The sequence below is a fragment of the Streptomyces termitum genome (assembly GCF_014650175.1).
GTDB lineage: Bacteria > Actinomycetota > Actinomycetes > Streptomycetales > Streptomycetaceae > Streptomyces > Streptomyces termitum.
The window spans coordinates 57,473-115,143 of sequence record NZ_BMUL01000011.1; the positions used below are offsets into that span (position 1 = coordinate 57,473).

The 57,671-nt window shown below is 74.6% G+C and carries 38 protein-coding genes and 1 tRNA gene (2 of these 39 running past the window's edge); 26 read left to right on the plus strand and 13 right to left on the minus strand.

The features are described 5' to 3' along the window. The 7 genes from IE219_RS21050 to hutU all read right to left on the minus strand — a co-directional run. Positions 1-234, minus strand: partial view of a polysaccharide deacetylase family protein gene (locus IE219_RS21050; protein ID WP_189980036.1) — the beginning only. Its footprint begins 543 nt before the window's first position; the window shows 234 of its 777 coding nt (coding positions 1-234); its start codon is at positions 232-234; its stop codon lies beyond the left edge, outside the window. A gap of 23 nt (positions 235-257) precedes the next feature. Further along, positions 258-1,568, minus strand: coding sequence for a glycosyltransferase family 2 protein (locus tag IE219_RS21055; RefSeq protein ID WP_189979742.1), 1,311 nt, complete (start codon positions 1,566-1,568; stop codon positions 258-260). 29 nt (positions 1,569-1,597) lie between these two features. Continuing rightward, positions 1,598-2,689 carry a GNAT family N-acetyltransferase gene (locus IE219_RS21060; RefSeq protein WP_189979744.1) on the minus strand — a complete coding sequence of 364 codons (1,092 nt, stop codon included), beginning with the start codon at positions 2,687-2,689 and terminating at the stop codon, positions 1,598-1,600. Positions 2,690-2,803: 114 nt separating this feature from the next. Continuing rightward, positions 2,804-3,973 (minus strand): imidazolonepropionase, encoded by a 1,170-nt coding sequence (gene hutI, locus IE219_RS21065; RefSeq protein WP_189979746.1) that lies wholly within the window; start codon positions 3,971-3,973, stop codon positions 2,804-2,806. Positions 3,974-4,005: 32 nt separating this feature from the next. Further along, a complete protein-coding gene (locus IE219_RS21070; protein ID WP_189979748.1) occupies positions 4,006-5,349 on the minus strand; it encodes a formimidoylglutamate deiminase in 1,344 nt (447 codons plus the stop codon). Then, complete coding sequence (locus IE219_RS21075; RefSeq protein WP_189979749.1) at positions 5,340-6,551, minus strand: allantoate amidohydrolase; 1,212 nt, start codon at positions 6,549-6,551, stop codon at positions 5,340-5,342. Before IE219_RS21075 ends, IE219_RS21070 begins: the two co-directional genes overlap by 10 nt. Then, on the minus strand, positions 6,548-8,272 hold the full coding sequence (gene hutU, locus IE219_RS21080; protein WP_189979750.1) for a urocanate hydratase: 1,725 nt from the start codon (positions 8,270-8,272) through the stop codon (positions 6,548-6,550). The genes IE219_RS21075 and hutU overlap by 4 nt, the downstream gene beginning before the upstream one ends. Positions 8,273-8,426: 154 nt before the next feature. Here hutU and IE219_RS21085 point away from each other — a divergent pair, with 154 nt between their 5' ends. The 6 genes from IE219_RS21085 (at position 8,427) to IE219_RS21110 (ending at position 12,567) form a co-directional block, all read left to right on the plus strand. Then, a complete protein-coding gene (locus tag IE219_RS21085) occupies positions 8,427-9,806 on the plus strand; it encodes a type III PLP-dependent enzyme domain-containing protein (protein WP_189979751.1) in 1,380 nt (459 codons plus the stop codon). A 32-nt stretch (positions 9,807-9,838) separates the two neighbouring features. Further along, a complete protein-coding gene (locus IE219_RS21090) occupies positions 9,839-10,300 on the plus strand; it encodes an SRPBCC family protein (RefSeq protein ID WP_189979752.1) in 462 nt (153 codons plus the stop codon). 239 nt (positions 10,301-10,539) lie between these two features. Further along, complete coding sequence (locus tag IE219_RS21095; protein WP_189979753.1) at positions 10,540-10,950, plus strand: hypothetical protein; 411 nt, start codon at positions 10,540-10,542, stop codon at positions 10,948-10,950. Further along, positions 10,947-11,711 carry a transcriptional regulator gene (locus IE219_RS21100; RefSeq protein ID WP_189979754.1) on the plus strand — a complete coding sequence of 255 codons (765 nt, stop codon included), beginning with the start codon at positions 10,947-10,949 and terminating at the stop codon, positions 11,709-11,711. The genes IE219_RS21095 and IE219_RS21100 overlap by 4 nt, the downstream gene beginning before the upstream one ends. Beyond that, complete coding sequence (locus tag IE219_RS21105) at positions 11,711-12,145, plus strand: roadblock/LC7 domain-containing protein (protein WP_189979762.1); 435 nt, start codon at positions 11,711-11,713, stop codon at positions 12,143-12,145. Before IE219_RS21100 ends, IE219_RS21105 begins: the two co-directional genes overlap by 1 nt. A gap of 50 nt (positions 12,146-12,195) precedes the next feature. After that, complete coding sequence (locus IE219_RS21110; RefSeq protein ID WP_189979764.1) at positions 12,196-12,567, plus strand: hypothetical protein; 372 nt, start codon at positions 12,196-12,198, stop codon at positions 12,565-12,567. Positions 12,568-12,615: 48 nt separating this feature from the next. On the opposite strand, the gene IE219_RS21115 is transcribed toward IE219_RS21110, so the two are convergent. Continuing rightward, positions 12,616-13,464, minus strand: a complete 849-nt coding sequence (locus IE219_RS21115) for a MurR/RpiR family transcriptional regulator (protein WP_189979766.1) — start codon at positions 13,462-13,464, stop codon at positions 12,616-12,618. Between the two features lie 589 nt (positions 13,465-14,053). On the opposite strand from IE219_RS21115, the gene IE219_RS21120 reads away from it, so the two are divergent. The 15 genes from IE219_RS21120 (at position 14,054) to IE219_RS21190 (ending at position 46,854) form a co-directional block, all read left to right on the plus strand. Further along, entirely contained in the window at positions 14,054-14,623 is a 570-nt protein-coding gene (locus IE219_RS21120; protein WP_229849909.1) for a formyltransferase family protein, read from the plus strand. 78 nt (positions 14,624-14,701) lie between these two features. Next, the gene (locus tag IE219_RS21125; protein ID WP_229849910.1) at positions 14,702-15,469 is read left to right on the plus strand and encodes a 2OG-Fe(II)-dependent halogenase WelO5 family protein; all 768 of its coding nucleotides are present in this window, start codon (positions 14,702-14,704) and stop codon (positions 15,467-15,469) included. Positions 15,470-15,477: 8 nt separating this feature from the next. Next, positions 15,478-16,581: a branched-chain amino acid aminotransferase gene (locus tag IE219_RS21130; protein WP_189980037.1), complete on the plus strand. Its 1,104-nt coding sequence runs from the start codon at positions 15,478-15,480 to the stop codon at positions 16,579-16,581. A gap of 16 nt (positions 16,582-16,597) precedes the next feature. Beyond that, positions 16,598-16,843, plus strand: coding sequence for an MbtH family protein (locus IE219_RS21135; RefSeq protein WP_189979779.1), 246 nt, complete (start codon positions 16,598-16,600; stop codon positions 16,841-16,843). Next, positions 16,840-17,544, plus strand: coding sequence for a thioesterase II family protein (locus tag IE219_RS21140; RefSeq protein WP_189979781.1), 705 nt, complete (start codon positions 16,840-16,842; stop codon positions 17,542-17,544). The genes IE219_RS21135 and IE219_RS21140 overlap by 4 nt, the downstream gene beginning before the upstream one ends. Positions 17,545-17,591: 47 nt before the next feature. Beyond that, positions 17,592-23,822: a non-ribosomal peptide synthetase gene (locus IE219_RS21145; protein ID WP_229849911.1), complete on the plus strand. Its 6,231-nt coding sequence runs from the start codon at positions 17,592-17,594 to the stop codon at positions 23,820-23,822. 11 nt (positions 23,823-23,833) lie between these two features. Continuing rightward, complete coding sequence (locus tag IE219_RS21150; RefSeq protein ID WP_189979785.1) at positions 23,834-27,700, plus strand: condensation domain-containing protein; 3,867 nt, start codon at positions 23,834-23,836, stop codon at positions 27,698-27,700. A 20-nt stretch (positions 27,701-27,720) separates the two neighbouring features. After that, positions 27,721-29,070 carry a serine hydroxymethyltransferase gene (glyA, locus tag IE219_RS21155; protein ID WP_189979787.1) on the plus strand — a complete coding sequence of 450 codons (1,350 nt, stop codon included), beginning with the start codon at positions 27,721-27,723 and terminating at the stop codon, positions 29,068-29,070. A gap of 14 nt (positions 29,071-29,084) precedes the next feature. Beyond that, complete coding sequence (locus IE219_RS21160; RefSeq protein ID WP_189979789.1) at positions 29,085-33,086, plus strand: non-ribosomal peptide synthetase; 4,002 nt, start codon at positions 29,085-29,087, stop codon at positions 33,084-33,086. Then, positions 33,083-33,919: a homoserine O-acetyltransferase/O-succinyltransferase family protein gene (locus IE219_RS21165; RefSeq protein ID WP_229849912.1), complete on the plus strand. Its 837-nt coding sequence runs from the start codon at positions 33,083-33,085 to the stop codon at positions 33,917-33,919. The genes IE219_RS21160 and IE219_RS21165 overlap by 4 nt, the downstream gene beginning before the upstream one ends. A gap of 52 nt (positions 33,920-33,971) precedes the next feature. Beyond that, complete coding sequence (locus IE219_RS21170) at positions 33,972-40,325, plus strand: SDR family NAD(P)-dependent oxidoreductase (protein ID WP_229849913.1); 6,354 nt, start codon at positions 33,972-33,974, stop codon at positions 40,323-40,325. Positions 40,326-40,521: 196 nt separating this feature from the next. Then, the gene (gene pheS / locus IE219_RS21175) at positions 40,522-41,568 is read left to right on the plus strand and encodes a phenylalanine--tRNA ligase subunit alpha (RefSeq protein ID WP_189979791.1); all 1,047 of its coding nucleotides are present in this window, start codon (positions 40,522-40,524) and stop codon (positions 41,566-41,568) included. After that, the gene (locus tag IE219_RS21180) at positions 41,565-43,667 is read left to right on the plus strand and encodes a phenylalanine--tRNA ligase beta subunit-related protein (protein ID WP_189979793.1); all 2,103 of its coding nucleotides are present in this window, start codon (positions 41,565-41,567) and stop codon (positions 43,665-43,667) included. Before pheS ends, IE219_RS21180 begins: the two co-directional genes overlap by 4 nt. A 71-nt stretch (positions 43,668-43,738) precedes the next feature. Further along, entirely contained in the window at positions 43,739-46,393 is a 2,655-nt protein-coding gene (gene pepN / locus IE219_RS21185; RefSeq protein ID WP_189979795.1) for an aminopeptidase N, read from the plus strand. A gap of 149 nt (positions 46,394-46,542) precedes the next feature. Next, complete coding sequence (locus IE219_RS21190) at positions 46,543-46,854, plus strand: LuxR C-terminal-related transcriptional regulator (RefSeq protein ID WP_189979796.1); 312 nt, start codon at positions 46,543-46,545, stop codon at positions 46,852-46,854. Positions 46,855-47,037: 183 nt separating this feature from the next. Here IE219_RS21190 and IE219_RS21195 read toward each other — a convergent pair whose 3' ends face one another. Continuing rightward, the gene (locus tag IE219_RS21195) at positions 47,038-47,727 is read right to left on the minus strand and encodes a hypothetical protein (RefSeq protein ID WP_189979798.1); all 690 of its coding nucleotides are present in this window, start codon (positions 47,725-47,727) and stop codon (positions 47,038-47,040) included. A gap of 374 nt (positions 47,728-48,101) precedes the next feature. On the opposite strand from IE219_RS21195, the gene IE219_RS21200 reads away from it, so the two are divergent. Beyond that, the gene (locus IE219_RS21200) at positions 48,102-49,355 is read left to right on the plus strand and encodes an MFS transporter (protein ID WP_189979800.1); all 1,254 of its coding nucleotides are present in this window, start codon (positions 48,102-48,104) and stop codon (positions 49,353-49,355) included. Positions 49,356-49,621: 266 nt separating this feature from the next. Here IE219_RS21200 and IE219_RS21205 read toward each other — a convergent pair whose 3' ends face one another. Then, on the minus strand, positions 49,622-51,007 hold the full coding sequence (locus IE219_RS21205) for a cystathionine beta-synthase (protein WP_189979802.1): 1,386 nt from the start codon (positions 51,005-51,007) through the stop codon (positions 49,622-49,624). Positions 51,008-51,111: 104 nt separating this feature from the next. Here IE219_RS21205 and IE219_RS21210 point away from each other — a divergent pair, with 104 nt between their 5' ends. From IE219_RS21210 to IE219_RS21220, 3 genes are all read left to right on the plus strand, one after another. Beyond that, entirely contained in the window at positions 51,112-52,161 is a 1,050-nt protein-coding gene (locus IE219_RS21210) for an SGNH/GDSL hydrolase family protein (protein WP_189979804.1), read from the plus strand. Between the two features lie 134 nt (positions 52,162-52,295). Further along, positions 52,296-53,516, plus strand: coding sequence for an acetyl-CoA C-acetyltransferase (locus IE219_RS21215; protein ID WP_189979806.1), 1,221 nt, complete (start codon positions 52,296-52,298; stop codon positions 53,514-53,516). A 359-nt stretch (positions 53,517-53,875) separates the two neighbouring features. Beyond that, positions 53,876-54,715 carry a hypothetical protein gene (locus IE219_RS21220; RefSeq protein WP_189979808.1) on the plus strand — a complete coding sequence of 280 codons (840 nt, stop codon included), beginning with the start codon at positions 53,876-53,878 and terminating at the stop codon, positions 54,713-54,715. A 35-nt stretch (positions 54,716-54,750) separates the two neighbouring features. Here the strand turns inward: IE219_RS21220 and IE219_RS21225 are convergent, their stop codons facing one another. The 3 genes from IE219_RS21225 to IE219_RS21235 form a co-directional block, all read right to left on the minus strand. Further along, positions 54,751-55,080, minus strand: a complete 330-nt coding sequence (locus IE219_RS21225; protein WP_189979810.1) for a hypothetical protein — start codon at positions 55,078-55,080, stop codon at positions 54,751-54,753. A 199-nt stretch (positions 55,081-55,279) separates the two neighbouring features. Next, complete coding sequence (locus tag IE219_RS21230) at positions 55,280-56,182, minus strand: Bax inhibitor-1/YccA family protein (RefSeq protein WP_189979812.1); 903 nt, start codon at positions 56,180-56,182, stop codon at positions 55,280-55,282. A 263-nt stretch (positions 56,183-56,445) separates the two neighbouring features. Then, a tRNA-Leu gene (locus IE219_RS21235) sits at positions 56,446-56,531 on the minus strand. A 403-nt stretch (positions 56,532-56,934) separates the two neighbouring features. Between IE219_RS21235 and IE219_RS21240 the strand changes: the two genes are divergently transcribed. Continuing rightward, positions 56,935-57,671, plus strand: the 5' portion of a protein-coding gene (locus IE219_RS21240; RefSeq protein WP_189979814.1) for an ABC transporter ATP-binding protein. It continues 34 nt past the right edge of the window; only the first 737 of its 771 coding nucleotides appear in the window; its start codon is at positions 56,935-56,937; the stop codon falls past the right edge of the window.

Consider the following 57,671-nt stretch of genomic DNA (forward strand, 5'->3'; position numbering starts at 1 on the left):
CGTCTCGGCGGTGGGGCCCGCGAGGTCGGCGAAGCCGTCGTCGAAGGTGAGGACGACGGGCCGGTCCGGCAGCGGGGTGCCCGCGACCAGCCGGTCCACCAGGGCGCCGATGGTGACGGGGGTGCGGCCGCCGGCCGCGACGGCGTCGAGGTGGGCGGCGAAGGTCCGGGGGCCGACGGTGAACTCGGCGATCCAGTCGGGCGGGTCGTCCGTCACCGGGTGGTAGAGGAGCACGGGTATCCGCGCGGGCGCGGCGCTCACCGGGGGCCGCCCGCCGGCCGGCCGCCGGTGAGGCGGGCCCGGAGGTAGCCGGCCGGGCCGTGCAGCATGCCGCGCCGTTCCAGCCGGGAGAGGGCGGGCGGCCAGGGGTGGTGGCGGGTGCCGTGCTCGCCGGGCACCCCGTCGCCCGCGCCGCCGCGCGCGGCGGTCAGGGCGCGGGCGTGGGCGAGGCCGCGCGGCAGCCGGGCGAGGAGCGCGGGCAGCAGGGCGGGGCGGCGCAGCAGGGTGGCGGTGAGGTAGGCGGTGAGTCCGGCGCCGTAGCCGTACGCCTGGTTCCTGAGGTCCTGCCAGGTCTCGCGGTGGTGGTGCCAGACGAGGGCGTCGGGGGTGTAGCGGAGCCGGTGGCCGGTGGCGAGGACGGCGACGAAGGCGTACAGGTCGTCGCCGCCCCGGGCCGGGGTGCCGGTGCCGGTCGCCGGGTCGAAGCCGCCCGCGCGGCGCAGCGCGGAGGCCCGGAAGGCCATGTTGGCGCCGGAGCCGAAGGAGCCGGCGGTGAAGGGGAAGAGGGGTTCGTCGGCGGGCGGCCGGGCGGGGTCGTACAGGCGGGGGGCGAAGCCCTTGGCGAAGCCGCCGTGGGACTCCAGGAGGATCTGGGCGGGGGTGGTGAGGCGGGCGGGCAGGATGAGGCCGGTGGCGCAGCCGAGCCGGGGGTCGGCGGCGAAGGGCGCGGTGAGCGCGGTGAGCCAGTGCGGGTCGGCGAGGACGTCGTCGTCGGTGAAGGCGAGGACCTCGCCGCGGGCCGCCGCGACCCCGGCGTTGTGGGCGGCGGCCAGGCCGGGCCGGTCCTCGCGGACGTACCGGACGCGCCCGGCGTACCGGCCGCCGGTGACGAGGTCGCGGGTGGCGGTGGTGCGGGGCGCGTTGTCGACGACGACGATCTCGTGGTCGGGGTGGTCCTGGGCGAGCAGCGAGTCCAGGGCGCGGGCGAGGGAGGCGGCCCGCTCCCGGGTGGCGACGACCACGGAGGCGCGGGGGGCGGGGCCGCCGGGCGCCGGGGCCTCCCGGGCGGCCAGCCGCTCCGCGTCGCCCCGGGGTCCGGCGGCCCCGGCGAGGCGGCGGACCGCGAGGGCGCCGAGGACCTCGGCGGGGTCCTGGTCCGGGGTGTGGTGGGCGAAGAGGGCGGCAGCGGGGCGGCCGGCGACCCGGACGAGGGCGTAGACGTCCCCGGGGACCGGGTCCGGGGCGCCGGGCGCGGGCCGGAAGGCGGTCACCGGGCCCTCGGGCGCGGCGAGTTCGAGTTCGGTGACGGAGACGGCGCGCGGCGGCGCCGGGGAGTGCGGCCGGCTCATCGGGTTCCCTCCAGGAAGGTGCGCGGGCCTCAGCGGTCGCCCCGCAGGCGGGCGGCGGCGGTGAGGACGGTGCGGGCGCGGGCGGCGAGCGCGGGCCGGTCGCGGACGAAGGCGTGGGCGCGGCGGGCCGGTTCGCGGCCCAGCCAGTGCGCGGCGGCGCGGAGTCCGGGCCGGGTCACGGCGCCTTCGCGGACGGTGAGTTCGCCGGTCTTCAGGGAGTCCTTGTAGGCGGCGTCGCCGCGCCCGAGGTCGAGCAGGCGGATGCCGTCGGCGGCGGCGCCCTCGGCCATCCGCAGGTGCAGGATCAGGCCCGGGGAGTACGGGGCGAACTCCGGGTCGTAGGAGGGGAACCAGCAGGACAGGACGGTCGCCGAGCGCAGTCCGAAGTGTGCGGCGACCGGCCGGTCCCCGGCGTAGAGCACGGACAGGACGCCGGAGCAGCCGGGCGTGCGGTGCTCGTGGAGGCGGCGGACCAGGGTGCTGATCCACTCCTGGGCGAAGCGGTCGCCGCGTCCGGTCCTGCGGTACTGGGCGGACTTCCACTCCATGAGGGTGCGCAGGGCGGCCGGGTCGCGCTCGTCGAGGACGAAGCGGAGCCCGCCCTCGGTGCGGCGGCCGAGCTTGCGCTCCTTGGCGAGGGTGGTGCGCAGGAACTTGGGCGACCGGACCCGCAGCAGCGCCTCGTAGGCCGCGTACCCCTCGCCGACGTCGATGACGGGCGAGGCGAAGGACCCGGCGGCGGCGGACGCGAAGACGGGCTGCCCGTCCGCCAGGTTGTCGAACTCCCAGGTGGCCAGGGAGCAGGCGCGCAGCAGGGCCCGCGCGCCGGGCCGCAGTCCGGGGCGCAGGACGGCGCCCTGGCTGTCGGAGACGCCGAAGCCGATCGCCCGGCCGCGCCCCAGCGGGCCCTTCTCGTACGGGAAGAAGCCGACGGGCTCGCCGTCCTCCCACCAGACGGCGACCCGCGCGGCGGGCCGCACGGTGCCGACGGCGAGGGTGAACTCCGGTTCCAGGAAGGGGTTGGCGGGGGCGCCGGACGCCGCCCGCAGGGCCCGCCACGCCTCGATCTCGCGCGCGCCCAGCTCCTGTGGCCGCACGCTCCGCACCCGCCCCGCACCCATCAGCCGACCCCCCGGTCATCCCCCCGAGCACCACCTGGACAGGACGCTACCGGCCCGCACCCCGGCTCGGCAGGGATACGCGGCGTTTCGGCCGCGGCGGGCCGGCCGGGGTGGTCAGGCCGCGCGGGTGCCCGCGCGCCAGACCTCGGTGACCAGGGGGACGCCGGGGCGGTAGGCGAGGTGGACGTGGGAGGGGGCGTCGAGGAGGGCGAGGTCGGCGCGGGCGCCGGGGGCGAGGCGGCCGATGTCGGTGCGGCGCAGGGCGGCGGCGCCGCCGGCGGTGGCGGACCAGAGGGCCTCGTCGGGGGTCATGCCCATGTCGCGGACGGCGAGGGCGATGCAGAAGGGGACGGAGGAGGTGTAGGAGGAGCCGGGGTTGCAGTCGGTGGAGAGGGCGACGGTGACACCGGCGTCGAGGAGGCGGCGGGCGTCCGGCCAGGCGGCGCGGGTGGAGAACTCGGCGCCGGGCAGCAGGGTGGCGACGGTGTTCCCGGAGGCCAGCGCGTCGACGTCGGCGTCGGTGAGGTGGGTGCAGTGGTCGGCGCTGGCCGCGTCGAGTTCGACGGCGAGCCGGACGCCGGGGCCGTACGAGAGCTGGTTGGCGTGGACGCGGGGGTGGAGGCCCCGGGCCTTTCCGGCGGTGAGGATCGCGCGGGCCTGGTCGCCGTCGAAGGCGCCCTTCTCGCAGAAGACGTCGATCCAGCGGGCGTGCGGGGCGCAGGCGTCGAGCATGGGGCCGGTGACGAGGTCGACGTAGGCGGCCGGGTCGTCGGCGAGGTCGGGGGAGACGATGTGGGCGCCGAGGTAGGTGACCTCGTCGGTGTGGGCGGCGGCGATCCGCAGGGCGCGGGCCTCGTCCTCGACGGTGAGGCCGTAGCCGGACTTGGTCTCGAAGGTGGTGGTGCCCTGGCGGAGGGCCTCGCGCAGGTGGCGGACGAGGTTGGCCTCCAGTTCCGCGTCGGTGGCGGCGCGGGTGGCGGCGACGGTGGTGCGGATGCCGCCCGCCTCGTAGGCCCGTCCGGACATGCGGGCGTTGAACTCGGCGGTGCGGTCGCCGGCGAAGACGAGGTGGGAGTGGGAGTCGACGAAGCCGGGGACGACGGCCCGTCCCCCGGCGTCGACGGCCGTGTCGGCGGCGGGGGCCCCGGCGGCCGGGCCGGCCCAGGCGATCCGGTCGCCGTCGAGGACGAGGGCGGCGTCCGCGACGAGGCCGAGGGGGCCGTCGCCGAGGTCCGGATCGTTGGTGACCAGGCTGCCGATGTTCGTGATGACCGTGGTCGTCATGGGTGCTCTCCGGTGGGGCGGTCGGTTCGGGGTCAGTCCCGCAGGGCGGCGATCGCGGCGGCGAGGGCGCCGGGGACGTCGGGCACGGAGACGTGGGCGCCGTCGCGGACGACGGTCCGGCCGCCGACGACCACGTGCCGGACGTCGGCGGCGGTCGCGGCGAAGACGGCGGTCTCGGCGGCGAGGCGCGGCACCGGTCCGGCGGTGCGGACGGTGTCGAGGGCGATCGTGGTGAAGTCGGCGAGGGCACCGGCCTCCAGGGCTCCGGCGCGGTCCCAGCCGAGGGCGGCGTGGCCGTCGGCTCCGGCGGCGCGCAGCAGCGCGGCGGCGGTCCAGTGGCCCCGGGTGCGGGTGCGCAGCCGCTCGTCGAGCTCCATGGCGCGGGCCTCTTCGAGGAGGTCGACGACGGCGTGGCTGTCGCTGCCGAGGGAGAGCGGGGAGCCGGCCTTCTGGAGGGCGGCGGCGGGTCCGATGCCGTCGGCGAGGTCGCGTTCGGTGGTGGGGCACATGCAGGTGCCGGTGGAGGTGCCGCCGATGAGGGCGATGTCCGCGTCGGTGAGGTGGGTGTTGTGGACGCCGGTGGTGCGGGGGCCGAGGACGCCGTGGTCGGCGAGGAGCCGGGTGGGGGTGACGCCGTGGGCGGCGAGGCAGGCGTCGTTCTCGGCGGTCTGCTCGGAGAGGTGGACGTGGAGGGGGGCGCGGCGCTCCTCGGCCCAGCGGGCGACGGTGGCGAGCTGGTCGGCGGGGACGGCGCGCACGGAGTGGACGGCGGCGCCGATCCGTACGCCGTCCCGGTCCTTGAGGGCGGAGGCCCGTTCGGCCCACCGTTCGGCGGTGCCGTCGGAGAAGCGGAGCTGGTGGCGGTCGGGGGCGGCGCCGAAGCCGGAGGAGAGGTAGGCGGTGTCGAGGAGGGTGATGCGGAGGCCGGCCTCGGCGGCGGCGGCGACGAGGGCCTCGCCCATGGCGTTGGGGTCGGCGTAGGGGGTGCCGCCGGGGGCGTGGTGGAGGTAGTGGAACTCTCCGACGGCGGTGATCCCGGCGAGCGCCATCTCGGCGTAGACGGCGCGGGCGAGGGCGAAGTAGCTGTCGGGGGTGAGGCGCTGGGCGACGGTGTACATGGTCTCGCGCCAGGTCCAGAAGGTGCCGGAGCCGACCTGGACGGTGCCGCGCAGGGCCCGGTGGAAGGCGTGGCTGTGGGCGTTGGCGAGGCCGGGGAGGGTGAAGCCGCGCAGGACGGTGGCGCCGGGCGGCGGGGCGGCGGCCCCGGTCCGTACGGCGCCGATCCGGCCGTCCTCGGTGACGTCGAGGGTGACGCCGGGCTCGGTGTGGGTGCCGAGCCAGGCGTGTTCGAGCCAGTACGTCGTGGTCAGCGGCACGCCAGGTCCTCCAGTACGTCGGCGAGGGCGCGGACCCCGGCGACGCAGTCGTCCTCGGCGGCCTGTTCGGCCGGGGAGTGCGAGACGCCGGTGGGGTTGCGCACGAACAGCATGGCGGTGGGGACGGCGGCGGAGAGGATGCCGGCGTCGTGTCCGGCGCCGGTGCCCAGGACGGGCGTCTTCTCGCCGAGGACGCGGGAGAGTTCGTCGCGCAGGGTGTGCGAGAAGTCGACGACGGGGGTGTACGACTCCTGGACGACGGCGAGGTCGATGCCGTGCCGGTCGGCGTAGGCGCGGGCGGCGGCCTCGACTCCGGCGGTGACGGCGTCGAGGGAGTCCTGGTCGGCGGCGCGGGCGTCGAGCCAGCCGCGCACCAGCGAGGGGATGGCGTTGACGCCGTTGGGTTCGACGGCGATCTTGCCGAAGGTAGCGACGGCGCCCGCGAGTTCGGCCTCGCGGCGGGCGGCGAGGACGGTCTCGGCGTAGGTGAGCATGGGGTCGCGGCGGTCGGCGAGGCGGGTGGTGCCGGCGTGGTTGGCCTCGCCCGCGAAGTCGTAGCGCCAGCGGCCGTGCGGCCAGATCGCGGAGGCGATGCCGACGGCGTCGCCGGTGAGGTCGAGGGCGCGGCCCTGTTCGACGTGGAGTTCGACGAAGGCGCCGATGCGGGCGAGCCGTTCGGGGTCGGCGCCGATGGCGTCGGGGTCGTGTCCGGCGGCCTCCATGGCCTGCGGCAGGGTGGTGCCGTCGGCGTCGCGGAGCGCGTACGCCTTCTCCTTGGTCAGCTGACCGGAGGCGAGGCGGGAGCCGACGCAGGCGAGGCCGAAGCGGGCGCCTTCCTCGTCGCCGAAGTTGACGATGGCGAGGGGGCGGCGGAACGAGGCGCCCCGGGCGCGGAGTTCGTCGAGGGCGGCGAAGGCGGAGACGACGCCGAGGGGGCCGTCGAAGGCGCCGCCGTCGGGGACGGAGTCGAGGTGGGAGCCGGTGACGACGGCGTCGCCCGCGGCGGGGTCGCCGAGCCAGGCCCACTGGTTGCCGTTGCGGTCGGTCTCGACGTCGAGGCGGCGGGCCTCGGCCTGCATGCGGAACCAGAGCCGGCACTCGGCGTCGGCCTCGGTCCAGGCGTAGCGGCGGTAGCCGCCCGAGGCGGCGCTGCGGCCGAGGGGCCGCAGCGACCGCCACATGGCGTGGAAGGTCTCGCTCACGCCGGGTCGCCCTCGCCCTCGCGCATGGGGACGCGGACGCCCTTCTCGGCGGCGACGCGCTCGGCGATGTCGTATCCGGCGTCGACGTGCCGGATGACGCCCATGCCGGGGTCGTTGGTGAGGACGCGGCGGATCTTCTCGCCCGCGAGCTTGGTGCCGTCGGCGACGGAGACCTGTCCGGCGTGGATGGAGCGGCCCATGCCGACGCCGCCGCCGTGGTGGAGGGAGACCCAGGAGGCGCCGGAGGCGACGTTGACCATGGCGTTGAGCAGCGGCCAGTCGGCGATGGCGTCGGAGCCGTCGAGCATGGCCTCGGTCTCGCGGTACGGGGAGGCGACCGAGCCGCAGTCGAGGTGGTCGCGGCCGATGGCGAGGGGGGCGGCGAGGGTGCCGTCGGCGACCATGTCGTTGAACATGGCGCCGGCCTTGTCGCGCTCGCCCTGGCCGAGCCAGCAGATGCGGGCGGGCAGGCCCTGGAAGTGGACGCGCTCGCCGGCCATCTTGATCCAGCGGGCGAGGGACTCGTTCTCCGGGAAGAGGTCGAGGATCGCCTTGTCCGTCTTGTGGATGTCGGACGCCTCGCCGGAGAGGGCGGCCCAGCGGAAGGGGCCCTTGCCCTCGCAGAACAGCGGGCGGATGTAGGCGGGGACGAAGCCGGGGAAGGCGAAGGCGCGGTCGTAGCCGGCGAGCTGGGCCTCGCCCCGGATGGAGTTGCCGTAGTCGAAGACCTCGGCGCCGGCGTCCATGAAGCCGACCATGGCCTCGACGTGCCGGGCCATGGACTCGCGGGCGCGGGTGGTGAAGCCGGCCGGGTCCTTGGCGGCGGCGTCGGCCATGTCTTCGAAGGCGATGCCGACGGGGAGGTAGGCGAGCGGGTCGTGGGCGGAGGTCTGGTCCGTCACGATGTCGATGGGCGCGCCCTCGGCGAGCATCTGCGGGACGAGTTCGGCGGCGTTGCCGAGGAGGCCGATGGAGAGCGGGCGGCGGGCGTCGCGGGCCTCGGTGGCGAGCTGGAGGGCGTGGGCGAGGCTGTCGGCCTTCACGTCCAGGTAGCGGTGCTCGATGCGGCGCTCGATGGCGCGCGGGTCGACGTCGACGCAGATCGCGACGCCGTCGTTCATCGTGACGGCGAGCGGCTGGGCGCCGCCCATGCCGCCGAGTCCGGCGGTGAGGGTGATGGTGCCGGCGAGGGTGCCGCCGAACTTCTTCGCGGCGACGGCGGCGAAGGTCTCGTAGGTGCCCTGGAGGATGCCCTGGGTGCCGATGTAGATCCAGGAGCCGGCGGTCATCTGGCCGTACATGGTGAGGCCGAGGGCCTCCAGGCGGCGGAACTCCTCCCAGTTGGCCCAGTCGCCGACGAGGTTGGAGTTGGCGATGAGGACGCGGGGCGCCCACTCGTGGGTCTGCATGACGCCGACGGGGCGGCCGGACTGGACGAGCATCGTCTCGTCCTGCTTCAGCGTCCTGAGCGTGCGGACCATGGCGTCGAAGGAGCGCCAGTCGCGGGCGGCCTTGCCGGTGCCGCCGTAGACGACGAGCTTGTCGGGGTGCTCGGCGACCTCGGGGTCGAGGTTGTTCTGGAGCATCCGGAGGGCGGCTTCCTGCTGCCATCCCAGGGCGCTCAGTTCCGTACCGCGCGGGGCCCGTACGAGACGAGGGGACGGCCCGGAGGGCCCCGTCTGAGGGTGGTGGTGGGAGACGGGCGGGCGGGGTCCTGACATGGGGGTGCCTCCTCGAATGTGAATCAGATATTCACATCCTGTCCCGCTGAATAGTTGTAGTCAACAGGGCGCGGCGGGGTACGGCCCCCGGCGGGGCGCCGCGCGGCCGGGAGGCGCCGGTGACGGGGCGCGCGGGGGCCGCCAGGATGGGCCCATGGCTTCCTCCCGACGCGATCTCGCCGTCCGTGCCGCCGTGGCCCGGGGCCTGCTGGCCCCCGCCGGAACCGCCGAACCCGGCTCCCCCGGACCCGCCTCCCCCGGCTCCGCCGGACCCGCCGGACCCGTCGTCGCCCTGCTCGACGTCGACGGCGTCCGCGCCTCCGCCGCCGCCCTGACCGGCGCCTTCGCCGCCGTCACCGGGGCCGGGGCCGGGACGCTGCACACCTTCGCCGTGAAGGCGTGCCCGCTCGTCCCCGTCCTGCGGCTGCTCGCCGACGCCGGGATCGGCGCCGAGGTGGCGAGCCCCGGCGAGCTGGCCCTCGCCCGCGCCGCCGGGGTGCCCCCGTCCCGTACCGTCCTCGACTCGCCCGCCAAGACGCGCGCCGAGCTGCGCGAGGCCCTCGCGCTCGGGATCGCCGTCAACGCCGACAACTTCCAGGAGCTGGCCCGGCTGGACGCCCTGGTGGCCGCCGGGCCGACCGCCGCGCCGCTCGGGCTGCGGGTGAACCCGCAGCTCGGGGCCGGTTCGATCGGCGCCACCTCGACGGCCACCGCCACCTCCAAGTTCGGGGTCGCGCTGCGCGACGAGGGCGCCCGCGACGCCGTCGTGCGGGCCTTCCTGGACCGCCCGTGGCTCACCCGCCTGCACACCCACACCGGCTCCCAGGGCGTGCCGCTCGCCCTGATGGCCGAAGGCGCGCGGGCCGCGTACGAGCTGGCCGAGGAGATCAACGCCGAGGCGGGCCGCCCGCAGATCGACACCCTCGACCTCGGCGGCGGGCTGCCGGTGAACTTCGCCTCCGACGAGGAGACCCCCACCCACGCCGCGTACGCCCGGCTCCTCGCCGGCACCGTGCCCGGCCTCCTCGACGGCCGCTACCGGCTGGTGACCGAGTTCGGGCGCTCGCTGCTCGCCAAGCACGGCACGGTCCTCGCCCGCGTCGAGTACACCAAGACCTCCGGCGGCCGGCCGATCGCCGTCACCCACGCGGGCGTCCAGCTCGCCACCCGGACCGTGTACGCCCCCGAGGCGTGGCCGCTGCGGGTCCTCGCCCACGACGCCGAGGGCCGCCCCCGCACCGGCGGGGAGGTCGTGCAGGACGTGGCGGGCCCGGCCTGCTTCTCCGGCGACCTGCTGGCCGCCGGGCGGTCCCTGCCGCTGCTGCGCCCCGGCGACGTGGTGGTGGTGCCGGACACCGGGGCGTACGCCTTCGCCACCCCGTACGCGTACAACAGCCTGCCCCGCCCGGCGGTGCACGGCTTCACGGTCGCGGACGACGGCACGGTCTCCTTCGCCACCGTGCGGGAGGCCCAGACCACCGAGGACCTGCTGCGCGAGTCGGGCGCCGCCCACGCCGACGCGCTGGTCCGGTAGCGGCCGGGCCGGGGCGCCGCTTCGATGGGGGCATGACCACCACCGTTGTCGTCGAGCGCCGGATCGCCGCCTCCCCGGGCCGCGTCTGGGAGTCCCTCACCGACCTGCGGCGGCTGCCCCGGCTGCTCACCGGCGTCCGGCGGGTCGAGGTGCTCACCGAGGGCGGCTTCGCGGTGGGCACCCGCTGGCGGGAGACCCGGCGGCTGCTGGGCCGGGAGGCCACCGAGGAGATGACGGTGACCGTGTGCGTGCCGCCCGAGCGGTACGCGACGGTCGCGGGCACGCGCGGCTTCCGGTACGACTCCGAGGTCACGCTGCGCGCCGAGGGCCCGGGCGCGTGCGTCCTGCGGGCCTCCTTCACCGCCCGCCCGGCGCCCGGGCGGAAGCCGGGCCCGGCCGCCCGGCTGCTCGCGCGGGCCGGGGCGCGGGCGGTCGCGAAGTCGCTGGCGAAGGACCTGGAGGACCTGGCCATGGCGGTCGAGTCCCCGTTCTGACGGGCCCGTACGGCCCCGGTCCCGGACCCGACCACCACCGCGCGCCGCCCCGGACCCGGCCGCCGCGCCCCCGGCCCGCGCGCCCCCGGCTCCCCGCGACCTTTCATCGTGGACCACTTCCGGTCGGCCCTGGGCATGTTCCGATGGAAAATGCCAGAACCCCCACCCGGGGCCGCTCCGTTCAGTAACGTCGCCGTCACTGCCGTACGTTCGCACGCCGCATCGGGAGGGGAACCCGCGTGCCCGGAATCGACGAGTGCCTCATGGAGGCCATGACCCTGCCGGGTGCTCGCGGTGCCTCCCTGGTGGACTGGAACAGCGGACTCGCCCTCGGGACCGCGGGCGAGTCGCCGGTCGGCGACCACGAGACGACGGCCGCCGAGACCGCCGAACTCGCCCGCGCGGCGGCCGAGTTCGACACCTTCACCGCCGCCGCCGAGGAGACCGGGGCGGCGGCCGGGGAGGACCCGGGACCACCCGTCGAGGACCTCATCGTCACCACCCGCGCCGGCTACCACGTGCTGCGCTTCGTGCGGACCTCCTTCGACAGCAGCGTCTTCCTCCACCTCTGGCTCGACCGCGACACCGGCAACCTCGCCCTCGCCCGCATCCGCCTCGCCGACCTCGCCCGGCGCCTGGTCCTCGGATGAGCGTCTCCCCCATGCTCGTCCGGCTCGCGGCGGAGCGGGCCACCGGCGCCCTGCTCCGCGACCACGGCACCCTCTACCTCGTCGACGGCCGCGTCGTGCACGCCGAGAGCCCCGCCGCCCCCGGCGTCGACGTCCTCCTCACCACCGCCGGGCGGCTCCCCCGCGAGGGCTGGGACGAGGCCGTCGACCGGGCCGGCGCCCACCGCGCCGTCGGCCGCTTCCTCGTCGACAGCGGCCGGCTGCACGACGGCGAACTGGAGATATGCCACCTCGGCGCCGTCTTCGACGCCGCCTTCTTCGCCCTCTCCCCCACCAGCGGCCCCACCCGCTTCCGGTACGGGGTCGGCCACTGGTTCGGCACCGTCCGCCCGGTCTCCGCCGAGGCCGTCGAGCGCGAGACCGTCCGCCGCCGCGAACTCCTCGACGCCGTCTGGCCGTACGCCGCCGTCGACACCGCCCCCGTCGTGCCCCGCCCGGCCGCCCCCGGCCAGCACGCCGGCGCCCGCCGCCGCGCCCTGCTCGCCGCCGCCGACGGGGTCCGCACCCCCGCCGAGCTGGCCCGGGTGCTGGGCCGCCCCGCCTTCCACACCCTCCTCGACGTCCGCCGGCTCGCCGCCGCCGGACTGGTCGAGACCCCGCTCGACGGGGCCCCCGACGCCACCCCCGCCCCCACTCCGGCCTTCCCCCCGGTCCCCCCGGTGGCCGACCCCGACATCGCCCTGCTGCGCCGGCTCCGTGACGCCCTGGAGGCACACCTGTGATGAGGCGTGCTCTGCGCCTGCGCGCCGAGAGGAGACAGTTGATGACTGCCGAAGCCGAGGTGCTCGGCGAGCTGAGACGGCTGCGTGCCCGGCTCCCCCAGCTGACCGGCGCCCTCGCCGCCAGCGTCGACGGACTCGTGCTCGCCCACGACACGGTGGACGGCGCCGCCGAGAGCGTGGCCGCGCTGACCGCCGCCGCCCTCGGCGTCGGCCGGCGGCTGACCGACTCCACCGGCCAGGGCGCCTTCCGGGAGATGCTCGTGCGCGGCGAGGGCGGCTACGTCGCCACCTACGCGGCCGGCGGCTCCGCCGTCCTCACCCTCCTCGCCGAACCCCGCACCAACGTGGGCCGGCTCCACCTGGAGGCCCGCCGCTCCAGCGCCCGCATCGGCGACCTCGTCGACGGCGCCCTCGACCGCAGGGACACCCCCTGACCCACCCGCCCCTCACCAGGGAAACCCAACCGATCGATAGGAAACACACCATGGCGAACACCGAGACCTCCCTCAAGGAAGCCGCGTCGATCGAGGGCGCGATCGGCGCTGCCCTCGTCGACTACACCAGCGGCATGGCGCTGGGCACCATCGGCGGCGGCAAGGAGCTCGACCTCAACGTCGCCGCCGCCGGCAACACCGACGTCGTCCGGGCCAAGGTGCGGGCGATGGAGATGCTGGGCCTGAACGACGAGATCGAGGACATCCTCATCACCCTCGGCAGCCAGTACCACCTGATCCGGCTCCTCAAGACCCGGGGCAACAACGGCCTGTTCCTCTACCTCGCCCTCGACAAGAACCGGGCGAACCTGGCGATGGCCCGCCACCAGCTCAAGAAGATCGAGGCCGAACTCGACATCTGAGCCGCCCCGCTCGGATCCCCCCAACCCATCTGGTCCGTCCGGGGGTGTTCACTCCACGAACAGTCCCCGCTCCGCCGCCTTCGCGTCGAACTGCTCCAGGCGCGCCTGCGCGTCCGGCAGCTCGTCCGCCATGGCCTCCAGGAGGACCCGGCCGAGCATCATCGGCGCGCAGGCGGTGTCGAAGGCGAGACCGGTGCCGACGGCGGCCGGGATGAGCAGGTCGGAGCGGGCGGCGACGGGCGCGAAGGCGGACTCGGCCACGGTCACCACCGTGAGCCCGGCCGTCCGCGCGTACTCCAGCGCCTCCACGACCTCGCGCGGGTGCCGGGGCAGCGCGAAGCAGAGCAGGGCCGTCGCCCCGGCCCGTACGGCCGCGTCGATCCGGTCCGTCAGCATCGAGCCGCCCTCGTCGAGCAGCCGCACGTCCGGGTGGACCTTGGCCGCGAAGTAGGCGAAGCCCCGGGCCTGCGAGGAGGCGGCGCGCAGTCCGAGGACGAGCAGCGGCCGGGACCCGGCGAGCAGCCGCCCGGCCCGCTCCACGGGTGCCGGATCGGCGAGCAGCCCGGCGAGGTGCCGCAGGTTCGCGATCTCGGCGAGCACCGCCTGCTGGTAGGCGTTGTGCCCGCTCTCCTCCGGCTCCGGCCCGGCGGCCGTCCCGGGCGGGGCGACCTCCCGCAGGTGCCGGCGGAGCGCCGGATAGCCGTCGAAGCCGAGCGCGACGGCGAACCGCGTCACCGACGGCTGGCTCACCCCCGCCAGCTCGGCCAGCTCCACGCTGGAGAGGAACGGCACGTCGGCGGCCCGCCGCACCATGCAGTGCGCGATCCGCCGCTGCGTGGGCGTGAGCCGGTGCCCCTCGAAAAGCGCCTGGAGCCGCCCGGCGGGACTCTCGCCCATCCCGCCCCCCTTCGTTCCATTCATCCCCGACTCTGACTGCATAAGGATATGCAGACGCGCGGGGCGCCGGGCGGCCCGTCCGGGTGGCACCGGCGCCGGCGGGCGCCGCGAAGGCGCTCCCCCCTTCCAGTGGTACCGCTCCCCCGCCCGCGGCGAAGGACGCGCGAAAGCCGATCGCCACGGGCCCGGCGCCGCTCGACCGCGCCGAAGCCCGGCGGGGGCGCACCGCCTCATTGTCAGCTTGATGACAAATCCTTGATCGTCCGATGGGCGGCTCATTACGGTTGGTTGTGTCGAAGCGCGATCGGCCGCCCCCCTCCGGTTTACGCCGGAGTTCTCGGAGGAGGAGGGGACGCCGATCGGCCGGCCAGCAGAAATAGAAGATCCTTCTGAGTGGCTCTGAAACAGTTAAAAGCGTGGCGGGGCAAACCCGTCACACATGGCGAGTTGAGGAAGCTTGAACATCTATATTTCTGGACGCGGCGCATTTTCGGTGCAAGTCGCGGAGGCCGTGGAAGACGCTGGGCACACCATCCTGGGGACAGCCTCCCCGGGTTTGAAGAAGGGCCGCACGGACGACAGCGACCCCATGGCGTGGGACCGTCTGCGCGGATGGTCGTTCCCCCGTTCCATTCCCTGGACGGAGGCGACGGAACTGCGCGCCCACCACATCTCCGAAAAAGTTGACGTCATCGTCGCCGCGCATTCCCACGCGTTCATCGGACGGCAGACCCGGGCTCGGGCCCGGGTCGCGACCATCGGCTACCACCCGAGCCTGCTCCCCCTGCACCGGGGCCGGGACGCCATCCGCTGGACCATCAGGGACGGCGACCGGGCGACGGGCGGCAGCGTCTACCACCTGACCGAGCGGACCGACGGCGGGCCGATCGCCGCGCAGGAGCACGTGCTGGTCCCGCCGGGTTCGACCGCCTCGTCGCTCTGGCGGGAGCACCTCGCGCCGCTCGGCGTGCGGCTCCTGCTGCGGGTGCTGGACGACCTGGCGAACGACCTCCGCATCGAGGTCCCGCAGGACGAGTCCCTGGCCACGTGGGAGCCGGCGATGGACTCGCCCCCGCTGTACAAGCCCGAGCTGATCGCACTGCCGGCCAACGACGGCGTCGTCTCCACCGCCGACAAGTGGGCCCTCATCGACCGGTGAGCCACCGGCGCCACCGGACGTCTTCGTCGAACACACTTGACGGAAGGCTTCTTCAGCATGTCCCCGAACCACAAGCTCGTGACCGTCGACACCCTCGACGAGAAGGTCCTGGGTGACCTCCTCTCCCTGGAGTCCGTCGCCGTCCGAGTTCCCGAATTCTACGACGCCATGTACTGCAAGGCGCTGGCCGATCTGCTGTACCAGGAGATCGACGACACCGCCGGTGCCGGAATCTACGAAAGCAATATCGATTCCTTCTGGAATGTCACACAGGATCCGGGGCGGCGTGAGCGGTATCTCGCGAGCACACTTCCCCTGCTGAACCGCATGCGCCGGCTGAGCGCTCCGCACCCCTCGCCGGTCGACCATCTCCGGGTGGCTCTCGACGAAAGCTGGCCCGGGGGCTCGACGCTCATGACGCTGAACGGCTCCAAGATGCCGCTCGGCATCACCCGCGTATGGCGCACGGGCAGCGAGGGCCTTCCCCACCAGGATGTGCTGCGCCGGGAATTCGACGACCCCATGGCGCATTCCCTGCTCGGACAGCTCGGGGTGAACATCTACCTGGACACCGCCGATGAGGGGGGTGAACTGGAGGTGTGGGACCACGTCATATCCGACGAGGAATACCAGGGAATGGCCGACAAGTATCCGGGAAGTTACGGATACCCCCGCGACATCCTTCCCGAGGAGTCCGTGCTGATCTCCCCGGAGCCCGGCGACCTCATCCTCATCAACGCCGCGTGCGCCCACGCCATCCGCAAGATCACCGCGGGCCGGCGGATCACCGTCTCCGGTTTCGTCGGCAACTACGGCACCGACCTTCCCCTGCGCTGCTGGAGCTGAGTGTGACCATGACCCCTTCCTCCCCTTCCCCCGCGCTGCCGGACGAGCTCGCCGCGCGGCTCGACGGGATCGAACTGCCCGACCCGCTGGGCTTCAGCCGGCTGATGGCCCCCGTGATGTCCGTCGCGTACTACCGCGACGGCGCCTGGGAGACCCCGCGGCTCACCGGGCTCGACCCGCTGCCGCTGGCACCGCACACCCAGGCGCTCCACTACGGGCAGGCCATCTTCGAGGGCATGAAGGCGTACCGGAACCTCGGCGACGACCTCGACGCCCCGACGCTGCTCTTCCGCCCCTACGAACACGCCCGCCGCTTCAACCGGTCGGCCGCCCGCCTCGGGATGCCCGAGCTGGACGAACAGGTCTTCGTCACGGCCCTGGAGGAACTGGTCGGCACCCTGGAGCGACTGGTGCCGTCGCGGCAGGGCCAGTCCCTCTACCTGCGGCCCACCATGTTCGGAGCCACCGCGGACCTGTCGGTGGTGCCGTCCACCGAGTTCTGCTTCCTGATCTGCGCCACCCCCTCGGACGCCTTCTTCACCACGCCGATCTCGGCGTGGATCGAGCGGCACTACAGCCGGGCGGGCGCCGGCGGCACCGGCAACGTGAAGGCGGCCGGCAACTACGCGGCGAGCTTCGCCGCGGCGGCACCGCTGCGGGAGAACGGCTTCCACCAGCTGCTGTGGCTGGACGCCGTGGAGCACCGGTACGTCGAGGAGTTCACGGCGATGAACGTGTTCACGCGCCGCGGCGACGTCCTGGTCACCCCGCCGCTCTCCGACACCATCCTCGCGGGCATCACCCGGGACAGCCTCCTCGCCCTCGGCCCGTCCTTCGGGCTGAAGATGGAGGAGCGGCCCATCGACATCCACGAGCTGACCGACGCCGTCGCCGCGGGCGAGGACGTCGAGGTCTTCGGCTGCGGCACCGGCGCGGTCGTCGCACCGGTCGAGCTCCTCGGCGACGAGACCGGGCTGCGCCTCCCGCTGCCCGACCGGTCCGTCGCGCTCGACCTGCGCGGCCGGCTGCTCGACATCCAGCACGGCATCTCCGCGGCGCCCGACGGCTGGCAGTGGCCGGTCACCGCGCTCCCCGACGGCCCTCGCGCGTAAGGCACGGAAACCCACCATGAGCCAGACCCCCGCCCCCACGACCGACACCGCCGACAGCGCCGACACCGCCGACACCGGCCGGTACGTCGTCGTCACCAACCACGAGGAGCAGTACTCGCTGTGGCCCGCCCACCGCGAACTGCCGCCCGGCTGGCAGGCCAGGACCGAGCCGGCCGACCGCGAGAGCTGCCTGGCGCACATCCAGGACCACTGGGTCGACATGCGGCCCCTGAGCCTGCGCGAGCGGGAGCAACGGCCGTGATCCTCTTCTGCGTCCCGTTCGCGGGAGGCGGCGCGGAGGCGTTCGAGGGCTGGCACGAGGCGCTCGCACCGGTGGCGGAGGTACGCGTCGCGGAACTCCCCGGGCGCGGCGCCCGGTTCGGCCGGCCCCTCATCGACTCCATGCCGGCCCTCGTCTCCGAGCTGGCCGAGCAGTGCGAGGACCTCTCCCAGGGCCCGTTCGCGCTGCTCGGGTACAGCTTCGGCTCCTACGCGGCCTACGCCCTCTCGCTGCACCTGGCGGAGCGGGGCCGCGTCCCGCGGAGGCTGTTCGTGGGCGGCTCCCGGGCCCCCTTCCTGCCGCCGCGCGACCGGTTCCGGCACCTGATGCCGGACGCCGAGCTGATCGCGGAGCTGCGGGCGCTGGGCGGCACCGATCCCGAGGTGCTCGCCAGCGAGCAGCTGATGGCGATGTACCTGCCGGTCCTGCGGGCGGACTTCAAGGTCGTCGAGACCTACGAGGGGGGCACGGAGCCCGCGCCCTGCCCGCTGACCGTGTTCGGAGCGCGCCGGGACGCGTTCGTCCCGACCGAGGACCTGGCCGCGTGGACCAGGCTCGGCGACGCCGCCGGCGAGGTGCGCGTCTACGACGGAGATCACTTCGTGATCCGCTCCGAGCGCTCCCGCATCTGCCGTGCGGTGCGCGCGGACCTGACGCTCGACGCGCTCGGCGCGGCGTCCTGACCCTGACGAAGCCGGCCACCGAGGACGCCCGAGAGATGACCCCTGACGTGACTGCACCCTTCCCGACCTCCAGCGCCCAGCAGCGCCTGTGGTTCCTCCAGGAGCGGCACCCCGACGGCCTCGCCTACACCGTCACCGAGGCCGTCCGGCTGCGCGGCCCGCTCGACACCGGCGCCCTGCGGGACGCCCTCGCGGCCGTGGTCGCCCGCCACGACCAGCTCCGCGCCGTCTTCGACGCGCGGGGCGGAGAGCTCACCCAGCGCGTGGTGCCCGCGGCCGAGCACCCGTTCGTCCTGGCCCGGCACACCGTCGCACCCGGCGGGGTGGCCGACTGGCTGGCCGCGGAGACGGCCGTCCCCTTCGACCTGTCGAAGGGACCGCTGTTCCGGATGTCGCTGCTGGAACTCGGCGGTGACACCTGGGTGCTCGCACTCGTCGTCCACCACATCGTCACGGACGGCTGGTCCGCCGAACTCTTCTTCCGGGAGGCGGAGTCCGCGTACAGGCGGCTCGTCGAGGGCGCCGAGCCCCGCTGGGACCGCCCGGCGGGCGACTACCGCGAGGCGGTCGCCGGGGAACGCCGCCGGCTGGAGTCGGCCGGGCACGCGCGGCGGCTCGACGAGGCGGCCGCCTCGCTGGCCGGCGCCCCGCTCACCCTGGACCTGCCCCGGGACGCCTCCGCCGCGACGGAGCCGGCGCCCGCCGCCGTGCACCGCGACCGGCTCCCGGACGAGCTGGTCAAGAGCGTCGAAGTGTACGCCGCCGAGTGCGGGGCCACGCCCTTCATGCTCTACGCGGCGGCCTACGCGGTCCTCCTGTCCCGCTGGACCGGCCAGGACGAGGTGGTCTTCGGACTGCCCGCGGCAGGACGGGAGGACACGGCCGCCCACACCACCTACGGCCTCTTCGTGAACACGCTTCCGCTGCGCGTCCGGATCGGGGCGGAAGACCGCTGGAACGGGCTGGTGGAGCGGGTCAGGGACGCCGCCCTGACCACCTACGCCCACGCCGACGTGCCGCTCGACCGCCTCGCCGCCCGGCTCGGCGGACTGCCGCTCCAGGCACTGCTGGTGGTCCAGCCCGACGACGTACCGCTGCCCGACCTGCCCGGCGTGACCGCCGCCCGGCTGCACGTCGCCCCGCACCACACCAAGTTCGACCTGCTCCTCCAGGTCGACCGGGGCCGGTTCGCCCCGGTCGACGGAGGCGAGGCCGAACACGGCACCTTCGCGGCGCTGGAGTACCGCGCCGACACCCTCGGCGCGGGCCCCGCCGCCCGGATGCTGGAGCAGTGGCGGCTGATCCTGGAGGCGATGGTCGCCCACCCCGACGCGTACGTCTCCGCGCCGTCGGCCGACCGGGCGCTGCTCGCCCCGTCGCTGCGGCTCGACCCGGCACCCGAAGCGCTGGACCCGGTCACCGCCTTCGCCCGGCACGCCGTCGAGCGGCCCGCCGCCCCCGCCGTGTGGACCGGCCACGACCCCCTCGACTACGCCGGTCTCGCCGGCCGCGTCGGCGCCCTCCAGCGCGCCCTCGCGGAGGCCGGGATCACAGCGGGCGACCACGTCGGTGTCTGCCTGCGCCGCACGCCCGACCTGGTCGCCGCCCTGATGGCGGTGGTCCGGGCGGGTGCCGCCTATGTGCCGCTCGACGCCGCGTACCCGGCGGAGCGGCTCTCCTTCATCGCCCGGGACGCGCGCTGCGCGGTCGTCCTGACCGAGCCGGAGACCCGGTCCGCGCTCCCGGAGGACGTCGGCCCGCGCCTCGACGTCACCACGGTCCCGGCGGCCGCCGAGCTGCCCGGGACGGTTCCGGCGCACCCCGAGAGCGTCGCGTACCTCATCTACACCTCCGGCTCCACCGGCCGTCCCAAGGGCGTCGCGATCCCGCACCGCGCCCTGCGCGCCTTCCTCGGCTGGGCCGCCGGCCACTACGCGCCCGAGGACCTGTCGGTGGTGCTGGCCGGCACCTCGGTCAGCTTCGACCTCTCCGTCTTCGAGGTCTTCCTGCCGCTCGCGACCGGCGGCTCGCTCCGGCTCGTCGACAACGTCCTCCAGCTCGCCGAGCAGCCGGGCGCCGAGCCCACCCTGATCAACACGGTGCCGTCGGCGATGACCGAGCTGCTGCGCGCGGACGCCCTCCCCGCCTCGGTGCGGGTCGTCAACCTGGCAGGCGAGCCGCTGCCCCGCACCCTCACGGACGCCGTCCACGCGCACGCGCCGCACGCGCGGGTCCTCAACCTGTACGGCCCCTCCGAGGACACCACGTACTCCACCTGGTACGAAGTGCCCCGGGGCGCCGCGGAGGAGCCGCTGATCGGCCTGCCGGTCGCGGGCACCAACGCGTACGTCCTCGACGCCCGGCTCCGCCCGGTGCCCGCGGGCGCCGACGGCGAACTGTTCCTCGGCGGGCTCGGGGTCGCCCAGGGCTACCTGGACCGCCCCGGACTCACCGCCGAGCGGTTCCTGCCCGACCCGTTCAGCGGCGTCCCCGGCGCTCGCATGTACCGCACCGGCGACCGCGTCCGGACCACCGAGGACGGCGGGCTGCGCTACCTCGGCCGCTACGACCACCAGGTCAAACTGCGCGGCTTCCGCATCGAGACCGGCGAGATCGAGAGCCGGGCCCGTGAGGTCGACGGGGTCGCCCAGGCCCTCGTCGTCCTCCGCGACGTCGCCGGCTCCCCCCACCTGGTCTGCTACTGGACCGGCGGCGCCGCGGCCGACGACGTCCGAAGCGCGCTCACGGCCGCCCTGCCGGCCCACATGGTCCCCGGCCACTGGGTGCCGCTCGACGCCTTCCCGCTCAACGCCAACGGCAAGATCGACCGTGCCGCCCTGCCCGGACCGGCCCACGGCACGGGCGAGACCGCCGGCCCCGCCACCGACACCGAGCGCGAGGTGGCCGCCCTGATGAGCGGGCTGACCGGTGCCGGACCGCTCGGCCCGGACGCCGACTTCTTCGCGCTCGGCGGCCACTCCCTCCTGGCCATGCAGCTGACGGCCGGCGTCCGGGACGGGCTCGGCGCCGAGATCGCGCTCGCCGACGTCTTCCGCGACCGCACCGTCCGCGCCCTGGCCGCCCGCATCGACGGCGCCCTCGCCCAGGAGGCGGTGCTGCCGCCGCTGCGCCGCCGCGAGGGCGACGGGCCCGCACCGCTCTCCTTCGCCCAGGAGCGCATGTGGCTCGTCGAACAGCTGCGGCCCGGCAGCTCCATGCTCAACATCGGAGTGGCCGTCCGCACCACCGGCGCCCTCGACCGGGCCGCCCTCGACCGGGCCCTGCACTCGCTGACCGCCCGCCACGAGGCGCTGCGGCTGCGGATCGGCCGGGACGCCGACGGCGTCCTGCGCCAGCGGGCCGCCGACCACCGGCGGACCCCCGCCCGGCAGCTCTCCTCCGACGGCCCGGACACCACCGTCCGCCTGCTGCGCGACGCCCTCGCGGAACCCTTCGACCTGGCCACCGAGGTGCCCGCCCGCTGGCTGCTCGTCGAGGAGCCGGCCGCGGCCGACGGGCGCCCCCGGCACGTCCTCGCCCTCGTCATCCACCACGTCGTCGCGGACGCCTGGTCGCTGCGGGTCCTCCTCGACGAGCTGTTCCGGGACTACGCGGCCCTGGCCGCCGGGCGGCAGCCGGACACCGCGCCGCCGCTCTCCGCCCTCGACCACGCCACCTGGCAGCGCCACCACCTCGACCGCCCGGCGCTGGCCCGCCGCGACCTCGCCCACTGGACGGAACGGCTCGCCGAGCCGCCGGAGCGGCTGCGGCTGGCCTTCGACCACCCGCCGGCCGAGGCCGTCTCCTACCGGGGCGCCCGGCTCACCCGGCGCGTCTCCGGCGAGGCCGTGGAACGGCTGCTCGCCCTCGGCCGGGAGGCCGGAGCCACCCCCTTCATGAGCGTCCTCGCCGTCTACCAGGGCCTCGTGTCCCGCCTGTCCGGGCAGGACGACATCGTCGTCGGGACCCCGATCGCCAACCGCGACCAGACCGGCACCGAGCACCTGGTCGGCTGCCTCCTGAACACCCTGGCGCTGCGCAGCGACCACAGCGGCTCGCCCTCCTACCGCACGCTCCTGGACCGGGCCCGGCAGGAGTGCCTCACCGCCTTCACGCACCAGCAGACGCCCTTCGAGCTGGTCGTCTCGGCCCTGGGCGCCGAGCGGACCGTCGAGCACACGCCGGTCTTCCAGACCATGTTCGTGCTCGACGGAACCGCGACGCCCGTCCCCGGCGCCCCCGGCCTGGAGACCGAGCGCTTCGACGTGCCGCCGGTCGCCACCCAGTACGACGTCACCCTCATGGTCGGCCGCGACGCGCACGGCTGGCACGCCACCTGGGACTACCGCACCGACCTCTTCGAGGCCGCGACCGTGGCCTGCTACGCCGACTGCTTCGAGGCCCTCCTCGCCCAGGCCGGCCGGCACCCCGACGCCCCGCTCGGCGGACTGCCGCTGAGCACCCCGGAACGCGAACGCCACGCCGTCGGCCGGGGCCGCCCCCCGGCCACCCCGGTCCCCGCCACCCTCCCGGCGCTCTTCGCCGAGCGGGTCGCCGCCCACCCCGACGCGCCCGCCCTCCAGGACGACGACGGCGTCCTCACCTACCGCGAACTGGACCGGGCCGCCGACCGGCTCGCGGCCCGGGTCGCCGCCCTCGGGGTCCGCCCCGACGACAGGGTCGCGATCGTGCTGCCGCGCTCCCGCGCCTCGGTGACCGCGGTCCTCGCCGTCGCCAAGGCCGGCGCCGCCTTCCTCTGCCTCGACCCCGCGCTCCCCGCCGAGCGCATGGAATGGATCGCCCGGGACGCCGGGGTGAGACTGCGGATCACCGACGCCGCCCTCGCCGACCGGCTGCCCGGCACCGTCCCCGCCGTCCGCGTCGACGAGGAGCCCGCCGGGACGCCGCCGGCCCCGAGCCCCGCGCTGACGCCCGAACACCTCGCGTACGTCATCTACACCTCCGGGTCCACCGGCACGCCCAAGGGCGTCCTGCTCGCCCACCGCGGCCTCGCCCAACTGCGCGACCTGCACCGCACCGCCTTCGGCGCGGGGCCCGGCTCGCACGTCCTGCAGTACGCCCCGTACTCCTTCGACGCCTCCGTCTGGGAGTGCGTCATGGGCCTCCTCACCGGGGCCTGCCTCCACCTCACGCACCCCGACCGGCTGCTGCCGGGCGCCCCCCTGGAGCGGACCCTCGCCGAGCGGTCCATCACCCACCTGACCATGCCGCCGTCCAACCTGGCGATGCTCCACACCCTCCCGGAGAGCCTGCGCCACCTCGTCCTCGCCGGAGAGGCGTTCCCCGCCGAGCTGGCGCAGCGCTGGGGCGGCGCGGTCCACCTGTGGAACGCCTACGGACCGAGCGAGGCGACCGTCTGCGGCACCGTCCAGGACTGCGCGGAACTGCCGCCCGGCCACTCCCCGGGCATCGGCAACGCCTTCCCCGGCGCCGAGGCGTACGTCATGGACGCCGCGCTCAACCCGCTCCCCCCGGGCGTGCCGGGCGAACTCCACCTCGGCGGCCAGGGCCTGGCCCGCGGCTACCTCGACCGGCCCGCGCTCACCGCCGAGAAGTTCGTGCCGCACCCCTTCCCCACCACCCCGGGCGAACGGCTCTACCGGACCGGCGACCTCGCCCGGCTCACCGCCGACGGAACGATCGAGTTCCTCGGCCGGATCGACGACCAGATCAAACTGCGCGGCATCCGGGTGGAGCCCGGCGAGATCGAGCGGACCCTCGCCGCACTCGATCCGCGGATCGACGACACGGCCGTCCTGGTGTCCGGCAGCGGCGGCGACCAGCACCTCGTCGGCTTCGTCGCCGGACCCGAGGGGCTCGACCCGGAAGCGCTCCGCGAAGCGCTCACCGGCCGGCTCCCCGGCTACATGGTGCCCGCCTGGATCGACCGGCTCGACGCCTTCCCCCTCACCGGCAACGGCAAGCTCGACCGGCGGGCCCTCGCCCGCGCCGCCGAGGGCCGGCGCCGCCGCACGGCGCCCCCCGCGCCCCCGCGCGGCCCGCTGGAGCAGGAGATCGCCGGGATCTGGCACGAGCTGCTGCCCGACGCCGAGATCGGACGCGAGGACAGCTTCTTCACGATCGGCGGCACCTCGCTGACCCTGACCCGCCTCCACGAACGCGTCGACGGGCGCTACCCCGGCGCGCTCCGGCTCGTCGACCTCTTCCGGCTCCACACGGTCGCCGCGATCGCCGGCGCCCTCGAAGAGACCGGCGCCGCCGCGCCGGCCGCCGCCGACCTCAGCTTCCGACTCTGATGAGGCCCTCCATGGACCGTGCCCCCGCCCAGCCCATCGCCGTCGTGGGCATCGCCGCCGCCCTCCCGGGCGCCGGCGGTGACCAGGACCGCCTCGCCGCCCTCCTGGAGGAGCGGGCCGACCTCGTCCGCCCCGTCCCCGAGGACCGGCGCCGCGACGCCGGCATCGCGCCCGGCACCGCCCTGTCCGAGGCCGCCCTGCTGGACCGCGTCGACGTCTTCGACCACGCCTGGTTCGGCCTCTCGCTCCGCGAGGCCCGGCAGATGGACCCGCAGCAGCGGCTCCTCCTCGAACTGACCTGCCGGGCCGTCTGGGACGCCGGCCGCCCCCTGTCCGACCTGCGCGGCAGCCGTACCGCGGTGGTCTTCGGGGCCGGCCGCGAGACGTACTCCGAGCTGATCGACCCGGCGGACGCGCCGCTGGTCACCGGGCTCCTGCCGGCCGCCCAGGCGGGCCGGGTGGCCCATCTGCTCGACCTGCGCGGCCCCGTCCTCACCGTCGACACCGCCTGTTCGTCCTCGCTCGCCGCCGTGCACGAGGCGTGCCGCCGGCTCGCCCACGGCGAGGCCGACTGGGCCGTCACCGGTGGCGTACGCGTCCTGTGCGACCCTCCGGAGACCGCCGCGCCCGGCGCCGAGGGCATCGTGTCGCCCGGCGGCCGGGCCCGCAGCTTCGACGCCGCCGCCGACGGCACCGGACTCGGCGAGGGCGGCGCGGTCTTCCTCCTGAAGACCCTGGCCCGCGCCGAGGAGGACGGCGACCCGGTGCACGCCGTGATCCTCGGCGGCGCCGTCAACCACGACGGCGGACGCAGCAACGGCTTCGCCGCGCCCAGCGCCCAGGCCCAGGAGGACCTGCTCCTGGAGGCGTGGCGGGCGGCCGGCGTCCACCCCCACTCGATCGGCCTCGTGGAGGCGCACGGCACCGGCACCCGGCTCGGCGACCCCATCGAGTTCGAGGCCCTCACCGCGGCCTTCGCCCGCCGCACCGAGCGCACCGGCTTCTGCGTCCTCAGCTCCCTCAAGTCCAACATCGGACACCTCGACTCGGCGGCCGGCGCGGCCTCGCTGTACAAGGCCGTGGTGGCGCTGCGCACCGGGCGCCGCTACGCCTCCGCCCACTTCACCGAGCCCAATCCGCTGCTCGACACCGGCCGTTCGGCGCTCCGGCTCTCCTCGCGGACCGAACCCTGGGAGGGGTCCGCGCCGCGCCGCGCCGGCGTGAGCGCCTTCGGTCTCACCGGCACCAACGTGCACCTCGTCCTGGAACAGGCCGCCGACGTGCCCCGGGAGCCCCTGGCCGGGCCCCGCCGGGTCCTCGTCCCGCTCTCCGCGCGCGGCGAGGCGCCGCTGCGCCGGCACGCCGCCCGGCTCGCCGCCCACCTGCGGGCCCGTCCCGAGCCGGAGACGCTGGCCGACCTGGCCTTCGTGCAGGCCACCGGGCGCGACCACGAGCGGTGGCGGGCCTGCGTCATCGCCGGAAGCGCGCAGGAGGCGGCCGAGGCGCTGGAGCGGATCGCCTCGGGCGCCGCCCCGGTCGCCTGCGCCCCGGACGCCACCGCCGTCGTCACCCTGCTGTCCCACGAGGACGCGCCCGCCCGGGGGACGGCCGCCTCCTGGGTCCGGGCGCTGCCCGCCCTGGCCGGCGCGCACGCCGAGGGCCTGGCCGCGGTGTCCGGCGCCCCCGGGGCCGTCCGCGAGGCGGCGGAGCTGCTGCTCGACCGGCTGACACCGGTGCGGGCCCTCGTCGCGGCCGGGGTGTCCGACCGCATCGTGATCGGGCACGGGTCCGGCAACCTCCTGGTCGACCTGCTGCGCGGCGAGACCGACCTGCCGACCGCCGCCCGCGTGCCCGCGCCGCCGGAGCCGGTCGCCGACCCCGACCCCCGGCGCACCGAGGCCGCCTTCGCCACCATCGGCGCGCAGGGCGACCCGGTCTTCGTCGTCCCCTGGTCCGGTCGGCTGGCCCGGCTCGCCGGCGAGCTCGCCCCCCGTCAGCGGGGCGTCCTGGTGGACGCGGCCACTGGCGCCGAGGAGCCGCGCGACCGGCTCCTCGGCGTCCTGGCCGCCCTGTACGAGGCCGGTGCCGACCTGGACTGGGCGCGCGGTGTCCGCTTCCTCGGCGGCTACGGGCGGCGGGCGCCGGTGCCGACCGACCTGTTCGAGCCGACCCGCTGCTGGGTCGAGCCCCGGCCCCGCGGCACCGTCCCGGCGGATCCCGCTCCCGCCGCCGCTGCCCCGGCGGAGGAGCCGTCGCGGCTCGCCGAGCAGGACGGCACCGACGCCGAGCGGAAGCTCGCCGCCATCTGGTGCTCCCTCCTGGGCACCGAGACGGTCGGCCGCGAGGACGACTTCTTCGACCTCGGCGGCGACTCCCTGATGCAGGTCCAGCTGGGCAACGCCGTCGAGCAGGACTTCGGCCACGACCTGCCCTTCGACACCGTCTACGACCATCCGCGGCTGGGCGAGCTCGCCGCCCACCTCGCCGGTCTCGCCTCCGCCGCGCCGCCGGAGGAGGAGGCCGCCGCGCCCCGGGGCCCGGTCCACGACCCCGCCCGCGACCGGGCTCCGGCCACCCACTCGCAGCGCCGGATGTGGCTGCTCCAGCAGCTCGACGCCGGCTCCGGCGCCTACAACGTGTCGACCGCCTTCGCCCTCGACGGGCCCGTCGACGCCGGGCTGCTGGAACGCGCGCTGGAGGGGCTCGCCGCCCGCCACGACGTGCTGCGGACCCGGCTCGTCCTGGAGGACGGGGAACTCGTCCAGCGGGTGGAGCCCACCGGCGGCTGGGAGTTCGAGGCCGCCGACGCCGACGCGCCGGACACGGACGCCGACGCGCTGCTGCGGGAACACGCCGGCCGCCCCTTCGACCTGGCCCGGCCCGGCGCGGCCCGCGCGCTGCTGCTGGCCGGCCGGGACCGCTCGTACCTCCAGCTCGTCCTGCACCACGCGGTGTGCGACGAGTGGTCGATGAACCTCGTCCTGGAGGAGCTGACCCGGGACTACGCGACGCTCCGGGCCGGCGGCACCCCGCCGGGCCGTGGCGGGGAGCCGCAGTTCGCCGACTGGGCGGCCTGGGAGCACGGCCTCGACGGCACCCCCGCGCAGGAGGAGGACGTCCGCTACTGGCGGGAGGCGCTGGCCGGTGCGCCGACCACGCTGGAGCTGCCGACGGACCGGCCGTACGGCGCCCAGCAGGACTACGCCGGCTCCTGGCTCCCGGTGCGCGTCGACGCCGGCACCACGGCCCGGATGCGCGAGGCGGCGCGCGCGGCGGGCGGCACCCTGTACGCCTGGCTGACCACCGCGTACGCGGCCTGGCTGGCCCGGCTGACCCAGACCGAGGACTTCCTGATCGGCGTGCCGGTGGCCGGCCGCCACCGGGCCGAGGCCGAACCGCTCCTCGGCTGCTTCGTCAACACGCTTCCGGTACGGGTCGACGCCAGTGGCGACCCGACCTTCGCCGAGCTGTTCGGCCGGGTCCGCGAGGCCCTCTCGGGCGCCTTCGGCCATCAGCGCCGCCCCTTCGACGCGCTGGTCGACGAGCTCGGCGTGGCCCGCGACGCGTCCCGGCCGCCGCTCGTCCAGACCGTGCTCTCGCTCCAGTCCGGCGCGGAACCCGGCGACGGCGTGCGCCACCGGCTCGACGGGCTGCCGATGCGCCCGGTCGAACAGGAGGGCTCGGTCGCCTGGTTCGACGTGTCGGCCGTCCTGTGGGAGGCCGACGGCGGACTCGGCGGGATCCTCGCCTACCGCACCACGCTCTTCGAGGAAGCCACCGTCAAGGGCTTCCGCCAGGACTGGCTGGCCCTCGCCGAGGCCGGCCTGGACCGACCCCACGCATCCATCCACGACCTGCTCGCCGACGACGCATGGTGACGGAACCCCAGGAGACAGAAATGCACGAAAGCCACATCGGGCGCAACCTGGACCGAGGCATCGCGACGCTGCGCCGGGACGACCCCGAGCTCTTCGAACTGCTGGAGCGCGAGCACGTGCGCCAGACGGAGACGCTGTCCCTGGTCGCGTCCTCCGGCGGCACCGACGCCTCGGTGATGGCGGTCGTCGGTTCGAGCATCGTCAACGTCACGGCCGAGGGCTACCCGGGCAAGCGGTACCACGCCGGCTGCCGGTACGTGGACCAGGCCGAGGAGCTGGCGATCTCCCGCGCCAAGCGGGTCTTCGGCGCCCGGTACGTCAACGTCCAGCCGCACTGCGCCAGTTTCGCCAACCACACCGTGATGCAGGCCCTCCTGAAGCCGGGCGACAGCGTCCTCGGCATGGCCCTCGACCAGGGCGGCCACCTCACCCACGGCTCGCCGGTCAACCTCAGCGGCAAGCTCTTCGACGTCCACAGCTACGGCCTCGACGCGAAGGGCCTCATCGACTACGGGCAGCTGCGCGAACTGGCCCAGGAGCACCGGCCGCGGCTCGTCGTCTGCGGCACCACCTCCTACACCCGGATCGTCGACTTCGACCGCATCCGGGCGATCGCCGACGAGGTCGGCGCCTACGTCCTCGCCGACGTCACCCACATCGCCGGCCTCGTCGCCGCGGGGCTGCACCCCAGCCCCATCGACGCCGCCCACTTCACCACCACCTGCACCTTCAAGCAGCTGTACGGCCCCCGCGGCGGCCTGATCATGTCGGGCCGCGACGCCGACCACGTCCCCGCGGGCGGCACGCGCAGCCTGTCCCAGCTCATCCAGAGCGCGGTCTTCCCGCTCATGCAGGGCTCCCCCGAGGTGCACACCATCGCGGCGAAGGCACGCGCCATGGGCCGGCTCCTCCAGCCCGAGTTCAAGGAGCTGGCCGCGCGCATCCGCACCGACTCCGACGCCCTCGCGGCCTCGCTGTCGCGCCGGGGCTACGAGGTGATCGGCGGCGGCACCGACAACCACATCGTGCTCTTCCGGGTGCCGCCGCACCTCGACGGCCGCGCCGCCGAACGCGCCCTGGAGACCTGCCACATCCTCGTCAACAAGAACAAGATCCCCGGTGACACGCGCGGCGCCACCGTCGCCAGCGGCGTCCGCCTCGGCAGCAACACCGTCGCCCTGCGGGGCATGGGGCCGGAGCAGATGGAACGCTGCGTCTCCCTCATCGACACCGTCCTCACCGAGGCCCGCGCCCTCCCCGGCGGCGAGGTGGAACTGCCCGGCGAGGTCCGCGAGCGGACCGTCGCCGCCGTGCGAGACCTCTGCCGCGCCTTCCCGCTGCCGTACGCCACGGCCACCGAGAACCTCTAGGGGCACCAGCACACATGCCGAAGAACGTCGAGGCGGCCTACCCGCTCTCCCCCCTCCAGCAGGGCCTGCTCTTCCACACCCTCAGCAGGCCCGGTGAGCCCACCTACTTCGAGCAGATCCGCTGCACCATCGAGGGCGATCTGGACCGGACCGCCTTCGAGGACGCCTGGAACTGGGCGGTCGGCCGGCACCCCATCCTGCGCACCGCCTTCGCGTGGCAGCGCCTGAAGGAACCCCTCCAGGTCGTCGGGCGGTCCGTCCGCGTCGCGCTGGACTGGGAGGACTGGCGCGGACGGTCCGACACCGAGGAAGCCTGGCAGGCCCTCCTGGAGGAGGACCGGCAGCGCGGCTTCGACATGTCCAAGGCGCCGCTGATGCGGCTGACGGCGCGCCGGACGGGCGACTCCTCGCACCTCTTCGTGTGGAGCCACCACCACATCCTGCTGGACGGGTGGAGCTTCGGCCTCGTGCTGCACGAGGTGCTGAGCCGCTACGCCTCCCTCACCGACGGGACCGGGCAGCCGCTCTCCCTCGAACCGGCGCGCCCCTTCGGGGACTTCATCCACTACCTGGGCGAACGGGACGCCGCCGCCGACGAGGCGTTCTGGAGCGACTACCTCCGCGGCTTCGACTCCCCCACACGGCTCGCGGTCGACCGCGGCCAGGGCGTCCACGAGGGCGGCGCCGGCGTCGAGGTCACCCTCTCCGTGACCCTGGACCGCGCCACCAGCGCCGTCGTGCAGCAGGAGTGCGCACGGCTCGGCGTCTCCCTCAGCGCCCTCGCGCACGCCGCCTGGGCCCGTCTCCTCGGCTCGTACAGCGGCGAGGAGGAGGTCCTCTTCGGCTCGACGACGGCGGGACGCCCGCCGGAGCTGACCGGCGTCGAGAACATGGTCGGCCTCTTCATCAACGCCGTTCCGCTGCGGGTCAGGATCGACCCCGCGCAGCGGATCGGCGCCTGGCTGGAGGAGATCCAGCGGGACCTCTTCCGCCTCCAGGACCACCAGTTCACCGGCCTCGCCCGGGTGCAGGAGCTGTCCGGCGTCGAGCGCGGGAAGCCGCTCTTCGAGACGCTGCTGAGCTTCCAGAACTACCCGCTGGACAACGGGCACAACGAGGACTGGGGAGGCATCCGCCTCACCGACTACGGCTGGAGCGGCCCGACCAACTACCCGGTCGCCGTACGGGCCTTCCCCGGCGACGAGGTCATGCTCGTCCTCAGCTACTACCGGCACCGGCTGGACGACTCCGTCGCCGAGGCGATGCTCGACCAGCTGCACGGCCTGGTGGAGCGCCTGGGCAGCCGCACCGACCGGCTCGTCGGCGACGTCCCGACGGTCGCCGGCGACCACGCCGACCTCGTCCTGCGCCGCTGGAACGACACCGCCGCCGAGGTCGACCTCGACCGCACCCTGCACGGCCTGGCCGAGCACCAGGCGGCCGTGCGCCCCGACGCCCCCGCGGTCGTCGCCGGGGACGGGCGCCTGACGTACGGCGAACTCGACGCCCGGGCCAACCAGGTCGCCCACCGGCTGACCGAGCTCGGCGTCCGCCCCGGCGACCGGGTCGGCCTGTGCACCGACAAGTCCACGGCCACGGTCACCGGCATCCTCGGCGTGATGAAGACGGGCGCCGCCTACGTCCCGCTGGACCCGGCCTACCCGGCCGAGCGCATCGCCTACATGGTGGAGGACGCCGCCCTGTCCGCCGTCGTGACCTGGGGCGGCGGCGCCGACGTCGCCGCCCGGCTCGACCTGCCGTGGCTCGCCCTCGACTCCGACGCGGCGGACGTCGACCGGCAGCCGGTCACGCCCCTCGACCTCGTGGTGCCGCCGGACTCGTTCGCGTACGTCATCTACACCTCCGGCTCGTCCGGCAGGCCCAAGGGGGTGATGCTCGACCACCGGGGCCGGATCAACAACGTCGAGGACTACCGCCGCAGCTTCGGCATGGGCCCCGGCGACCGCACCCTGTGCGTCTCCTCGCTCAGCTTCGACATCTCCGTCTGCGACCTGTTCTGCAGCCTCCTCGCCGGCGGCGTCCTCGTGCTGCCGGACGCCGAGCGCACCAAGGACCCCGACCACTGGCTGGACCTGATCGACCGCGAGGGCATCACGCTGTGGCACTCCGCCCCGGCCCTCATGGACGCGCTCCTCGACGTCGCCGAGGAGCGCGGCCGGCGACCCGAATCGCTGCGCCTCACCGTCCTGGACGGCGACTGGATCCCCCTGACCCAGCCCGACCGGGTCCGCGCCTCCTTCCCGGCCGCGCGGGTCGTCAGCGCGGGCGGCGCCACCGAGCTGTCGGTGGACTCCGTGACCTACCCCGTCGGCGACGTCGACCCGGCCTGGCGGAGCATCCCGTACGGCCGGCCGATGGCCAACCAGACGGCGTACATCGTCGACGACCGGATGGAGCCCGCACCGGTCGGGGTCCCGGGCGAGCTGTGCCTGGGAGGCGCCGGCCTCGCCGCCGGCTACCTCGACCGGCCCGCGCTGACCGCCGAGAAGTTCGTCCCGCACCCGTGGTCCGACCGGCCCGGCGAGCGGCTCTACCGCACCGGGGACCTCGCCCGCTTCGGCGCCGACGGCACGATCGAACTGCTCGGCCGGATCGACTTCCAGGTCAAGATCCGCGGCGTCCGCATCGAACTCGGCGAGATCGAGGCCGTGCTGCGCGAGCACCCCGGGGTGGAGACCTGCCTGGTCGCCGCGCCGGCCGACGAGGCGGGCGACCGACGCCTCGCCGCCTACCTGGTCCCCGCCCCCGGCGGTCCCGCCGCCGGCGACGAGGCCGGGTGGACCGCCTTCCACACCGAGCTGCGGGCCTGGCTGCGCCGCCGCGTCCCCGACCACCTGGTGCCCGAGGCGTTCGTGCGGCTGGAGCGCCTGCCGCTGACCGCCAACGGCAAGGTCAACCGCCGCGAACTGCCCGCCCCCCGCTTCAGCGTGACCACCGCGCGGCGCGCCGCGCCGCGCACCGAGCTGGAGCGGGTCCTCGCGGAGCACTGGGCCGGCGTCCTCGCCGTCGATCCCGCCGAACTCGACGTCGAGACCAGCTTCTTCGACATGGGCGGCAACTCCCTGAAGGCGCTGCGCGCCTGCCGCGTCCCCGGCCGCGCCGTCCCCATCACGGCGCTCTACCAGTACCGCAGCGTCCGGGCCCTCGCCGACCACCTGGGCCAGGCCGAGCGCGACACCGGCGCCCTGGTCCGGCTGGGCGCGGCGGAGCCGGCACCGGGCACGCCCGCCGTCATCTGCGTGCCGTACGGCGGGGGGCACGCCGGCGTGTACCAGCCGCTGGCCGACGCCCTCGGCGGACGCCTCGCCGTCCACGCCGTGCGCCTCCCCGGCCACGAGCACGACGGCACCGACGAGCGGCCGGAGAGCGTCGCCACCGTCGCCCGGTCCGTCGCCGAGGCCGCCCGCGACCTCAAGGACCGCCCGCTGGTGGTCTACGGGCACTGCGGCGGCGTGGCCCTGGCCACCGAGATCGCCCGCCTCCTGGAGGAGGACGGCCTGGACGTGCGGCACCTCGTCGTCGGCGCCTCCTATCCGCCCGCCGCCCAGGACTCCCTCGACGAGGACCCGTTCGCCGAGCTGACCGACCGCGCGCTCGCCCGCTCCTTCGCCGAACTCGGCGGCTTCGACGAGCTGGCCGACGACGAGGCCGACACCATCGGGCGGCTGCTGCGGCACGACGGAACCGAGGCCCGGCGCTACTTCCGCGGCGTCCTCGACCGGGTCGCCGACTCGCCCGAGGGGCTGCTGCGCACCCCGCTCACCTGCCTCATCGGCGAGGAGGACCCGCTGACCGAGGGCTACGCCGAGGGGTGGCGGAGCTGGGGCCGGCTCGCCCCCCGTCATTCGCTCGTCGTCCTCCCCGGCGACCACTACTTCGTCCGCGGCCACGCGGACCTGGTCGCCGAACGACTGCTCGCCGCCGTCGGGCCGGCCGAGCCCGCCCACCCCGCCGGTACCGCCGGACCGGCCACCACCCCGGAGGTGTCCCCGTGACCACCGCTCCGTCCGACGCGACCGCCGCGCCCGTGCGCCGCCTCGCGGTCCTCAACCTGATGCCGCAGGCCGAGATCTACCTCGACTACATGGCACAGGTGCTGCCCGCCGGGACCGATGTGCGCTGGCTCCGGGTCCGCAACCACCCCTACCGCAGCAGCGACCAGAAGATCCTCGCCGACACCCACCACTTCTACGACGAGACGACCCTGGAGGACTGCGACGCGCTCCTCCTCACCGGCGCGGCGATGGACCTCAACCCCGACTTCACCGCGGCCACCTACTGGGACGAGGTCGTGGAGACCCTCCGGGACGCCGACGGACGCGTCGGTTCGATCGCGGGCGTCTGCTGGGGCGCGCAGGTCGTCGGAAAGGTCTTCTTCGATCTGGAGAAGCAGCATTTTCCGGCCAAGATCTCCGGCGTCATCGAGATGACCAACCTCGCCCCCGCCCACCCGCTGATGCGCGGCCTCGACGACCGCTACTGGCTCCCGCAGAGCCGGTACGCCCAGATGGAGCCGAAGGGCTTCGCCCAGGCGGTCGCCGACGGACGCCTCGTCCCGCTCGACTGGTCCGAGGAGTCCGGCCACACCACGGTGGTCTCCGCCGACGGCGCCTACCTGATGCTCCAGGGCCACCAGGACTACCCCACCGAGCGGCTGGCGGAGGAGTACTTCAACGCCCGGAAGAAGGGCCAGACGCCGCCCGTGCCCGTCAACTACGACCCGCACCGGCCGGTGAACCGCTGGCGCGCCAACAACCGCGCCTTCTTCGCCGCCTGGCTGGAGCAGGCCGCCGCCCGCAAGCGGGAGCCGCGGACCGCGGCGGTCTGACGACCTCCCCCGGCACCATCCCGTACGAGCCCGATCCGAGGAGTGAGCCGCAGTGCCGTTCCATCCTTTCGACCACCTCACCGACGTCGCCACACCCGCCGGTGAGGTGCTCACGGCGCTGCGTGCCCGCGGCTCCGCGGCGGCGGCCGGCGCCCACAGCGGCGAGGCCCTCGCGGACCGGACCGACCGGCTCGTCAAGTCGCTCGCGGAGCACGGGGTCCGGCCCGGGGAGCCGGTGCACGTCGCCGCGGCCGAACCCGTCGGCACCGCCCTCGGCTGCCTCGCCGTCTGGCTCTCCGGGGGTGTCCCCGCCGTCGGTCCGGCCACCGCGGACGGCGCCGTCCGCGTCGCCCTCGACGTCCCCGGCGGGGCGGCCCGCGCGCACGGAGCGGGGGCGGACGGCACACCGGACGCGGAGCCGGTACGGGTCGACGCGGCGCTGCTCGTGTCGGAGGAGCTGACCGGCGCCGTCGCCCACCCGGCCGGCGGCCTCGGCCGCCTCGGGCTCCCGGCCGAGCGGCCCTCGTCCCTCGTCGTCCTCGCGGACTGGCGCGTCGACGCCTGGCTCCCCCTGGTCCTGGAGGCATGGCTCGACGGCACGGTCCGCGTCACCCTCCTCGCCGACGACGGCACTCCCCCCACCGAGGGCTCCGCCGTCCTCGCCTGCCCCGCCGACCGGCTCGCGACCGACCCGGCGCTCGCCGCCGGGGCGTACGCCCACCGGATCACCTGGGGCGTCGGCCCCGCCCCGGCGGACGAGACCGTCACCCACGGCTTCGGCGACCACCACGTCCTCGCCGTCACCCGCGCCCACCCGGCCGACGGCGGCACCGGCCACCGGGGCGAGGTCCCCGGCCGGCACCGGGTCTGCAACGCGGCCGGACGGCCGCTGCCCACCAACGCGTGGGGCCTGCTCGCCCTCGCCGGGCGGCTGCCCGTCGTCGCCGACGGCTACCCCGAGCTCCTCGCGGCGCTCGCCGCCACGCCCGGCGAGCGCACCGCGGTCACCGGCCACCGGGCCCGCCGGCGCAGCGACGGCACCGTCGAGTTCGACACCCGTCCGCAGGACGCCCTGCGCCTCGCGGGCCGCCGGCTCGCCCCGGCGGCCACCAGCCGCGCCCTGGCCGCCGCCGGGCTCACGGACGCGGCGCTCGTCGTCCGCGACACCGGCACCGACCGGGCCAGGCTGGTGGTCTGCGCTCCCGGCGAGGGGCCCGACCGGGCGGCCGTGGAACGGCTCGCGGCCGCCCTGCCCGCCTGGGCGGCGCCGCTCGGCGCCTGCCGGGTGCCGACGCTGCCGCGCGACGCGGAGGGCCGGGTGGACACCGCCCGGCTGGCCGCCGAAGCGCCGCCGGACGACCTCCAGCTGGAGCGTGCCGCGCACCGGCTCTCCGACGGCGGCGCGCCGGTCCGGCTGCGCACCGTCCCGGTCACCGAGGGCCACACCGAACTCCCGCTGCCCGAGGCGTTCCTGGCCGGCGGCGGCCACTATCCGGCGACCCGCCCGGCCGAGGCGCGCGGACCCGAACTCGACCCGCCGGCCGACGACCTGGTCGACCGGCTGCGGAAGGCCGCCGCCACCGACCGGGGCATCCCGCTCGTCGACGGCGAGGGCCGCGAGCACCGGCTCAGCTACGCCGACCTGCTCGACCGGGCCTCCCGGGTGGCCACCCACCTGCGCGCCCGGGGCCTGGGCCACGGCGACGAGGTGATCGTGCACGCCGCCGCGGCCGGCGACATCTTCGTCGGCGTCTGGGCCTGCGTGCTGCTCGGGGTCCTCCCGGTGCCGCTCACCCCGGCGACCCCGTACGACGCGGCGGGCAACCCGCTGTGGCACCTGCTCGGCCCCGACACCATGCTCACCCGGCGCACCGTCCTCACCACCGGGGCCCAGCGGGGCGTCACGGCCGAAGTCATCGAACGCCGCGGCCTCACGGCCGAACTGCTGACCCTGGACGAGGCCCTGCTCCAGGAGCCGCTGCCCGCCGCGGAGGCGGCGCCGCGCTCGCCCGCCCTGATGATCCTCACCTCCGGCAGCACCGGCGCGCCCAAGGGCGTGGCCCTGTCGCACCGCAACCTGGTGAGCCTGGCGGAGTCGATCCGCAACGAGTTCGACCTGGCCGACGAGGTCTCCCTCAACTGGCTCGGCGTCGACCACGTCGGCGGTCTGGTCCAGCACCACGTGCGCGACCTGTGCCTGGCCAACGAGCAGATCCACGCGGACACCGGCTGGGTGCTCGCCGACCCCACCCGCATCCTCGACCTGATGGACCGCCACCGGGTCACCCTCAGCTGGATGGCCAATTTCGGCTTCAACCTGGTCAACGAGCAGGCCGAGAAGATCGCCCGCGGCTCCTGGGACCTCAGCCCGGTGAAGGTCTGGGAGAACGGCGGCGAGCCCGTCACCCACGAGGGCAACCAGCGCTTCCTCTCCCTCCTGGCCCCGCACGGGCTGCGCCCCGACGTCATCAAGCCGGTCTTCGGCATGACCGAGACCAGCTCCGCCGTGATCGGCGCGCACAACCTGGTCGCCGGCAGCCAGGCGTACGTGCACTGGCTGAGCGACACGTCGCTGGACAGCCCGGTGCGCCGGGCGCTGCCCGGCGAGGGCAGTCCGTTCGCGGAGGTCGGCACCCCGATGGCGGGCATCGCGCTGCGGGTGGTGGACGCCGAGGGCCGGGTCTGCCCGGAGGGCGTCATCGGCCGGATCGAGGTCAGCGGCCTCCAGATCATGAACGGCTACCACCGCAACCCCGAGGCCGACGCCGAGACCTTCACCGAGGACGGCTGGCTGCGCATGGGCGACTGCGGCTTCATGGTGGACGGCGGTCTCGTCGTCACCGGCCGGGTGAAGGACGTCCTCATCATCAACGGCCTCAACTACGCGGCCCGTGCGCTGGAGAACGCCGTCGAGACCGTCCCGGGCATCCGCCAGGGCTGCTGCGCCGCGGTGCCGGTCCGCAGGCCCGACGCCGTCACCGACGACCTCGTCGTCTTCTACAGTGCGACCGCCCCGGGCGAGGTGAACCCCTCCGCCGTGGAGGCCGCGCTGATCTCCGAGCACAGCCTGCGCCCGGTGGCGCTGGTGGAGATCGGCCCGGAGGAGTGGCCGCGCACCGCCATCGGCAAGATCCGTCGCCCCGTCCTGACCGCCGGGTTCCAGTCCGGCGCCTTCGCCGACCGGATCACCCTGCGCCGGGCCGACGGGCTGGGCCACCGTGCGACGGTGCCCGCCTGGCACTTCGTACCGGAGTGGCGGCCGGTGGCGGCCGTCGCGCAGGACCCGCCCGGCCGGGTGCTGTGGATCGGTGGCGCGGCGCCCGCCGGCGCGGCCCTCCGCGCCGAGCCGGGCGACCGGTTCGGCGGCTTCGACGCCACCGGGCGGGCCCGCTTCCGCCCCGGCGCCGAGGAGGACCTGCGGGCCCTCCTCGAAGCCGCCGCCGACCGCCTCGACGGCCTGGACGCGGTCGTCGACGTGCGGTGGAACACGGGACCCGGCGCCGCGGCGACCGCGGCGACCGCCGCGCGGGCGCTGCGCGAGGCGCACGCCGCGTGGTCCGCGCTCCTGCCCGCGGCGGCCCGGCTGCCCGAGCCGCCCGCCCTGGTGCTGGCGGTCCGGGACGCGGTCGTGGTCACCGGCGCCGAGCCGGGCGTGGCCCACGCGGCGCTGCCCGGTGTCGCGGAGAGCATCGCGCTCTCGCACCCCCGGCTGCGGGTCGCCGTCGTCGACGGCGCGGACGACGGGGCGCTGCTCTCCGAGGCCGCGCTCCGCCCGGCCGGACAGATCGCGTACCGCGACGGCGTCCGCTCGGTGCGCGGCCTGCGCCCGCTGGACGGGGCGACCCTCCCGGAGCGGCCCCGCCGGGTGCTGCGCGAGAACGGCGCGTACCTGGTCGTCGGCGGTCTCGGCGGCGTCGGCGCCCACCTCACCCAGCACCTGCTGAGCAGGTTCGACGCCCGGGTGGTGGTGGTGGGACGCGGTCCTGCCGAGCCGCACGACGCGCGCGGCTCGCTGCTGGCGCACCTGGCCGACCGGACCGGGCCGCGCGGCGAACTGCGGTACGTCCGCCTGGACGCCACCGATGCCACCGCCCTGCGCGCGGCCCTGGACGCCGCCGAAGCGGACTGGGGTCCGCTGGACGGGGTGTTCCAGCTGGCCGGCGAGGGGTCGGTGAGCGAACAGCTGGAAGCGCTGGCCGCGCCCGACGCGGGCACGGCGGAGCGGCTGTTCGCCCGCGCCGAGGACCGCATCCGGATGAGCCACGCGCTCGACGATGCCCTCGGCGGGCGGGCCGCTCCGCTCGTCGTGTTCAGCTCCGTCAACGGCTTCTTCGGCGGCGCCGGCTTCACCGAGTACGCCGGTGCCTGCGCCTACCAGTCGGCACACGCCGCGCTCGGGGCACGCCGCACCGGCGGCGCCCGTATCTGCCTCGACTGGAGCATGTGGAAGCAGGTCGGCATGGCGTCCGGCACCCCCGCCGGGGTGCAGGAGCTGGCACAGCGCCGGGGCTTCGCCTCGCTCACCCCCGCCCAGGGCCTCGCCTCGCTGCACACGGCCCTGGAGGCGGCCGAGGACCGGCTGCTGATCGGTCTCACCGCCGTCGGCGGGGCGGTCGTGGGGCTGCTGCCCTTCGGTACGGTCGGCTACGTCCTGGAGGCCGACGCCGAGGACCCGGCGCGGGTGGCCGAGGCGGTGGGCATCGACCCGGCGCGGATCCGGCTGACCGAGGCGGCCCCGGCCGGCCGGTCCGCGTCGATCGTCGCGGCGGGTCACGTCGAGGCCCTGCTCGCCGTCTTCCGGGACGTGCTGGGCACCGACGAGGTCGGCCCCGACGACAACTTCTTCGTGGCGGGCGGCGACTCCATCCGTGCCATCCAGGCGGTCGCCCGCGCCGCCGAGCGGGGCTTCCGCTTCAGCCCGCTGGACCTCTTCGAGCACAAGACGGCCGCCGAACTGCTGGCCCACCTCGCGGTCCACGACGGCCTGGCCGGGGCGACGGCGGACGAGGCGGACGACGAGCCGGTGGAGCGGGTCTCCGTCCCGCCCGTCTTCGGCTGGTGGCTGGAGAAGGCGGACCGGCGCGAGGTCCGCGACCACCTCACGATGAGCATGCGCTACCACGTCGCCGCCGGGCTGGGCCCGGACGCCGTGGAGGCCGCCCTCGGCGACCTGGTGGCGCGGCACGACGCGCTCCGGATGCGGCTGGCGGACACCCCGGAGGGCTGGCGCCTGCTGGCCGGCGACGCGGTCGCGGACAGCCTCCGCTTCGACGTGCGGGAGCTGGCGCCCGGCGAGGAGCCGGGTGCGGCGGCGGACGCGGCCGAACCCGGACTGCACCGCGAGGTCGGCGCGGAGGAGGGCCCGCTCGTCCGTGCGGCCCTGCTCCGCCCGCACGGCGGCGCCGGCTCCTCCGTGCTGGTCCTGGTGATCCACCACGCGTCCGTCGACGGCGTCTCCTGGCGGATCCTGGAGGAGGACCTGCGGCTCCTCCTGGACGCCCGCGCCCGCGGCGCCGAGCCGGAACTCCCCGCCACCACGGTCGGGTTCCTCCCCTGGGCCCGCCGCGTCGAGCGCCGCGCCGAGCGTCCGGACGCGGAGCTGGCCGACGCCTGGGCCGAGCGGCTCGCGGGCGGCTGGGGCACCCTGCCGGGGACGGCGGAGGGCCCGCTCCTGGAGCGGGACACCGAGATCCTCACCCGCAAGGTCCCCGCCTCGCTCCTCGACCGGCTGGGCGAGAACAGCGTCAACGAGGTGCTGCTCACGGCGGTCGGCTGGGCCCTCACCCGCTGGGCCGGCACCGGGGCCCTCGCCCTCGACGTGGAGGGCCACGGCCGCCTGGACGCGCAGGCGCCCGTCGACCTCTCGCGGACGGTGGGCTGGTTCACCGCCATCGCGCCGCTGCGGCTCGACCTGACGGGCTGCGCCGTCCCCGCCGCCGGGGTCTCCCGGGTGCGGCGGGCCCTCGCCTCGCTGCGCGGCCGGGACCAGGAGTGGGGCCTGCTGCGGTACGGCGGCGCCTGCCCTCCCGGCCACCCCCTCCGCACCCTGCCGGAGCGTCAGGTCAGCTACAACTACCTGGGTTTCTTCGACGGGAGCGGCCCCGAGACCGACCCGCTGTTCGGCTCGCTGCCCGGCTCCCTGAACGCCGAGCAGAGCCCGGAGTCGGAGCGGCACTACCTGATCGACGTGGCGGCGGTGGTCGCCGGCGGCGAGCTGGAACTCGCCGTGAAGTTCTCGCCGGGGACGCACTCCGCCCGGGAGGTGGGGGAACTGCTCGACGACTGCGTCGGGGCCCTGAAGGACCTGCTCGCCGACGGCGGCGCGGTGTCCGGGACGTCCGCCGTCGACCACGCGGAGCTGCTGCTCGCCCTGGAGGAGGTCGACCTGGGCGCGGACGACGACTGACCCCCGAACGGCGGGAGGGGCGTCCGCTCACCACGACGCCCCTTCCGCCCCGCGGACGGCGAACGGTGTTCCACATCAACTGACCGGCGAAATTCGGCCATTAACGCCACCAGGCGCCAACTGGCGCCTGCGCTAGAGTTCTTGGCCGTACGAGAATGTGATATGGAATCAGCGTCGCAAGGAGTGGTGCAGGGCAATGGAAGTCTCCGAATTGGAGAACATGGCGCGAAGTGCGGTGGAGGAGATCTCCGCGCTGACCGACGCCCGGGAACTGGAAGCACAGCGGGTGAAATGGCTCGGCGGCAAGGGACTCGTCCGCCGCGCCCGCGCCTCCATCAAGGAGCATCAGGGCGAGGCGCGCGTCGCGTTCGCCCGCGAGGTGAACCGCATCGCGGAGGAGATCACCCGGGTCGTCGACGAGGCCACCGAGCGCCTCGCCGCCGAGGCCACCGCCCGCCGGATCGCCGAGGACTGGATCGACCCCTCGCTGCCCGCCACCGCGCCCCGGCGCGGCGCGCTCCACCCCGTCCGCGTGGTGGAGCAGCGCTGCGTGGAGATCATGGGCCGACTGGGCTTCGAACAGGCCGAGGGTCCCGAGGTGGAGACCGACTACTTCAACTTCGACGCCCTCAACATTCCGCGCGACCACCCCGCCCGGGACATGCAGGACACCTTCTGGGTCGACGAGCAGCGCCTGCTGCGCACCCACACCACCAGCGTCCAGGCCCGCGTCCTCGCCCAGGCCGCGGGCCGGCCGGTGAAGGTCGTGGTGGCCGGCCGCGTCTACCGGAACGAGGCGGTGGACGCCACCCACCTCGCCATGTTCCACCAGCTCGACGGATTCTGGGTGGACCGGGGACTCACCTTCGCGCACCTCAAGGGAGTCGCGGTCCACCTGGCCCGGGAACTCTACGGGGACCGGCGCGTACGGCTGAAGCCGAAGTCCTATCCGTACACCGAACCCTCCGTCGGAATCGACGTGGAATGCGCGCTCTGCGGCGGCGCGGGATGTTCCGCCTGCCACGAGTCCGGCTGGGTGACCATCATGGGTGCCGGAATGGTCCACAGAAATGTTCTCCAGGAGTTCGGATACGACCCCGAGGTCTTTTCCGGATTCGCCTTCGGGTGGGGGTTGTCCCGTATGACCACGCAGATGTACGGCCTTTCGAAGCTGCGCCCCGTCTACCGCGGCGATCTGCGTCTGCTGCGCGTCCTCGACGGGAGGTCCGCGCTGTGCGTGTGAGCCTTCCCCTGCTGCGCGGGTACCGTCCCGAACTGCCCGCCTCGTCCCGCGCCGCCTGCGAGGTCCTGGAGGACGTCGGCATCGAGGTGAAGCGCCACCAGGACACGCCGCGCGGCGAGGTCCTCACGGTGGAGCTCCTCGCCAACCGCGGCGACCACCACTGCTACCTCGGGCTCGCCCGCGAACTCGGCGGCCGTTTCGAGGCGCCGACCCCGCTGCCGCCGCTCGCCCCGCTGACGGCGGCCGACGGCCCGGCGCCGCTCGTCACCACCGACACCTGCCTGGCCTTCGGCGTCGCCCGCGTCGACCTGGCCGACGCGGACCCGGCCCGGCTCCCCGAGGCGTGGGCCGAGGCGCTGGAGCTCAACGGCGAGCACACCGGCCTCCTCGCCGTCGACGCCGGCAACGTCACGGGGCGCGAACTCGGCCAGCCCGTCCACGTCTACGACGCCGACCTGCTGTCCGGGCCGCTTCGCGTCCGGCTGTCCGAGGAGGGCGAGAGCGTGGTGCTGCTCGACTCCGCGGAGCCGGTCGCGCTGCCCGCCGGCCTGACCGTCGTTGCCGACGACGAGGGGGTCGTCGCGGTCGCCGGTGTCATCGGCGCCCGCCGCGCCGCGGTCACGGAGACCACCCGCGCCCTCCTCGTCGAGTCGGCGCTCTTCGACCCGGCCGCCGTCCGCCGGGCCGCCCGCGCCCTGGCCCGGCAGACCGCCGCCGCCACCCGCTTCGAGCGCGGCGCCGACCCCACCCTGGTCGACGCCGGGGCCGCTCGCACCGTGGCCCTCCTCGACGCCTGGGGGGCGCTGGCCGCCGACGGTCCGCGCACCTGGAGCCGGACGGTCCTCCCGGCCGACGCCCGGCTCGCCCCCCGGGAGATCCCCCTGGACCTCGACTCCCTCGACACCTACTACGCCGTCGACTTCGACCCGGCCGCCGTCGAACGGCGCCTGACCTGCCTCGGGTTCGCCGTCCGCAAGGCGGACGGGACGGACGCGGCGGACGGCGGCAGGACGCTGCTCGTCGGCGTCCCCGGCCACCGCCTGTGGGACGTCTTCAACCCCGAGTGCCTCTACGAGGAGATCGGGCGGATGTGGAGCTTCGACAGCTTCCCCGCCGTCCTCCCCGAAGCGGGCGGCGGCGCCGCTCCCACCCCCCGGCAGCGCGCCCGCGCCGCCCTGGAGCAGGTCCTCGTCGGCTACGGCTTCTTCGAGGTGATCACGGACGGCTTCTACAGCCGCACCGCGCACGAGCGCCTCGGCGTCCCGGCGGGCTCCCCGCTGAACCGCCACGTCGAGCTGCGGAACGCGATCGACCGCAACTTCTCGCTGCTGAAGAACAACGCCCTGCTCCAGGCCCTCGACGTCGCGGACTACAACCAGCGGCACAGTCTGACCCTGGGCAAGTACTTCGAGTTCACGCACCTCTTCGAGGCCGTGGACGCCGACAGCCACCGCGAACTGCCGCTGCTGTGGGGCATGCTGTGGGGCGAGGAGACCTACGGCTCCTGGCAGCGCGGCGGGCAGGGCTTCGACTTCTGGTACGTCAAGGGCGTGCTGGAGGAGCTGGCCCACGCCTGCGGAACCCGCTTCGAGTTCCGCCGCACGGCCGACGACCCGTCGCCGCTGGCCGAGCTGATGCACCCCACCCGCTCCGTCCACCTCTACGCCGACGGGCGCAGGGTCGGCCTGTGCGGCGAGGTGCACCCGTCGGTGACCGCGAACTGGAAGCTGCGGACGGACCGGGTCCTCTACTTCGAAGTCGACTGGACCGCCCTGCTCACGGAGCGCGCCCCGCAGAGCGCCGAGCAGGTCGACGAGCTTCCGGAGCACCCGCTGCTCCGGCGGGACGTCGCTTTCCACCTGCCGGCCGGTCTGACCGCCGGCGAGGTGCGGACGGCGATGGAGGCGGTGTCGCCGCTGGAGCTGGCCTGGGTACGCGTCACCGACCTCTACGAGAGCGGCGAGGTGCGGGCCCACACCTTCGAGCTGGCCTTCCAGAACGACAACACCGTGACGGCCGATCAGGTCAACCATGCCATGGGTGCCCTGACCTCGCACGTCCTCACCACCTTCGGGGAACGGGGCGTGTACCAGAGGTAGGGCTCCTCCCGGGAGGGGGCGCGGCGGACGGCCGCCGCGCCCCCTCCCGGACCACGAGTGAGGGACCCGCATTGAGCAAGACCAGTGAGCACTCCGTACCCGTCCGACGGCTCGACCACCGGCCGCCCGAGTGGAGGGCCGAGTCCGTCGACCTGACCTTCGAGCTCGGCGCGGACCGCACCCGGGTCACCGCCCGCACGGTGCTGAGGAGAGCGCCGGAGCAGGGCCCGGCACCGGTGCGCCTGGACGGCCGCGACCTGATCCTGGAGTCGGTCCGGGCGGACGGCCGGGCGCTGGGCCCGGAGGAGTACGAACGCACCGCCGACGCGCTGATCCTGCCGCCGCGCTCGGGCCGTGTCGAGGTCGAGGTCGTGACGCTCCTCGCACCCGCCGCGAACACCGGCCTCACCGGGCTGTACGCGTCCGGCGGCACGCTGCTGACGCAGTGCGAGCCCGAGGGCTTCCGCCGCATCACGTACTTCCCGGACCGCCCGGACGTCCTCGCCGTCTACACCTGCACCCTCATCGCCGACGAGAACGACTTCCCGGTCCTCCTCTGCAACGGCGACCGCCGCGACGCCGGCCGCCGTGCCGACGGACGCCACTGGGTCACCTGGGTGGACCCCCACCCCAAGCCGAGCTACCTCTTCGCCCTGGTCGCCGGCCGGCTCGGCCGGCTCGACGGCGGCTTCCGCACCCGCTCCGGGCGGGACGTGCGGTTACGGGTGTACGCCGAGGAGAGCGCGCTTCCGCGCTGCGGGCACGCGCTGGAGGCGCTGCGCGCGGCGATGGCCTGGGACGAGGACCGGTTCGGCCTGGAGTACGACCTGGACACGTACACCCTGGTCGGCGTCGACGACTTCAACATGGGCGCGATGGAGAACAAAGGGCTGAACATCTTCAACAGCCTCTATCTCCAGGCGGATCCGGAGACCGCCACCGACAAGGATTTCGCCGCGGTCGAGACCGTCGTCGCCCACGAGTACTTCCACAACTGGACCGGTAACCGGGTCACCCTCCGGGACATGTTCCAGCTCTCCCTCAAGGAGGGGCTGGCCGTCTATCGCGACGAGAGGTTCTCCGGCGATCGGCGCAGTCCCGGAGTACAGCGGGTCTCGGACGTACGGGCATTGCGGGAGCGCCAGTTCGCCGAGGACGCGGGACCCCAGGCCCACCCGGTCCGTCCGGACGAATACCGGGAGATCAGCAATTTCTACACCTGGACCGTCTACAAGAAGGGTTCGGAGATCATCCGGATGCTCCACACCTTCTTCGGCGAGGAGGGTTTCCGGAAGGGCCTTCGGCACTATCTCTCCCGGTACGACGGGCAGGCGGCGACCTGCGAGCAGTTCGTGGAAGCCGTCGGGGAGGCGAATCAGGCCGACCTGACACAGTTCATGCGCTGGTACGGGCAGGCCGGCACCCCGGTGCTCGACGTGACGACCCACCACGACCCCGAGGCCCGCACCTACACCCTGGTCGTGCGCCAGTCGTGCCCGCCCACGCCGAAGCAGCCCGGGAAGGAGCCGCTGCACCTCCCGCTGACCCTCGCCCTGCTGGGCCCGGACGGGCGGCGGCTGCCGCTGCGGACGGCCGACGAGTCGGCCCCCGCCGGCACCGAGCGGGTCTGTGAGCTGCGGGAGCCGGTCACCACGCTGACCTTCGCCGACCTGCCCGAGCGGCCGGTCCCCTCGCTCCTCCGCGGCTTCTCCGCGCCGGTACGGCTCCGCGTACCGCTGAGCACCGAGGACCGGCTGCTGCTCGCCGCGCACGACGACGACCCCTTCGTTCGCTCGGAGTCCCTGCACGACTGCCTCGTCGAGCTGCTCCTGGAGCGCTACCACGCCGGGGCCGCGCAGGGTGCGGCCGTACCGTACCCGCCGCTCCCCGCCGCGCTCACCGGAGCGCTCGCCGGTCTCCTCGGCGAGGACGGGACCGATCCGGCGCTGGCCGCGCTCATGCTCGAACTCCCCGGGTTCGGGACCCTTTCCGGATCGCTCGACGAGGTGGACCCGGTCCGGCTGGCCACCGTGCTGCACGGTACGCGGGCGGAGCTGGCCCGCGTCCTGCGCGCGCCGCTCCTCGCCTGCCACCGGCGTCTGGACGACGGCCGCCCCTACGTGTTCGCGGCGGCGGACGCCGGCCGTCGCGCGCTGCGGAACACCAGCCTGGCGTACCTGGCCGAGCTGACGGATCCCGAGGTCAGGGAGGTGCTGCACCGGCAGTACGCGACGGCCGACAACATGACCGACCGGCTCGCCGCGCTCACCGCGCTGGCCGACCACGCGGACGCGGACGAGGTCCTGGAGGAGTTCGGGCACCGCTGGCGGGACCGTCCACTGGTCCTGGACAAGTGGTTCAACGTGCACGCCCTCAGCCGCCGCCCGGACACGCTGGCCCGGGTCCGGAGCCTGACCGGGCACCCCGCCTACTCCGACGCCAACCCGAACCGGGTGGGGGCGCTGGTGATCGCCTTCTGTTTCGACAACCCCCTGCGCTTCCACGCGGCCGACGGATCAGGATATGCCTTCGCGGCCGAACAGATCCTCCGGATCGACGCCCTCAATCCCCAGGCGGCGGCGCGGCTGGCCGGATGTCTGGGCGGTCGGGGAAAGCTGGACCCGGCCCGGAGGGAAATCATCCTGCGCACACTGCGGTCGCTCCGGAAGACCGACGGCCTTTCGCCGGAGACCTCAGAAATCTTGGATAATGAGACAACGGCCTGATGGCGTAACCGCGTGTCCGAAAGCTTCCCTTGAGGAGCCCTACGGGGAGACCTAGGATCGCATGAGGTCTGCAAGTGACCCAATTGCAACAGGACGAGGCGAGTGACCTTCGCTCTCGATGAACCTGTCTCTTGTCACGTGGGGGATCGATGGCCGTCGAGCAGGACTGCGTCCTTACCGAAGAAGATTTCCTGATACTGACCTTACTGACCACTTACCCGAGCGACGAACCGATAGCGCGTCACCTCGATGTCAGTGTGCGCACCGTAAGGCGCCGGGTGGCCAGGATCATGGAGATACTCGATGTACAGAATCGTTTTGCCGCAGGCGTGGCCGCAGCCCATCTGGGGTGGGTCGCCTGGGGCCACAACGAGCGTCAGGCAAAAGGCGCGAACATCCCCGCCAAGGCTGTGCGCATGCCGGTGAAACGTTTCTCCACCACGCGGATCCACAGCAACTAGGACCTGCCCGGCAGATCATGGCCGGGCACGCCCTGAGCGCGGCGGAACCGGCGCGGGTCGGGACCCGACCCGCGCCGGACCGCTCCCTCCCCACCACGGCCCCCGCGGTTTTGCGAGAGGGCCGTCGGCCTCCGGACCCGGCGCGACGGTGACCCCCTTCCGCGCCGGGCCCCGCCCCTCCCCTCACCGCAGGAGGGCCTCCCCGTCGACCTCGCGCTCCCAGGCCGGGTTCGGCGGTTCGCCGGGCCATGTGAACGGCGCGGCGGCCGCCCCGGCTCCGGTGGCGTCCGCCCGCACGAGGCGGGCCGGCACGACGTAGGCGCCCGGCTTCCGCACGGACGCGTCGTCGGCCACCACGACGAGCACGCGGTCGCCCACCCGCGCGGGCACGACCCCGTTGACGCGGTGGTCGACCGTCTCGGCTGGCTCCGCGGCGGTCAGCTCGCGCCCCAGCTTGCCCTCGTAGGAGGAGCGCACCTGCTCGACGGTGACGACGCCGCCCTGTTCGCGCACCTCGGCGGTGGTCGGCGCGCCCTTCTTCCGCTGCCGCTCCACCGAGATCGTCAGGACCGTCTCGACGTAGTCGGCCGGCGGGGTCACCAGCGGCCGGGTGGCGGTGACCGTGCCGCTGATCACGTTGTCGACCTTGGCCGGCCGGGCGAACGCGGCGAGGCTGGGAACCCCGTAACTGCGGTTGAGGTCCACCTCGACGCGCACCGTGCGGTCCGCGGCGCCGGGCGGTCCGGCCGGGTCCTTCCCCGGGGAACCGCCGGAGCGCGCCGCCAGGGCGAGCGGGAGGACCAGCCCGGCCGCGGCGACGCCGAGGGCGGAGCGGCGGGAGGGACGTCTGACGGGAGAGACGGTCGATGCCATGCGGTTCATCCTCGGTCGGAGCGCGGGAGCGGACGCGCGGGGGCTGCTGGGCCGGACCCGTTGCATGCCCGCCTCCGCGCGCGGCAACCCCGGGAGGGCCGCGCACCGGAATTCGCTAGGCCCTGTCCGGCGGATCTTCGTGGATCAGCCCGCGGCGTCCGGTGCGTTCTCCCCCAGAGGGGGCACCCCCAGGCGTGCGCCCGGGTCGCCCTCGTACTGGACGTACTCGGGCGGTCCGGGCGTGCGGCGAGAGGACGTGCCGGGCGTCGCGGGCCCGCGAAGATCCGCCGGACAGGGCCTAGCCCCGGACCCTCCCCCGGCGCCACCATGCACGGGCCCGCCGTCACCGGAAGCCAGCAGGGGGAGCCCGCCGCATGACCGACACCGTGAAGGCCCCGGGCACGGCGGTCGGGGACGGCGGGGCGCGGGGCGTCGCGCGGCCGTTCTACCTGTACGCCGTGCTGGCCAACTCGCTCTTCCAGCGCGGCGTGTTCATCGTCTTCCTCCAGCAGCGGGGCTTCTCCGCCGGGCAGACGGCCCTGCTCCAGACGCTGCTCTACCTGGTCAGCGGGGTCGCGGAGCTGCCGACCGGGATCATCGCCGACCGGATCGGGCGGCGGGCCTCCCTGGTGACCGGACAGCTGCTGATCGCCGGCTGCCTGCTCGGCCAGGTGGCGTCCTCCGACTACCGGCTGTTCGTGCTGCTGTTCGTCGGGCACGGCGTGGGCATGGCGTGCGTCTCCGGTGCGGACACCGCCCTCCTGTACGACCTGCTGGTACGGCGCGGCGCGACGGCCGGCTACGTCCGGATCCGGTCCCGGTTCGCCCTGCTCGGGACGGTCGCCTCGGGGGTCGCCATCGTCCTCGGCGGCCAGGTGCAGCGGTTCTCGTGGGGGATCGTCTACGCCGGCTCGGCGGCCTGCCTCGTCCTGGCCGTGGTGGTGCTGCGGGCGCGGGTGCCCGAGATCCGGGGCGCGGACGCGGTGGACGAGGGCGGGGCCGGGGCCGGGCGGGCGCCGCGCGACGCCACGGCGTGGCGGGCGGCGCTGCGGGTGGCCACCCCGGCGCTCGTGACGCTGGTCGTGGTCTCCGGGCTGATGCACGCCACGCTGACCCCGTACCTCGTCTTCACCCAGCGGACCCTCTCCGACCAGGGGGCGGGCGCCGCGCTGGTGGGCGCGGTGGTCGCGGCGGGGTTCCTGGTGGGCGGGCTCGCGCCGCTGCTTGCGGACCGGGCGGACCGGCGCGTCGGGTACCGGGCGGTCGTCCCGCTGTCCCTCCTGGCGCTGGCGGCGGCGCTCGGCCTGACCGGTCTCGGCCTGGCCTGGGTCACCGTCGCCGCGTTCCTGCTCCTGGTGGGGATTCCCGAGATCACCGCCGTCCTGGTGGACAACGCGTTCAACGAGGCGGTGCCGTCGCGCCACCGGGCGAGCCTGCTGTCGGCGGTCGCGTTCGTGGAGTCGGTGCTGATCGGCCTCGGCTACCTGGTCCTCGGCGTGCTCATGGACGGGCTGGGGTCCGGCGCGGGCATGGCCGCCTACGCGGCGGTCCCCTTGCTGGCCTGCCTCCTGTGGCTGCCGGTGCCGCTGCGGGGCGCGCGGCCGGCCCCGGGGCCGGGGAGGGAGTGAGGCGGAACGGACGCGGGGACCGCCGCGACCCCCATCGCTGGGGGGCGGGACGGCGGCGGTCCCCGCGGTGGACACGGGCCCTCGTCGGGGCCGGTCTCCGCGTCCGCGGCGCCCGCAGAGGTCCGGGAGCCGCTCCGGAGGTTCTGTGACGCCGACGGGGAAGACTCTGCCGCGGCCGTGTTAAGCGGGTGCTGCGCGGACGTGACGTGCGCGTACCGTTCGCGCGAACGGCTTCCGGGCGCCCGGGGCGGGCGCCCGGCGGGGTGCTACTTCGTGCCGCCCTTGGCCAGGAAGGCCAGCAGGTCCTGGCGGCTGACGACGCCGGTGGGCTTGCCCTCGACGAGGACGGTGGCGGCGTCGGCGGTGCCCAGGACGGACATCAGGTCGGCGATCGGCTCGCCGGAGCCGACCTGCGGCAGCGGGGCGCTCATGTGCCGCTCCAGCGGGTCCTCCAGGGAGGCCCGCTTGGTGAAGAGGTGGTCGAGGAGTTCGCGCTCGACGACCGAGCCGATGACCTCGGCGGCCATGACGTCGGGGTGGCCGGCGCCGGGCTTCACGATGGGCATCTGGGAGACGCCGTACTCGCGCAGCACCTCGATGGCCTGGCCGACGGTCTCGTCCGGGTGCATGTGGACGAGGGACGGCAGCCCGCCCTCCTTGTGGCGCAGCACGTCGGCGACGGTGGCGGTGGAGGTGTCCTCCAGGAAGCCGTAGTCGGCCATCCACTCGTCGTTGAAGATCTTCGACATGTAGCCGCGGCCGGAGTCCGGCAGCAGGACGACGACGACGTCGTCCGGGCCCAGCTCCTCGGCGACCCGCAGGGCGGCGACCACGGCCATGCCGCAGGAGCCGCCGACGAGCAGGCCCTCCTCCTTGGCGAGGCGGCGGGTCATCTGGAAGGAGTCCTTGTCGGAGACCGCGACGATCCGGTCGGTGACGTTCCGGTCGTAGGCGGTGGGCCAGAAGTCCTCGCCGACGCCCTCGACCAGGTAGGGGCGGCCGGAGCCGCCGGAGTAGACGGAGCCCTCCGGGTCGGCGCCGACGACCTGGACCTTCCCGCCGCTGGCCTCCTTGAGGTAGTTGCCGGTGCCGGAGATGGTGCCGCCGGTGCCGACGCCCGCCACGAAGTGGGTGATCCGCCCCTCGGTCTGCTCCCACAGCTCGGGACCGGTGGTCTCGTAGTGCGAGCGCGGGTTGTTCGGGTTGGAGTACTGGTCGGGCTTCCAGGCGCCGGGGGTCTCGCGGACGAGCCGGTCGGAGACGTTGTAGTACGAGTCCGGGTGCTCGGGGTCGACGGCCGTGGGGCAGACGACGACCTCGGCGCCGTACGCCCGCAGCACGTTGATCTTGTCGAGGGACACCTTGTCCGGGCAGACGAAGATGCACTTGTAGCCCTTCTGCTGGGCCACGATCGCCAGGCCGACCCCGGTGTTGCCCGAGGTGGGCTCGACGATGGTGCCGCCGGGCTTGAGCTCGCCGCTCTGCTCGGCCGCCTCGATCATCCGCAGGGCGATGCGGTCCTTGACCGACCCGCCGGGGTTGAAGTACTCGACCTTGGCCAGAACGGTGGCCCGGAGGCCCGCCGTCACGTTGTTGAGCTTCACCAGCGGGGTGTTGCCGACGAGGCTGATCATCGAGTCGTGGAATTGCACCGTGTTCTCCGGGGTCTCCGTAATGGTGTGGCCAGCGTATGCGTAGTCGGACCGCCTTTCGGGGCAGTTAGACCCTGAACGGCCAGAAGGAGGTGACGGCCCCCATGTCGAGGGCGAGGGTGGCACGCCGGATCGCGGCGGGAGCGGCGTACGGCGGCGGGAGCATCGGGCTGCTGGGAGTGGCGGCGGTCGGCGTCCTGCTGGCGGAGGCGCAGCTCGCGAAGCGGACGGTGGGCACGGGGACGGCCCCGCTGCCCCCGGCGGCGGACGGGCTGTACGGGAGGGCGTTCGGGTCCGACGACCCGCTGCGGCTGGCCCTTCTGGGTGATTCCACGGCGGCGGGCCAGGGCGTGCGGCGGGCGGGCCAGACGCCGGGCGCGCTGCTCGCCTCGGGGCTGGCGGCGGTGGCGGAGCGGCCGGTGGCGCTGCGGAACGTGGCGCTGTCGGGGGCCCGCTCGGACGACCTGGAGCGGCAGGTGTCGCTGCTGCTGGCGCAGGCGCAGGGCCCCCCGGACGTCTGCGTGATCATGATCGGGGCGAACGACGTGACGCACCGGATGCCCGCCACCGAGTCGGTACGGCTCCTGGCGGCGGCGGTGCGGCGGCTGCGGACGGCCGGGGCGGAGGTGGTGGTCGGCACCTGCCCGGACCTGGGCACGATCGAGCCGGTCTACCAGCCGCTGCGCTGGCTGGCCCGGCGGGCCTCGCGGCAGCTGGCGGCGGCGCAGACGATCGTGGTGGTGGAGCAGGGCGGCCGGACGGTGTCGCTGGGCGACCTGCTGGGCCCGGAGTTCGCGGCGAACCCGCGGGAGATGTTCGGGGTGGACCTCTTCCACCCGTCGGCGGAGGGGTACGCGACGGCGGCGATGGCCGTGCTGCCGACGCTCTGCGCCGTGCTGGGCGTGTGGCCGGAACCCGACCGGCCGGAGGCGGCCCGCCGGGAGGGCGTGCTGCCGGTGGCGAAGGCGGCGGCCGTGGCGGCCCGCCGGGCGGGCACCGAGGTGACGGCGGCGCGGGCCCCGTGGGCGCTGCTGAAGCACCGGCGCCGGCGGCGGCTGGCGGAACCCGCGGAGGGGCGGGAGGGTGTGGAGGGGACGGGTGCCGCCGCGCGGGGCGGGCCGGGGCCGCTGCCCCGGGAGAGTCCGCGCCCCTGAGCGGGCACCCCGCCCTTCCCCTGAGCAAGCGCTTAGAAAAGAGGCCCGCATCACACGGCCGTTCCGGTGACCCCGCGCGGTACGTGCGGGTAACTTCCCTGTGAGTCCGACCGTCTCCCAGTCCTGGAGTCCCGATGCCCGAAGCCGTGATCGTCTCGACCGCCCGCTCCCCCATCGGCCGGGCCTTCAAGGGCTCCCTGAAGGACCTGCGCCCCGACGACCTCACGGCCACGATCGTCCGGGCCGCGCTGGCCAAGGTCCCCGAGCTGGACCCGCGCGACATCGACGACCTGATGCTGGGCTGCGGCCTGCCGGGCGGCGAGCAGGGCAACAACCTCGGCCGGATCGTCGCCGTGCAGATGGGCATGGACCACCTGCCGGGCTGCACGATCACCCGCTACTGCTCCTCCTCGCTCCAGACCTCCCGGATGGCGCTGCACGCGATCAAGGCGGGCGAGGGCGACGTCTTCATCTCGGCGGGCGTGGAGATGGTGTCCAGCTTCGCCAAGGGCAACTCGGACTCGTGGCCCGACACCCACAACCCCTTCTTCGCCGACGCCGAGGCCCGCACCGCCGAGGTCGCCGCCTCCGAGGGCTCCTCCTGGCACGACCCGCGCGAGGACGGCCTCGTCCCCGACGCGTACATCGCCATGGGCCAGACCGCGGAGAACCTCGCCCGCTGGAAGGGCGTCACCCGCCAGGAGATGGACGAGTTCGGCGTCCGCTCGCAGAACCTCGCCGAGCAGGCGATCAAGAACGGCTTCTGGGCCCGCGAGATCACCCCGGTGACCCTGCCGGACGGCACCGTCGTCTCCGCCGACGACGGCCCGCGCGCCGGTGTCACCCTGGAGGGCGTCTCCGGCCTCAAGCCGGTCTTCCGCCCCGACGGCCTGGTCACCGCCGGCAACTGCTGCCCGCTGAACGACGGCGCCGCCGCGCTGGTGATCATGTCCGACACCAAGGCGCGCGAGCTGGGCCTGACCCCGCTGGCCCGGATCGTCTCCACCGGCGTCTCCGGCCTCTCCCCCGAGATCATGGGCCTCGGCCCGGTCGAGGCGTCGAGGCAGGCCCTGAAGCGGGCCGGCCTGACCATCGGCGACATCGACCTCGCCGAGATCAACGAGGCGTTCGCCGCCCAGGTCATCCCCTCCTACCAGGAGCTGGGCCTGGACCTGGACAAGGTGAACGTCAACGGCGGCGCCATCGCCGTCGGCCACCCCTTCGGCATGACCGGCGCCCGCATCACCGGCACCCTGATCAACAGCCTCCAGTTCCACGACAAGCAGTTCGGCCTGGAGACCATGTGCGTCGGCGGCGGCCAGGGCATGGCCATGGTCATCGAGCGGCTGAGCTGAGCCGGAGCGGAGGGCAGGGGTCGCCCGAGGAACGAGGGCGGCACCTGCCCGCAGCGGTGGCGAAGCCCAGCGCGACCAGAAGGCACGAGCGGCTGAGCTAGTCGTTCGGGCTTGGGCGCGGGGCGTTCTCCCTCCGCCAGGGGCGTCAACCACCCCGCGTCCAAGCCGTGACCGAATCTCCCCCAGGATGTGACATACATCCTGGGGTTCATTGTTTCCGCAGGTCAGAGAGGTTTGGGACTAAACGCCCGGCCAAAATACCTGTCCGTTTCGTGACGTAATGCACTGACAGGGGGTCCCACCCCGCGACAAGCTGATGTAGGAAGTCGGGGGATCGACTCGGAATCGGGAGTACGTCAGTGAGCGCCATGTCTCTTGCCCTGCTGCTGACCACGGCCGCCGCCACGGCCGTGGGCGCCGCTGCCCTGCACCATGTGCGGGGTCTCCGCGAGGAGGTCACCGCCCTGCGCACCGAGCTGGCCGCCGGTCACGGAGTGACGGTCCCGGCGGCCCGCACCGCCACGCCCGTCGCCGAGATACGGGCCGCGGTCGCCGAGGCGCTGGCCGAGGAGCGCGAGCGCGAGCTCGCCGAGGCGCGGGCCTTCTGGGCCGCGCAGGAGGCCCGGGACGCGGCCGACGCGCCCTCCGCCCTGCTCGGCGGCGCGGGCGTCGAGGAGACCGGCGGCCTGTACCTGCCGCGCCAGACGGACTTCGTGGGCCTGGAGGCGATGGCCCTGGAGGCGATGGAGGCCGAGGCCGCCGCCCTGGACGGCTTCGCCGACCCGGTGGACGACTTCCCGGAGTACCCGGAGGACTCGGCCGAGCTGGCCGCCGCCCGCCGCCGCCACCCCTCGCACCCGGACTTCGTGCCGGTGCAGACGCCGGTGGTGACGGACCACGAGCGCACGGTGGCGCGCCTGGAGGAGCTGGCCGACACCCGTACCGCGCTGACCGACGTGCGCCCCGGCCCGCTCGGCACCCTCGACGTGTACGTCTTCGCGGACGGCACCACGCTCTGCATGACGCCGGGCCACCGCGAGACGGCGGAGCGCCTCGCGGAGGCGCTGCGGGAGGGCCGCGCCCCGGTCCTGCTGGGCGGTTCGGGCGTCTCCGGCGCCTTCGCGCTGACCTTCTCGTACGGCGACTCCGACGAGGAGAACGTCTACATCCTCGCGGACCGCGTGATCGCCTCCCTGTAGCCCCGCCGGAACGGGCCCGCCGGAAGCGGGCCCCGTCAGAGCCCCGAGCGCTCCCGCGCCTCCCCGACCATCCGTACGGCCTCGGCCAGTTCCCGCTCCCGGGAGCCGGCCGGGGCCGTTCGCAGGATCTCGGCCAGGTCGGTGCCGGCGACGGCGAGCTGGTCGGCGACGGTGAAGACGCCCGCGTCGGGCATGGTGCGCGGCTCGCGGTCCGGCTCCTCGGCGCGCTGCGCGCGCGCCGACAGCTCCCGGGCGAGGGCGAGGCCCTCGGCGGCGGCGCCCCGCTGGAGGCGGCTCTGCGGGGCGGCCCGCAGCCGGTCGGCGAAGCGTTCCACGGCGGCGGTCAGTTCACTTGTGTCCAGCACTCCGCCGACCCTACCGGGCGGGATCTCCCCGGCCGCCACCGCCGCCACACGCCACCGACGGGGCCGTACCGGCCCTGCGGCGCCCCGGGAGGCCGCCCGGGTCCTCCCGGACGCGGCGCGGGCCGCGCGGGGGCCGGGAAAAGCGGGAGGGCCCGTCCGGCTGGTGCCGGACGGGCCCTCCCCCGTGTCACGGGACGCGTCAGTCGTCGCCCTGGAGGATCGACAGCAGACGCAGCATCTCCAGGTAGATCCACACCAGGGTCATGGTGAGACCGAAGGCGGCCAGCCAGGCCTCCTCGCGCGGCGCGCCGTAGGTCACGCCGTCCTCGACCTGCTTGAAGTCGAGGGCCAGGAAGCAGGCGCCCAGGATGACGCCGACGATGCCGAAGACGATGCCGAGGCCGCCGCTGCGGAAGCCGAGGCCGTCACCGCCGCCGAAGACCGAGAACAGCAGGTTGGCCACCATGAGCAGCATGAAGCCCATGGCCGCGGCCATCACGAAGCCGGTGAAGCGGCGGTTGACCCGGATCCAGCCCATCTTGTAGGCGATGAGCACGCCGGCGAAGACCGCCATGGTGCCCAGGACCGCCTGGATGACCACACCGTCGCCGATGTACGTCGAGACGGTGGCGGAGAGCACACCGAGGAAGACGCCCTCGAAGGCCGCGTAGCCCAGGATCAGGGCCGGCGACGGGGTCCGCTTGAACGACTGCACCAGCGACAGCACCAGCGCGACCAGCGCGGCGCCGATCGCGATGCCGTACGACTTGCCGAGGTTCGCCGGGTCGACCGGCAGCAGCAGCCACGAGAGGACGGCGGTGAGCACGACCGTGCCGAGCGTCATGGCCGTACGGCTCACGACGTCGTCGATCGTCATCACGTTGCCCCGCGCCTGCGGCGGGAGGCCCGTCTGGACGTCCTGCGGCGCGTAGGGGTTGGTCGCGTACGGGTTGCCCGCGTCCTGCGCGTACGGGTTGCCCGTCGCGTAGGGGTTGGTTCCGACGGCGGGGCCCCCGGCCTGCGGCTGCTGCGCGTTGAAGCCCGCGTAGCCGGTGTCGCGGCTGAACCCCCGTCGCGAGAAGACCGGGTTGCTGCTCCTCATCTCACTCCTCCATGGACGGCCGCACTGCGCGGCCTTGCGTCAAGGGTAATGGGTAGGCAAAAGAAACTCTCTAGTGCTCCGGGAGGATCTTTTGCGACAATTTTCGATCTTGACCGGCCATCGGGGCGCGCGCAAGGGAGTTCCACGAGAAGGACGGCGGAAGCCCCGGGAAAGACCGGGTGGCGGCGGTGCGGCCGGCCGGGGGAGCGGCCGGACGAAGGGGGACGTTTCCGGCGGGCCTCAGGGGTCTCCTGGGCCCGGGGTGGTGCCCGGAACCGGACTTGAACCGGTACGGCCCGAGGGCCAGCGAGGTTTAAGCTCGCCGTGTCTGCTATTCCACCATCCGGGCGTCGCCGCGAAGCTCAGCGTCGGCACAGGAGCCTATCGGGGCCCTTCGCCCGTTCAGCGGAACGAGCGTTTGATGTTGTCTCGTTTCATTGACGCTTGAGGGTGCGTCAGCGCAGGTGGAAGCGGTTTTCCCGAACGGCGGCGGGGCTCGCGGGCGCAAAGCGCCGCCCCCGGATTGACCAGATCTCGCCTCAGGTGTGTCACCTCGGCCGGAGACCGCCCGAAAGGGGTCCGCGTCAGGGACGCCGTCATACCAGAGGAGGAGGGGACGGGCGCCCGGTCCGACCCGAGGCGGCCCCGGGAACGGGCACGTGGTCGGACGACCCCGACAAGAACGTTCGAAACGATGGAGTGGTTCCCGCAGACCGCAGAACGCGGTCGCCGCTCTGACAGGAGTCCCGCTCGTGACCACCACTCCCACCGTGCCCCGCGCCACCGCGGTGGCCGCCCGCGCCACGGATCTCTCGAAGGTCTACGGACAGGGCGAGACCCAGGTGGTCGCCCTCGACCGGGTCAGCGTGGACTTCCGCCAGGGCGAGTTCACCGCGATCATGGGCCCCTCGGGTTCCGGCAAGTCGACCCTCATGCACTGCGTCGCGGGCCTCGACACCTTCTCCTCCGGCTCCGTCCGGATCGGCGACACCGAACTGTCCAGCCTCAAGGACAAGCAGCTCACCCAGCTCCGCCGGGACAAGATCGGCTTCATCTTCCAGGCGTTCAACCTGCTGCCGACCCTGACCGCCCTGGAGAACATCACGCTCCCCATGGACATCGCGGGCCGCAAGCCCGACCAGCAGTGGGTCGAGCGGGTCATCGACATGCTGGGCCTCTCCGGCCGGCTCAAGCACCGCCCCACCGAGCTCTCCGGCGGCCAGCAGCAGCGCGTCGCCGTCGCCCGCGCCCTCGCCTCCCGCCCCGAGATCATCTTCGGCGACGAGCCGACCGGAAACCTCGACTCCCGCTCCGGCGCCGAGGTCCTCGGCTTCCTGCGCAACTCGGTGCGCGAGCTCGGCCAGACCGTCGTCATGGTCACCCACGACCCCGCCGCCGCCTCCTACGCGGACCGGGTGGTCTTCCTCGCGGACGGCCGGATCGTCGACGAGATGCTGCGCCCCACGGCGGACGGCGTCCTCGACCGCAT

Excerpts from the sequence above, each read along its gene's own strand:
- IE219_RS21055 (WP_189979742.1), bottom strand. The coding sequence starts at position 1,568 with ATGAGCCGGCCGCACTCCCCGGCGCCGCCGCGCGCCGTCTCCGTCACC.
- IE219_RS21060 (WP_189979744.1), bottom strand. The coding sequence starts at position 2,689 with ATGGGTGCGGGGCGGGTGCGGAGCGTGCGGCCACAGGAGCTGGGCGCG.
- hutI (WP_189979746.1), bottom strand. The coding sequence starts at position 3,973 with ATGACGACCACGGTCATCACGAACATCGGCAGCCTGGTCACCAACGAT.
- hutU (WP_189979750.1), bottom strand. The coding sequence starts at position 8,272 with ATGTCAGGACCCCGCCCGCCCGTCTCCCACCACCACCCTCAGACGGGG.
- IE219_RS21085 (WP_189979751.1), top strand. The coding sequence starts at position 8,427 with ATGGCTTCCTCCCGACGCGATCTCGCCGTCCGTGCCGCCGTGGCCCGG.
- IE219_RS21090 (WP_189979752.1), top strand. The coding sequence starts at position 9,839 with ATGACCACCACCGTTGTCGTCGAGCGCCGGATCGCCGCCTCCCCGGGC.
- IE219_RS21100 (WP_189979754.1), top strand. The coding sequence starts at position 10,947 with ATGAGCGTCTCCCCCATGCTCGTCCGGCTCGCGGCGGAGCGGGCCACC.
- IE219_RS21105 (WP_189979762.1), top strand. The coding sequence starts at position 11,711 with ATGAGGCGTGCTCTGCGCCTGCGCGCCGAGAGGAGACAGTTGATGACT.
- IE219_RS21110 (WP_189979764.1), top strand. The coding sequence starts at position 12,196 with ATGGCGAACACCGAGACCTCCCTCAAGGAAGCCGCGTCGATCGAGGGC.
- IE219_RS21115 (WP_189979766.1), bottom strand. The coding sequence starts at position 13,464 with ATGGGCGAGAGTCCCGCCGGGCGGCTCCAGGCGCTTTTCGAGGGGCAC.
- IE219_RS21120 (WP_229849909.1), top strand. The coding sequence starts at position 14,054 with ATGGCGTGGGACCGTCTGCGCGGATGGTCGTTCCCCCGTTCCATTCCC.
- IE219_RS21130 (WP_189980037.1), top strand. The coding sequence starts at position 15,478 with ATGACCCCTTCCTCCCCTTCCCCCGCGCTGCCGGACGAGCTCGCCGCG.
- IE219_RS21135 (WP_189979779.1), top strand. The coding sequence starts at position 16,598 with ATGAGCCAGACCCCCGCCCCCACGACCGACACCGCCGACAGCGCCGAC.
- IE219_RS21150 (WP_189979785.1), top strand. The coding sequence starts at position 23,834 with ATGGACCGTGCCCCCGCCCAGCCCATCGCCGTCGTGGGCATCGCCGCC.
- glyA (WP_189979787.1), top strand. The coding sequence starts at position 27,721 with ATGCACGAAAGCCACATCGGGCGCAACCTGGACCGAGGCATCGCGACG.
- IE219_RS21160 (WP_189979789.1), top strand. The coding sequence starts at position 29,085 with ATGCCGAAGAACGTCGAGGCGGCCTACCCGCTCTCCCCCCTCCAGCAG.
- pheS (WP_189979791.1), top strand. The coding sequence starts at position 40,522 with ATGGAAGTCTCCGAATTGGAGAACATGGCGCGAAGTGCGGTGGAGGAG.
- IE219_RS21190 (WP_189979796.1), top strand. The coding sequence starts at position 46,543 with ATGGCCGTCGAGCAGGACTGCGTCCTTACCGAAGAAGATTTCCTGATA.
- IE219_RS21195 (WP_189979798.1), bottom strand. The coding sequence starts at position 47,727 with ATGGCATCGACCGTCTCTCCCGTCAGACGTCCCTCCCGCCGCTCCGCC.
- IE219_RS21200 (WP_189979800.1), top strand. The coding sequence starts at position 48,102 with ATGACCGACACCGTGAAGGCCCCGGGCACGGCGGTCGGGGACGGCGGG.
- IE219_RS21210 (WP_189979804.1), top strand. The coding sequence starts at position 51,112 with ATGTCGAGGGCGAGGGTGGCACGCCGGATCGCGGCGGGAGCGGCGTAC.
- IE219_RS21215 (WP_189979806.1), top strand. The coding sequence starts at position 52,296 with ATGCCCGAAGCCGTGATCGTCTCGACCGCCCGCTCCCCCATCGGCCGG.
- IE219_RS21230 (WP_189979812.1), bottom strand. The coding sequence starts at position 56,182 with ATGAGGAGCAGCAACCCGGTCTTCTCGCGACGGGGGTTCAGCCGCGAC.